Here is a 56,503-nt window from a genome sequence, read left to right on the forward strand (position 1 = left end):
TGATGTCGACGGCGTTGACGTCGATGACGATCGAGGCCGGTCCCGCGATCCGCCGGATGCGGGCCTCGATCGCGCGGGTGAGTTCCCGGTCGTAGGCCTGATCCCAGTTCAGGACCGCATCGTCGCGGCCGGCGTCGTAGTGCCAGACTCCTCGGCCGTCGACGATCCCCAGACCGATCATCGTGGTCGTTCCCACATCGACGGGGAACGGCACCGGCCCGGTGACGATCATCAACGGTCCGGCGGGATCGGTGTAGTCGCGCATACCCACACAGGCGGGCCCGCCCTGATGGTCGCCGGGGCTGACGAGCGGACTCGTCACGGCGAACACCCGGTCGCCGTTGTTGCCCCATCCCGTTCCGACGCCGTCGGGAAGATCGGGGACGAACCCCTTCGCCTTCGCCTTCACGAGGAGACGGGTTGTGCCGGCCGATCCGGCACCGAGGAACAGCGACTGTGCGAGGATCCGCTTACGTTCGAGAATCGTTCCGTCCGTGTGGATCCGGTCGACGTGCACGATCCAGGTGCCGTCCGGAGCGCGCTCCATGTCGCCGACCCGGTGCAGCGGCGCGACCGTGACGAGCCCCGTGCGTTCCGCTTCGGCGAGATAGGTGACGTCGACCGAGAACTTACCGCCGTTGTTGACTCCGTAGATGACGTCGCCCGTCGTGTAGGACGGTTTCAGTTCCCCGGTCAGCTCCCGTCGCGCGAAGTCCCAGTCGATGCACATCGGCACCCTGAACGTGTCGTAGCCCTCCGAGCCTGCACGGTCCAGGAACTGGCGTGAGGACCGGTACCGATCGTGGTCGAGCAGATCGTCCGGGATGGTCGCGACCTGCAGCATCCGCGCCACCCGCCGGTAGTGGTCGGAGGCCAGCAGGTCGTAGTCGATACGCGAGGACACCGAATCGGAGAATCGCTGCCCGTCGGGTTGCACGGTCATGCCGTGATAGGCCAGCGAACTCCCACCGACCCCCGCGCCGCACATGACGTCCATGCCGTTCCCCGGAACCCGTTCGATGAGCCCTGTGAACGGTTCGGTCGGGATCGGCGGAGTACCGGTCATCACCGGGACGGACGACAACCACGACATCCGCCGGTCGGGTTGCAGCATGTGTGGGAACGTCTCGGCGTTCGGACCCGTGGGCCAGCGGATACCCCGTTCGAGGACCAACGTCTGCACACCGTCCCGGCCGAGATGCAGCGCGGTGATCGCACCGCCGAATCCGCTGCCCACGACGACCGCCCGGTGGCGTTCCTCGGTGACCTCGGCGCGCGCTCGTGGAACAGCGGTCAACGACAGTGCTGCGACAGCGGCGCCACCGACTGCGCTCGCGCGCAGGAAGGTACGACGCGTCAGGGACTCGGCGCGGGCCCCGATCCCGTGCTCGATATTCACGAATGGATCTCCTGGAGGAAGTTAGAGGACGGTAAGCGGCAGAGGTATCCCTCGATCCACGAACTCGAAGGACGAACCCGAGCTGTAGCGGGTCACAGCCACTTCCGGACATTCCTTCGTCGGCTGCTCCTGCCGGACCACCTCGACGACGAGCGCCTCCGCGCTCTCGGAGACCACCTGCGTGGAGAAGTGCGGGTCGACGCCTCGCACCAGAGCGTCGAGCGGTCCGAGATGGTCGGAGTCGATCAGCGTGGGCCACGCCCCGTCGGCCTGGGCACCACCGCGCCGGGCGATCCGCACACCGAGGCCTTCGTCGTCGTGACAGATCGTCCTCTCGACGTACTGACGCGGCGCCAGCAGGGGGTGGACGTCCATGACCGTGGCCAGACCCGCGAAGGTCGGCGGCAGGGCGAGGACCCGGTGGATGCGTTCGGCCGTCAGCCCTGCGATGCCGGTGAGCTGTTTCCGTGCGAGGCCGAGGGCCGACTGCTCGTCGGTGCGTTTACGCACGCCCATGAGGAAACCCAGAGTGAGCATGTGCTGTTGCAACGCGACCTCTTCGGCGATGCGCACCAGCGCCGACTTCGAGAAGTCGCCGAACCGGAGATCGGCGAGCAGCGGACCCGAATAGTCGTGCACCCCGTCCCCTTCGAGAACGATCGGGCTCAGGTCGACGGCGACCGCGGCCGACCTGCCGAGCGCTTCGGTGTGCGATGCCACCGGCGGCGGTCTGTGCGACGGATCGATGGTCACCGTCCACGCGCAGTGCGGGTGCCGGTCGGCGGACAAGCGCGGGGGCCGGTGGATCGGACGTACCTGCACGTGCGGATTGGTCGCAAGCGCGGTGGCGTCGAAGGTCGGGTCCTCGATGTCGTGACACATCGCGGTCACGTAAGCGTCGCCGAGCGGTTCGACGTCCATCAACGCCCCGCAGTGATCGAGCCAGAACTCGCCGTGGTCGCGGTCGTGGACGCGGTAGCGGAAGTCCATGAACTGCGGGGGTGCCCCGATGTCGAGTTGCATGCCCTTGAAAATGGTGACGACGTCGTCGCCCTCGAACTTCAGGGCCCGCTGCATGCGACGGGTGTACCACGGCGAGGACGCCTGCCATTCCTCGATGGCCACCTCCGCCATGCCCTCCCGACCGAACGCCGAGATCAGATGCGCCATCCCGGATCGGTCGATGAGCTGACCGCACAGCAGCAGTTCGGGAACGAGCGCGGCGAGGTCGGTGCGGGAGAGCGCAGCGAACGATTCACCGGTGTCCACGGTTGTCACCACAACGGAACCGGTGACTCGCCGACCCGGTACCAGCCGGGAAGGCGCTTCTTCGCCGTCGATCGCTCGATCCGTTTCTGCATGCCGTCGGACAGCGCGTTCGCGGTGATCATCTCGAGGAACAGGTGCGAGACGTTGCCGAAGTCGAAGAAGTCGCGCTGCCACGACCACTGGAAGTCGCCGCCGTACCGGAACCAGCTCCCGCCGATGCCGTGGACGGAGTAGTGCTCGCCGTCCTCGCGGGTCGCATCGGCCATCTGCTTCCAGAAGCCGATCACGTCGCCCGACCGGTCGTCGACGACGAACTGCTGGTAGGGATACTGCCAGCCCTCGAGTCCGTCCATCTCCTGACCGAGCGCGAGTTCGCGGATCTCCTCACGGCCCACGGCCATGAACTCGTCCTTCGGACCGTAGTTCCAGCCGTAGGTGGCGTCCTCGGTGTACATCTCGGCCAGCGGCTTCCAGTCGCCCTCGGCCTCGGCGCGCTTGTTGGCGTCGACCCAGCGGGTGATCATCTCGTCGAGCTCGGCACGATCGAACGTGGCCATCCGGTCTCCTGATCCTCAGTCTTCGACGATGCGAAGGGCTTGTGTGGGGCAGTACTTCACGGCTGCTCGTGCATCTGCGTGCATCTCGTCCGGCACGGGGTCGAGAAGGATCTCCACCTCACCCCGCTTGGCGACGGCGAACACGTCCGGCGCCTCCATCGAGCACATCGCGTGCCCCTGGCACAGATCGAGATCTGCTTCGATCCTCATCTCGCGAACCTCACTCCTGCGTCGCCGTACCGCTGTTCGATGCCCCCCGGGTGCGACGTCGGCACCGCACGGCACACGGCTGCTCGAGCTGGACCACCATCTTCGAGTGATCGTTGCGATAAGTTTCGGGCGGCTGGGACAACTCGAACTCGAAGTCGCGCAGCAGGACCGAGAATATGGCCTTCAACTGCATGAGCGCGAATGCCGCTCCCACACAGCGGTGCCGGCCGGCTCCGAACGGTATCCAGGTCCACCGGTTGACGATGTCCTCCTGGTTGGGGTCGATGTACCGGCCCGGATCGAAGGTGTCGGGGGCGGGGAAGTCCTCCGGGATCCGATTGGAGATCGCGGGGGTGGCACCGACGAGATCGCCTCGCGCGATGCGGTATCCGGCGACCTCGAAGTCGTCCTGGGCCACCCGCAGGAGCAGGATGAGCGGCGGATGCAGCCGCAGCGTCTCCTTGAGCACCGCCTCGAGAATCGGGATCTGCCGCAGCGCATGGAAGCTCACGCTTTCACCGTCGGCGTAGAGGACGTCGAGTTCCTCGGTCACCCGCTCCATGTACTCGGGATGCCGCAGCAGTTCGATCAGCGCCCAGGCCGCCGTACCCGAGGTGGTGTGGTGACCCGCGAACATCATCGAGATGAAGATGCCGGTGATCTCGTCGGCGCTGAACCGTTCGTTGCCGTCCTCGTCCTCGATGGAGACGAGGACGTCGAGCATGTCGCGATCCTCCTTGCCCTCCGGCGGATTCGCGATGCGTCCGTCCATGATCTCCTGCACGAGTGCCACGAGTCCGCGGCGGGCCTCGTCGCGTCGCCGGAAACTCTCGATCGGCGCGTAGGGATCGACGAAGGCCAGTGCGTCGGTACCTTTTTCGAGGTCGTGGTAGAGGTGGGCGAATCGGCCGTCGAGCTGGTCGCGGAACTTCTTGCCGATCAGGCAGGCCGACGAGGTGTAGATGGTCAGCTCGGCGAAGAATTCGAGCAGGTCGATTTCGCCTTCGTCGCCCCAGTCGGCGACCATGTCCTGGACCTCGCGGTCGATGGTCGCCGCGTGGCCTCTCATCTGTTCGCCGCGCAGCGCCGAGTTGTGCAGCATCTCCTTACGGCGCTCGGGGCTCGCATCGAAGACGACCCCCTCCCCGAAGACCGGCTTCATGAAGGGATAGGCCGCCTGCTGGTCGAGTTCCTCATCCGCAGCGCGGAAGAAGAACTCGTTGGCCTCCGCCCCGGAGAGGAGCACGACCTTCTTGTCGGCGAGCTGGAAGACACCGACGTCGCCGCACTCCTGGCGGACGCGGCGCATGAGCGCGATGGGATCGGTGCGCAGTTCCTCGAGGTGGCCGTGTTCGTGTTCGCCGCCGGACACACGCCGGGGCTCGACGAGTGTGGTCATGAACGGTCCTTCCGCAGGGGTGCTTCGGGTTGAACCTCGATGAGCACGATGTGGGCACCGCGAGGGGCCGAGACGACGGAGAGCGCGGCCGCGGCGATGTCGGATGCACGAAGGAAATACGGGTGCCGGGCGAATCCCCATGTGCCCCAGTCCCCGAGCATCGGTTCGAGGACCTCTGCCGGCGCAGACATGCCGGCACCGGTCTGCGTCGGCCCCGGGCGCACGACCGACGCCCGGACGCCCGTGCCCTCGAGTTCCATCCGCATCTCGCGGACGAGCGCTTCGAGACCGGTCTTCGCCGCGTTGTATGCGCCCATCCAAGGCCGGGGTATCACGGCACAGTCGGATCCGATCACGACGAAGTCGCCGCGCCGTCGGTCGATCATGCCGGGCAGCGCGCGGTGGGCGAGTCGTTGCGTACCCATCAGGTGCACGTTCACCTGGAAGGCGAAGCGGTCGGGATCCATCTCGTGAGGCAGCGCGAAGTCCATGTCACCCGCTCCCGAGACGACGATCTCCGTGGGTCCGAGGGTCTCCTCGGCCGCCGTGACGAACTCGTCGACGGATTCGGTGGACGACACGTCGAGGAAGTGGGCGAAGGCTTCTCCTCCCTCACCACGGATCTTCTCGGCGATCGCCGTGCATTCCTCCACGCGACGAGCACCCAGAGCGACGGGATGCCCGTGCTCGGCGAGCGCGTAGGCGGTGGCCGTACCGATCCCGGAGGAGGCGCCGGCGACCAGCGCGGGACGGCGGTCGGGATGGGGTTCGAATCTAGGCATGTCGTTCGGTGACCTCTACAGGAAGGGCCGCGAAGCCTCGGACATTGGTGGAGTGGACGCGTTTGCAACGGTCCTCGTCGATCTCGTAGTCGGCGACGCGCCGGGCGAACTGTTCGAGTGCGATGTTCGCCTCGAGGCGGGCGAGATGCGCGCCGAGGCAGAAGTGAACTCCCCCACCGAAGCTGGCGATCTTCTGGGAGCTGTCGCGTCCGATGCGGAAGTCGTCGGCGGCGTCGAAGACGTCGGAGTCGCGGTTGGCGGAGCCGATGAGCAGCAGGACCTTGTCGCCGGAACGGATGGTGGCGTCGTGCAGGTCGATGTCGTCGACGGCGGTGCGGGCGACGATCTGGCTCGAGGTGTCGTAGCGGAGCGTCTCCTCCACCCATTGCGGTGCACGCGTGGGATCGCGGAGCACCCGCGACACCTCGGACTTGTCGTGCGCGCCCCAGTAGAGGGCGTTGCCGAGGAGTTTCGTGGTGGTCTCGTTGCCTGCGACCACCATGAGGAACATGAATCCGATGATCTCGTCGTCGGTGAGCCGGTCGCCGTCGATCTCGGCGGCCAGCAGCGCCGACGTGAGATCGGAGGTCTCCTGCTTCCGGCGCTCGGCGAGCATGTCGGCGTAGTAGCCGACCAGGTGCAGTGACGCCTCCATCGCGGCGACCGGTACGTCGAGCACACCCTCCTCGCGATGGACGACGAGGTCGGCGAGTCTGCGGATCTCGTCGCGATCGGATTCGGGCACGCCCATGAGTTCGGAGATCACATCCATGGGCAGCTTGCCCGCGAACTCCGAGATCCAGTCGAATTCCCTTGCCTCGACGGCAGGTTCGAGATAATGCAGGGTCAGCTCGAGGATGCGCTCCTCGAGGTCGGCGACGCGACGCGGGGTGAAGCCCTTGGAGACGAGGCGACGCATGCGCATGTGACGCGGGTCGTCCATCGCGAGGAAGGACATCACCTTGTGGGCGCCCGGGCCGTAGGCGGACGGATCGAGCGAGACACCGTTGGCACTCGAGAGCCGGGTGTTGTCGCGGAAGGCCGCGACGACGTCGGCGTGGCGGGACAGCGCCCAGAATTCGAGGTCGGGGTTGTAGTAGGCCGGTTCCTCCTCACGGAGGCGGCGGTAGGTGGGATACGGATCGTCGTGGAAGGCGTAGTCGTACGGGTTGAAGACCACGGGGCCGAGCGTCGGTGGATCGGGCGATGCGGGCCCTGCGTGCGACGCGGAGCCCGGGGATGCCTGGATCATGGATCACTCCAATAGAAGTCGGGCGGATGTCTCCAGCCTGTCGGCGAGTTTCTCGTAGGTGCCGTAGCCCATGCCGGCCCGGACCAGCGCGCCGGCGTAGAGCAGTTCGAGTGCTTCGAGTTCGTCGGGATCGGAGTCGGCGCCGAGTGCCGCCGAGATCCGGTGACGGATGTCGAGTCCGATGCGCGCGCGCAGGTGTTCGACATCCGGGTCGTGACCGAGCAGTGCACTGGTGACGGCAGCGGCGAGTTCCGGTTCGTCGGCCAGCAGCAGCGCGATTCCCCGGAGTACCGCGACCACGCGATCGGCACGGCTCGTGTTCCCGGCGTCGGCCGCGTCGGCCGTGGCAGCGTTGGCCAACCGGCGCCAGAACACTTCGGCGACGAGGTGTTCCTTGGACGAGAAGTAGGTGTAGGCCGTGGCCGGGGCGACTCCGGCACGGGCGGCGACCATGCGCACCGTCAGCCCCGCGAATCCCTCCTCGCGGAGCACCTCGACCGCGGCCTGCGTGAGCCTCGCTACCGTGTCGGCCTGCTTCTCTGTCAGGCGACGACGGGTCGATTCGAGATTCACATTTCTGGACACGTGTCTGGACATTACTACGGTCGAGTGGGGTCGGCAATGCCCAGAATGCGGTCATACGCCGAATTCAGCGCTGTCGTGGGTAGATACGGACGGGCATCGACTTGATGCCGTTGATGAAGTTCGACCGCAGCCGCCGCGGCTCACCCGCCGGCTCGACCCGATCGATACGGGCCGCGAGGGTCTCGAACATCACGCGCAATTCGAGCCGCGCCAGATGCGCTCCGAGACAGAAATGCACGCCCGTCCCTCCGAAGGCGACGTGCGGATTGTGTTCCCGCCCGATGTCGAAGGCGTGCGGTTCGTCGAAGACGTCCTCGTCGCGGTTCGCGCTCGGGTAGTACACGATCACCTTGTCGCCCCGCTCGAGCCGCTGGTCGCCGATCGACACCGGGCAGGTGGGCGTGCGGCGGAAGCCCAGCACGGGGCTGACCCATCGCAGAATCTCCTCCACGGCGCTGTCCACGAGTCCGGGATCGTCCTGCAACCGGCGCCATTGCCCGGGATGGTCGACGAAGGCCTGCATCCCACCCGAGATCGCGTTGCGTGTCGTCTCGTTGCCCGCGATCACGAGCAGGACGAAGAACATGTCGAACTCCATCTCGCCGAGCGTGTCGCCGTTCTCGTCGGGGCACACCAGCTTCGAGACGATGTCGTCGCGCGGTTCGACGCGTCGCTGCGCGGCGATCTCGTTGGCGTACAGGAAGACCTCGGCGGCGGCGAGCTCACCGTCCTCCTGGGTGGTGCCGTATTCGGGGTCGTCCCAGCCGATCATTCGGTTCGACCAGTCGTACAGCTTCCCGACGTCCTCCGCCGGCGCGCCGAGCAGCGCTGCGATCACCTCCAGCGGGAGGGGCGCCGAGATCGCCGGGACGAAGTCGATCACCGCGCCGTCGCGCCCGGCCTCGATCGCTGCGTCGACGGTGCGTTCGCACGTCCGCCGGATGCGGTCCTCGAGCGTCTTGACCATGCGCGGGGTGAAGCCCCGGCTGACGAGCTGCCGCAGGCGGGTGTGATCCGGCGGGTCGAGGTTGAGCAGCATGGACGCCTGTTTCAGGCGCGTCTCCTCGTCGAAATCGTCTATCTGGGTGGTCCCGAGCGCCGAGGAGAAGGTCGCGCTGTCGCGGGAGACCGCGACGACGTCGGCGTGCCGGGTGACCGCCCAGAAGCCTTCGCCGCCGGTCTCGGGTTGTCGGTGGACCGGACAGGTGCGCCGCAATTCCGAGAAGTAGTCGTGCGGAACCTCCTTCGCGAAGACGTCGGGGTTCTTGAGATCCGTGGGTGATGTCGTCATGAAGCCGCCCTCGTTGCGGGTGTACGAATGGCCTTCGTTTACAAGCTACTCATCTTCGTTTCGAATGGAAGACCCTTAGACTGTTTTCATGGCAGGCGACAACTCCCGGCCCGTGCGGCGGCGAACACTGACCCGCGACAAGGTCGTCGCAGCAGCGCTCGGAATCGTCGACGAGCTCGGATGGGACGGGCTCACGATGAGCACCCTGTCGTCGCAGCTGGGAATCGTCACTGCCTCGCTGTACAACCACGTCCGCAATCTCGACGACGTGCGGGCGGCCGTGCAGATCCGCGCGATGACCGATCTGGGAGCACATCTGCGCGAGGTCGCCATGGGCCGCAGCGGACTCGACGGACTGCGCGCGCTGATCGACGCCCACCACGCCTGGGCCGTCGATCATCCCCGCCGCTACGGAGCGCTGACCACCGCGCCGGTGGATCGCGACGGGCTCCTCGCGGCCGCACTGGACGCGAACGTCGCCCTGCGCACGATGCTCGCGTCCTGCGGGGTACCCCAGGAGGAGACACTCGAGGCCGCGATCGGCATGTTCGCAGCTCTGCACGGTTTTGCGGTCCTGCAGGGCAGCGGTTTCCTCGGCGACGAACTCGACCTCGACCACGTCTACGAGACCGTCGTGCGCGGAGTTCTGGCCGGCGTGACCCTCGACCCGACGAAGACGCGCTAGAGTGACACCCATCAACTGAACACGTCCGTCTTCAGATGGAGGGGTCATGCGGACGATCGACACTCTCGGCGATCTCGTCTCACCACTCGGCGGCACGATCAACGCCGCCAACGTCATCATGCAGCTCGCCCATCCCGGCGTCGGCCAGGGCGTCGTCGACAGCACGGTCGACTCCGGCCGGGCCGATCTCCATCCGATCAAACGGGCCCGCACGACCGGCACGTATCTCGCGGTCGCGGTATTCGGTACCGCCGCCGATCGCGACTTCGTGCGGGAGTCGGTGCGGAAGATCCATGCCCGGGTCGCCTCACCGCCCGGCGCGGAGGTCCGCTACAGCGCCAACTCCCCCGCCCTGCAGCTGTGGGTGGCGGTCTGCCTGCTCAAGTACTTCATCGATCAGCACGAGTTCCTGTACGGCCCCCTCACCGAGGAGCAGTACGCCCGGGTTCTGCGCGACGGCGCACCCCTCGCGACGACGCTGAACGTGCGACCGGAGTCGTGGCCCACGACCCGCGAGGAGTACGAGGAGCTGTGGAAGGCCGGCCTCGCCGACATCTCCATGAACGAGCACGTGCGCGAGTACCTCACCGAACTCTGCAATCTCGCGTTCCTCGAGGTGCGCCTCGGATCACTGGGCCGCGGGATCCACCGGCTGCTCGGCAGGTCGTTCGAACTGATCACCCGTGGTGCACTGCCGCCCGAGTTCCGCGACGTCATGCACTACGAGTGGACCGCCGACGACCAGCGCCGCTTCGACCGCTATCTCGTGGCGGTCCGGCGTCTGCACCGCGTCACGCCGTGGATGTGGCCGTTGCTGTGGAAGATCTACCTGCTCGATCTGCGCACCCGACGACGCCTCGGGCTGCGCGTGTTCTGACCGGCACCCGCCGGACCCTCGTCGAGACCGGTGTTGTGCGCGAGAATGTCGAATTCTTCGTACACAACACCGGTTTCGCCCGTTTTCGACGAACCGTTGCGTTCTGTCGCGTCGCCGAACTATAGTCCAGACACCTGTCCAGGACATCAGGGAAGGTCTCGATGACGCTTCGCCCCACCGACAGCTCCACTCTCCTGATCGACGGAAAACTCGTGCCCGGCAGCGGAGGCACCTTCGGTGTCACCGACCCGAGCACCGAGGAGTTACTCGGCCACGCGGCGGACGGCACCGCAGCCGACATGGATACCGCGATCGCGGCCGCGCGCCGAGCCTTCGACGACACCGACTGGTCGCGCGACCACGCTTTCCGGGCCCATTGCCTCCGGCAGTTGCGCGACGCCCTGCGCGAGCACATCGAGGAACTGCGCGAGATCACCATCGCCGAGGTCGGCGCCCCCCGATTCCTCACGAGCGCCGCCCATCTCGAAGGACCCGTCGACGACCTGCTCTACTTCGCCGACCTCGCCGAGAACTATTCGTGGATGCAGGATCTCGGCAACGCCTCCCCCATGGGCATCGCGACCCACCGCTATCTGCTCAAGGAGGCGGTCGGGGTCGTCGGGGCCATCACCCCGTGGAATTTTCCGCACCAGATCAACTTCGCCAAGCTCGGACCCGCCCTCGCCGCCGGGAACACCGTGGTGCTCAAACCCGCACCCGACACCCCGTGGTGCGCGGCCCTGGTCGGGAGGATCGCGGCCGAGGAGACCGACATCCCGCCGGGTGTGCTGAACATCGTCACCTCGAGCGACCACCGGCTCGGCGCACAGCTGAGCGAGGATCCGCGCGTCGACCTGGTCTCGTTCACCGGCTCCACCGCGACCGGCCGAGCCGTGATGCGCGCGGCCGCCGAGACGCTCAAAGAGGTCTTCCTCGAACTCGGCGGCAAGTCGGCGTTCATCGTCCTCGACGACGCCGACCTACGCGGTGCCTGCTCGATGGCGGCCTTCACCGTCTGCACGCATGCCGGGCAGGGCTGCGCGATCACCACTCGCCTGCTCGTCCCGCGCGAGCGCTACGACGAGGCCGTGGCGCTGACCGCGAAGTCCCTGAATGGCATCCGCCCCGGCGACCCGCGAGACCCCGGCACAATCTGCGGGCCGCTCATCTCCGAGAAACAACGGCAGCGCGTCGAGGGCTACATCCGCCTCGCCGTCGAGGAAGGCGGCACGATCGCCGCCGGTGGCGGACGTCCCGCCGAACACGAGCGGGGATTCTTCGTCGAACCCACCCTCGTCGCCGGTCTCGACAACTCCGCTCGGGTGGCACAGGAGGAGATCTTCGGTCCGGTCCTCGTGATCCTCCCCCACGAGGGCGACGACGACGCGATCCGCATCGCCAACGACTCCCCCTACGGCCTCTCGGGTTCGGTATACGGCACCGATCCCGATCGCGTCGCGCGGGTCGTGGCCGGTGTACGGACCGGGACGCTCGGCGTCAACGGCGGTATCTGGTACGCCGCCGACGCACCGTTCGGTGGCTACAAGCAGTCCGGGATCGGCCGCGAGATGGGTGTCGCCGGTTTCGAGGAGTACCTGGAGACCAAGCTCGTCGCCGAGCCCGCGAACTGATCGCATCTTCCGAAAGGACCTACGAGATGGCACGTTTCACAGGACGTACCGCGATCGTCACCGGCGCGGCCCAAGGCATCGGTGAGGCGTACGCCCGTGCGCTCGCCGCCGAGGGCGCGCAGGTGGTGGTCGCCGACCTGAATGCCGAACTCGGCGAACAGGTCGCCGAGCAGATCGTCGCCGACGGCGGTACCGCGACCTTCACCTCGGTCGATGTGGCCGACACCGTCTCGGCCGAAGCACTCGCGGCGTCGACGGTGGAGACCTTCGGCGGCATCGACCACGTGGTCAACAACGCGGCCATCTACGGCGGTATGAAACTCGATCTGCTGCTGACGGTTCCATGGGACTACTACAAGAAGTTCATGAGCGTGAACCTCGACGGCGCCCTCAACGTCACCCGCGCGGTGTGGCCGCACATGACGAAGAACGGCGGGTCGATCGTCAATCAGTCGTCGACGGCAGCATGGCTGTACTCGGGCTTCTACGGACTCGCGAAGGTCGGGATCAACGGACTCACACAGCAACTCGCGGTGGAGCTCGGCGGATCGAACATCCGCATCAACGCGATCGCCCCCGGCCCCATCGACACCGAGGCGACCCGCACCACCACTCCCGCGAACATGGTCGCCGACATGGTGAAACAGCTTCCTCTCCAGCGGATGGGCACACCCGACGATCTCGTCGGCATGTGCCTGTTCCTGCTCTCCGGCGAGGCCGGATGGGTCACGGGGCAGATCTTCAACGTCGACGGCGGGCAGGTGATCCGCTCGTGACCGGACGCTACGGATACATCGGGCTGGGCAACATGGGCGCACCCATGGCCCGGCGGTTGCTCGACAGGCCGGGAGGCCTGACGGTGCTCGATACGCGACCCGAGGCCGTGACCCCGTTCGTCGAGGCCGGCGCGAAGGCCACGTCCTCTCCCGCCGAGTTGGCTGCCGAATGCGACATCGTCTCCATCACGGTCCTCGACGACACCCAGGTCCGCGACGTCGTGACCGGCCCCGACGGGGTGCTGTCCTCCGCCCGTCCCGGCACCGTCGTGGCAGTGCACTCGACGATCTCCGACACTACGGCCGTCGAACTCGCCGAGATCTGCGCGAGCAGGGGCATCGATCTCGTCGACGCCCCCGTCAGCGGTGGAGCACCGGGTGCGAAGAACGGAACTCTCGCGGTGATGGTCGGCGCGAGCGACGACGCCTTCGGAAGAATCGAGGAACCCTTCGGCAGCTTCGCGTCGCTCGTCGTGCACGCGGGGCCCGTCGGCTCCGGAACGCGGATGAAACTGGCCCGCAATCTGCTCCACTTCATCGCGTTCACCGCGGCAACGGAGGCGCAGCGGCTCGCCGAGGCCGCCGGGCTCGACATCACCGAACTCGGCAAGGTCGTCCGCCACACCGACGCGATCACCGGTGGCGCGGGTGCGATCATGTGGCGCGACAGTACGTCTCCGCTGGCACCGGAGGATTCGTGGTTCCCGATCTTTTCGCACGTCCGCGCCCTCGGCGAGAAGGATCTCGCGCTCGCACTCGATCTCGGCGACCGTCTCGGAATCGACCTTCCGCTGGGTGCGCGAGCGTTGACCGATCTCGGCCCCGGGCTCGGCGTCGGTATCGGCGAGGTCGCGCAGACCCGTTCCCGGAAGGAGCCCGCATGACGGACGACACCCGCCGCCGCGGCCTGGAGATGATGTCGAAGGTCTACGGCTGGGAGATGCAGGACGGCCCGGGAGATCATTTCGCCGTCACCGCCGACCATCTGTTCGCGGACATCTGGTCGCGGCCCGGACTGAGCATCCGCGACCGTCGACTCCTGCTCCTCGGCGCCCTCACCGCGCAGGGACTCACCGACGTCGCGGAGATCCAGATCGCGGCGGCCCTGCACAACGAGGAACTCGACGAACAGCAACTCCGCGAGATCGCCTTGTTCCTCTGCCATTACGTCGGGTGGCCGCTGGGCACGAAGCTCGATTCGACGATCGGCAGCGTGCTGCACAAGCGGCGGGCCGCGAACCGGTCGTGAATACACCCGGTGGGTCCACGCCCGAGCCGGACTGTCCGGAACTCGGGTTCTACGGTCTCGGCGGACACACCGACGACCCGCGGGCGTTGCTCGACGAGATCGCCGTCGCCGAGGAGATCGGCCTCGGGTCGGTCTTCCTGTCCGAACGATTCGACACCAAGGACGCGGCAGCTCTGGCCGGTGCGGCGGCCGCGGCGAGCCGCACGCTCGGGATCGGCACCGCCGCGACCAACCCTCACACCCGGCATCCTCTCGTCACCGCGACGATGGCGACCACACTGCACCGGATGAGCCGCGGACGGTACGCCCTCGGACTCGGCCGCGGCTTCGACGTGCTGTTCGATCTCATGGGACTACCGCGCGTGACGTCGGCGCGACTCGAGGACACCGCCGAGCTGCTCCGTACCCTGTGGCGCGGTGACGCCGTCGCGGACCACCACGGACCGGCCGGCGAATTCCCGTATCTGCGACGCACCGCCGAGGGCGCCGACCGTATCCCGATCCTCATGGTCGCCCTCGGTGAGCGCACGCTCGAACTGGCGGGACGCGTGGCCGATGCCGTCGTCCTGCACACCTTCTTCACCGACAACACACTCGCGCGCGCCGTGCGAACGGTGCGACGCGCCGCCGAGCAGGTCGGGCGCGACCCGCGGTCCGTCCGCATCTGGTCGGTTCTCGCGACCGTCGACGAGTCGATCCCCGAAGACATGAGGTTGCGGAAGCTCACCGGCCGTCTCGCAACCTACCTCCAGGGATACGGCGACGTCCTCGTCCGCACGAACGGCTGGGATCGGGAGGTACTGAACCGCTTCCGCGATGATGCCGAGGTGCAGGCGAATTCCGGACCGATCGACGCGGCGCCGACCGATCTGCTGGTCCACATCCGCTCGTTGCTGCCCGACGAGTGGCTCGCCGCAAGCGCGACCGGCAGCGCTCGACAGTGCGCGGCTCGCATCGCCGACCAGTTCGATGCCGGCGCCGACAGCGTGATCCTGCACGGCGCCACGCCCACCGAGCTCGCTCCGATCGTCGCCGCCTGGCGGAACGTCCGCGACGCCGAACGTTTCGCATCCCTACCCGCCAATCCCGGCCGGAGCGCACCATGACCGACCTGTTCCTGTCGGTGGACGACCTGACTCCCGAACGGCTCTCGGCCGTGCTCGGCGGCACGGTGCATACGGTGGAGGTCGAGCGGATCGGAACGGGTCAGATCGCACTGTGTTACCGGCTCGTCCTGACCGGCGACGACGTGCCGTCCTCGCTCGTCGCGAAGCTCCCGTCGCCCGATCCCGCGACGCGGAGGATGCTGGCCGGCGCCTACCGCGGGGAGGCGCGCTTCTACAGCGACATCGAACGGTCCGTCGCAGTGCGTACCCCCACCTGCTATCACGTCGCGTTCGGTGAGGACGGAGAGTTCACGCTGCTCCTCGAGGACGCCGCTCCCGCACTGCCCGGCGACCAGCTCGCCGGATGCACCGTCGACGAAGCACACGACGCCGTCCGCAATCTCGCCGGATTGCACGGTCCCCGCTGGTGCGCTCCCGAGCTGTACGAGTCGGACTGGCTCACCACGACAAACGCCGAGCAGGCACGGATCCTCGCCGAGCTGTACGGCCCGGCGATCGAGACCTTCCTCGACCGCCTCGGCGATCTGCTCGGCCCCGACGACCGCGACACGCTGCGGGCCTGCGCAGAGCTCACCGAGGAATGGGTGCTCGCGCGATCCGACCGGTTCGCGCTGCTGCACGGTGACTACCGGCTCGACAACCTCCTGTTCCCGCCCGACGGCGACGGTGTGGTCGCAGTGGACTGGCAAACCCTGACGGTGGGGCTTCCCACCCGTGACCTCGCGTATTTCGTCGGCACGAGCCTGTCCCCAGGAACCCGCCGGGAGCACGAGCAGGATCTGGTCTCGACCTATCACCGCGCCTTGCTGTGCCACGGGGTGGAAGGTTACGGCCTGCAGCAGTGCTGGGACGACTACCGCTTCGCGATGCTGCAGGGACCTCTCGTGGCGGTCTTCGGGTGCGCCTACGGCACGAGGACCGACCGCGGCGACCACATGTTCGCGGTGATGGTCGAGCGGTCCTGCGCGGCGATTCGCGATCTCGACAGTCTCACCGTGGTAGCCGAGAGCATCGGACGGCGCGGCCGATCGGTAGGGTGATCCGGGATACACCGCACCACGCGAGAAGAACGGAGATCCATCCGATGTCCCGCACCACCCTGCCCAGCGAAGTGATCGAACTCGCCGAGGCGACACCGGGTTTCATGCCTCAGGACGAGGGAACCGCGTTGCACGAGGCTGCGGTGCAGTACCTCGGTGACGGCGTCGGTGTCGAGATCGGTACGTACTGCGGCCGGTCGACCGTGTATCTCGGAGCCGCGGCGAAGGCGACCGGCGGCACCATCGTCACCGTCGACCACCACCACGGTTCGGAGGAGCACCAACCGGGCTGGGAGTACCACGACCCGTCGCTGGTCGATCCGCACACCGGCCTGCTCGACACGGTCGGTGCCCTCCGGCACACCCTGGCCGACGGCGACCTCGAATCGCACGTCGTCGCCGTGGTCGGCAATTCTCCTGTGGTGGCGTCGTTCTGGCGCACTCCGGCGTCGTTCGTGTTCATCGACGGCGGTCACAGCAGCGAGGCCGCCCGTGCGGACTACGACGGGTGGGCGAAATGGGTGCGCATCGGCGGCGCCCTGATCATCCACGATGTCTTCCCCGACCCGAAGGACGGTGGCCGGCCGCCGTACGAGATCTATTGCCTCGCACTGGAGAGCGGCGAATTCGTCGAGAAGTCCGTGACGTCCTCCCTGCGGGTTCTCGAACGCACCGGCGGAACGGTCGGATCCCTGCCCGGCAGCTGAGTTACGGGACGAGCACCGGGCAGCGTTCGGTGCAGCGGTCGGCTCCCACCTGATGGGCGGGTGCCGCAGAATCCCGGAAGACGGCGTTTCCTCCCGTCGTGCGCGAGAGCGCGTCGGCGGCGAGGATCACCGCCGCACTGGTCCACGAACTGACCTCCACCGGCCATCTCTTGCCGTCGGCGTAGACGAGACCGGTCCAGTACGAACCGTCCGGATCGCGCAGATGCTGCATGGCAGCGAACAATTCGCGGGCACGACCGGCGTGACCGAGAGCGTCGAGCGCCAGGACCAGCTCGCAGGTCTCGGCCCCGGTGACCCACGGCCGGTGGTCCACGCAGCGGATCCCGAGCCCGTCGACGACGAAATCCGACCAGCGCTCGCGGATCCGTTCGTGCGCGTCGGTGCCGCGCACCGCACCGCCGAGGATCGGGTAGTACCAGTCCATCGAGTACTCGGGCTTCGGTGTGAACGCCTCGGGGTGCCGGCGCAGCGCGTGACCGAGACGGATCAGCGCGACCTCCCATTCGGGTTGTGCCTCACCGATCAGCTCGGCGATCCGCAGTCCGCACCACAGGCTCTGGTGGATGCTCGAACAGCCCGTGAGCAGGGCCTCGTCGAACATGCCGCCGTCGCCTCGCGCCCAGGAGATCTGTCCGCCGGGCAACTGCATATCGACCACCAGATCGAGTGCGGCGCACACCGTCGGCCACATGTGCTCGACGAACCTGCGATCGTTCGTCACGAGATGGTGGTGCCACACACCCACGGCGATGTAGGCCGTGAAATTGCTGTCGGTGTCGTGGTTTTCGACGACATCGCCACGGAACTGGATGGGCCACGACCCGTCGGCGCGCTGCGTCCGCCGCGACCACTCGAAGGCGGCCTCCGCCTCCTCACGTAAACCGGTGGCGGTCAACGCCATCGCGGATTCGATATGATCCCACGGGTCGGTGTGCCCACCGGGAAACCACGGGACCGCCCCGGACGGCTCCTGCATCCGCGCGATGGCCCGGCCCGTCGCCAGGCTCTGTTCCGGCGACAGCACGCCCGGCACCGAGGGCACCGTCACGCGTGCGGGTTCACCGCGACGCACCGGCGGTTCCCGGCTTCTCGAGGTAGAACACGACGCTCTTCCCGATGACGGGGTCGAGGATCTTTTCTGCCGTCCGGGTGATCCACGGCGCCTTCATGAGATCCCAGACCAGCAACCGGTGATACGCCTTCGCCAGCGGATTGTCGTCGTTGTCGACTCCGACGGCGCACTTGAGCCACCAGTACGGCGCGTGCAGCGCGTGGGCGTGATCGGTGCCCGAGACCACGAGGCCGGCGGCGGCGAGTTTCGCGGCGAGTTCGTCGGCCTTGTAGATGCGGACGTGCCCGCCCTCCACCTCGTGGTAGGCGTCCGACAGTGCCCAGCAGATCTTCTCGGGCAGCCAGCGCGGGACGGTCACAGCCGCCACGCCTCCGGGTTTGAGGACCCGGACGAGTTCGGCGATGGCCCGTTCGTCCTCCGGAACGTGCTCGAGCACCTCGGAGATCAGCACGAGGTCGAAGGTCGCGTCGTCGTAGGGCAGAGCGAGCGCGTCGCCGACCTCGGCCCGGGCCAACGCGCCCTCCGGGACCTCGCCTTCGAGTTCCATCGCGACGAACATGTCGGCGACGGCCTTCATGTCGTCGGCGCTCTGATCGAAGGCGACGACATCCGCACCGCGGCGATACAGTTCGAACGAGTGACGACCCGCACCGGCCCCGATGTCGAGGGCGCGTATCCCCGGTACGACGCCCAGGCGGTCGAAGTCGACGGTCAGCATCCGTTCTTCCCCTCTCGGTGCGCGGCAATCGCTCTTTCGTAGACTGCGGCGGTCTGCGCCGCCACGGCCGCCCAGCTGTAGCGTTCGAGCACGCGATCGCGGCCCTTCGCGCCGAGACGCCGACGTTCGGCGGGGTCGTCGAACAGGGCCGCGAGCCCTGCTGCGAGCTGCTCGGAGTCGCCCGGGGGCACCAGAAGACCGGCATCCCCGACGACCTCGGGGATGGCGCCGGCCCGGCTCGCGACGAGCGGCGTTCCGCACGACATCGCTTCCACCGCCGGGAGCGAGAATCCCTCGTACAGCGATGGCACCGCGGCGATCTCGGCGGAGGCGAGCAGGTCGGCGAGCTCGGTGTCGTCGATCCCCGAGACGATGCGCACGACATCGCCGATCGCGAGTTCGTCGATGAGCTTCTCGGTCGCACCACCCGGTGCGAGCTTCGAGACGAGGACCAATTCGATCTCGCGTTCGGTGCGCAGCTTCGCGACCGCTTCGAGCAGCGTCGGAACCCCCTTGAGCGGGGCGTCGGCGCTCGCGACGCAGACGATCCGGCCGGCCACACGCTCGGCCTGCCGCGGAGCGAACGTCTCCGTGTTCACGCCGAGCGGGATCGTGTGGATGCGTTCGGATTCGATCCCGAAGGCCGTCCGGATGTCGTCGGCCGAATTCTCCGAGACCGTGAGCAGGGTGGGGATACGACGCGCCACCTTCTCCTGCATGCGGAGGAATCCGTACCACCGCCGGAGCGTGATCCTGCGGCGGAGGGTGGTCGCGGAGGCCAGATCGAGTTCGCGGTCTCGGGTGATCGGATGGTGGATCGTCGCGACGAGCGGAAGATCCTCGGCGATGCGCAGCAGACCGGAGGCGAGCGACTGGTTGTCGTGCACGACGTCGAAATCGCCGAGACGCTCGCGCAGCAAGCGCGCGGCGCGCAGACCGAAGGTGCGCGGTTCGGGGAAGCCGGCGGTCCACATGGTGGCGACCTCGAGGACGTCGATCAGATCGCGGTACTCGCCCGGCTTCGGGGTGCGGAACGGATCGTCGTCGCGGTAGAGGTCGAGACTGGGCACCTTCGTGAGCGCCACGCCGGGATCGAGCTCGGGGTACGGCTGCCCGGAGAACACCTCGACGGTGTGTCCTTGGGCGACGAGTTCGCGGCTGAGATGGCGAACGTAGACCCCTTGGCCCCCACAATGCGGCTTGCTCCGGTAGGACAACAGAGCTACGCGCACATTCCACCTCGGGTTCCGCTCGGAGGGCCAGATCGCTCGGACAGATGTCCACTAGTTGTGTAGGGCACACACTAGAACATGTTTTGTGCCCTCACGATAGCGAGCCGGGCCTCGGCCGGTGAGGATCGGCGACGCGAGTGGGAGCCGACGCACCGAACGGGCAACCGTGACGAAGCTGCAGCAACGACGAACCTGCAGCAACGACGAAACCCCGGTATCGATGTGATACCGGGGTTTCGCCTGGAGCGACCCTGACGGGACTCGAACCCGCGACCTCCGCCGTGACAGGGCGGCGCGCTAACCAACTGCGCCACAGGGCCATGAGGAACTTTTCGTTCCCATAGCATGACCCACCGTATCCGGTGGGTCGGGTCTTATGAAATTGATGGTTGTTTGCCGGACAACCGTGGTGGCCAGGGCCGGGATCGAACCGGCGACCTTCCGCTTTTCAGGCGGACGCTCGTACCAACTGAGCTACCTGGCCGGACGGCACCCGAACCGAATGCCGATCGTATCTCTAGGAGCGACCCTGACGGGACTCGAACCCGCGACCTCCGCCGTGACAGGGCGGCGCGCTAACCAACTGCGCCACAGGGCCATACATATTCACTTCTCACACCAAGATACTGCACACTTCGACGAGGTCGAAGCGTACCCCCTACGGGATTCGAACCCGCGCTACCGCCTTGAAAGGGCGGCGTCCTAGGCCGCTAGACGAAGGGGGCCCGATCGGATTTCTCCGAACCGCACCCTCAACGGGTTTGGCGTTCCGTTGGGAGCTTGGACAGCTTATGCCACGGCATTCCTGATTCACAAATCAGCAGGTCAACCGGCCGATTCGTCGTTGTCAGGCCTGCTCGGCCATCCCTTCTCCCGCCAGCGCTCGAGCCACTCCTCCGAGGCCATCGCCTCGAGCGGCACCTCTACACAGGCTTCGAAGCGCGCACGGACGTCGGTGTCCGGCGACGTGAGGTCGGCGAGATAGCGCTGACCGGCGAGGGACGACGCGATCGCCTCGACGAAACGACGAAGATCGACATCGGGCCGGAACAGGCCTTTCTCCTGGGCCTCGCGTGCCAGTTCGTAGCCGGCCCGCCCCCACACGACACTACCCCGCAACCTGACCTCTTCCGCGAACTCCGGTTCGGTGACGAGACGGAACTCCGCGGCGATGACCACGTCGTCGTGCAGGGCCGCACCGAGATCGCCGATGAGTCCGTGCAGTCGTTCGAACGGATCCAGACCCGGCACGTCCTTCCATTCGGCGACGATCGCGCGGTAGTGCTCGAGCCCTTCGTCGAGGACCGCCCGGGCCAGATCCTCCTTGGAGGCGAAGTGGAAGTACATCGCGCCCTTGGTCGCGTTCGACTGGTCGAGGATTGCGTTGATCGATGCTGCAGCGAAGCCTCGCCGCGCGAATTCGGTGGCTGCCGATCGGACGATCGCAGCTCGCGTACGTCGAGCACGCTCCTGTTGACGGGGCATGGGGAAATTCAGCCTTCCACGTTCCTGCGTTCCCCCGCGAGACAACTCTAGTCTGCCCCCGCAATCCCGCCCACGGGTCGTGTTCCACCGGGTGAAATGAGGAACTCCACGTCGGCGACATCGGGGTTTTCACAGAACACACCGAGTGGTACGCTTTGTCCGGCTCGGGTGCGGAGCAGGGGGTGAGCACCCGGGCCGCTCTCATTCCTTCACGGGCGGCGCCCACACCACGCGGTGTCCGATATCATCGACCGCGCAGTGGGTTGCAGGGTCGTTCCCGAGCAGTATGGTGACGAGCGATGTGGTTACACTGTGCGCCCATGCCCCTATAGCTCAGTTGGTAGAGCTACGGACTTTTAATCCGCAGGTCGTAGGTTCGAGCCCTACTGGGGGCACCGACAACGCCGGCGTCGTACGCGACGCCGGCGTTCGTCGTTCCGAGAGGTTGTCCCCCGCTACAGGCGGTGCGATCCGGGCGGGACGTCGTCGACACTCCGTCCGAGTTCCTTCTCCGCATCGCGACGCGCATCGAGCCGCTCCTGCTCGACCCGGCGCCGCTCGAGATCCACGCGGGCCTGTTTCAGGTCGCGTCCGCGCTTGCGGTAGCGGGTGAGCGCGACGACGAACACCATCGCGGCCAGCGCTCCGAGGATCGCTCCGATCAGCGTGGCTCCGCGGAAACCCGGAGCATCCACGTCGAGGATCCGCTCACCGGCGTGCGCGCCGTTTCCGGTGCCAAGCACGACCGCCAGGGTCATGAGGTTCGGCAGAGCGACCACCAGCGCGAGCACGCCGAAGACGATCTGCAGTCCACGGTGGTACCTCCAATTGCGGACCTGCCAGATCCACGCGAGCAGCGAGATCGGGATCGCCGTGCAGAGGATGCCGAAGAGCAGACCCCACAGCACTCCCCGTGTGAATCCACCGTCCGCGAGCCCGGCGATCCGCTGCGCCCACCAGCGAGGAACGAACGCCGCCAACGCGTAATAGGCGATCACCAGCACGATCAATGCCACGACCACCGCGATGGTCTTCTTCGCCCAGGGCGGCAACCCCTTCCGCGAACCGGTCTCGACATCGCTGTTCGTCATCCGGAACCTTCCTCGCCGATCGGTACGTGAGCACGTGCCGTATGCATGTCAGCCTACGGACCACCGCTTTCACAGCAGGTCCCTTCACACTGTGAATTTCACCCGGTGCGGTTGCCCGACTTTGTATACGGTGACCCGCAGGGGTAATCGAACGTTCACCGTCCGGGGAGGAACATGCGCAGTTTCGTGGACCTGGGCCTGTTCCTGGCCGCTGTCGCCCTGGGGATCGGGTCGGTGTTGCCGGTGGTCGGCGGAATACGTCCCACCGAGATCCCCCTGGTGGCGTTGCGCGACGGCTTCCCCGCCGGTGACCTTGCGGGTGTCGCGGTCCCGGGTCTGCCGTTGTACGAGTCCCTCGCGGTCCCGCTCGTCGTCGCCGCAGTGCTGTTGCTCGCCGCCGCGCTGTTCGACTCGGTGGCCGTCGGGTGGGCCGGGACGCTGATCGGCGTCGCCACGGCGGCGGTGTTCTGGACGCGTCTGTTCCAGACCCACGGTGAGTACGTCGAACTCAATCGCAGTACGACGCTGACCAATCAGAACGGGACCGTCCTTCTGCTCAGCGGCACGCTCGTCGCGCTCCTGTGCTGCCTCATCGCCCTGCGTCGCTCGTCGACGAACCCTGTTTCCCTCGACTGAGCTTCCCCACCGAGCCTCCCCCTGTAGCGGGGCCGATCCCGATACTCTCTCCGCACCGGGTGGCCGCTTCGGGACACCCACGAGTCAAGGCAGGAACGATGGCAAGTCTCGACGAACTGATGTCCCGCATCCCGGTAGCGCAGGTGGCGCAGCGACTCGGCGTCGACACAGCGACGGCGGAGACGGCCGTCCGCGCGGCACTCCCCACCCTCGTCGGCGGTCTCGACGCCAACGCCCAGAACCCGACGGGGGCGGCGTCGCTGCTCTCCGCGCTGGGCAAGCACTCCGACTCGAGCCTGGCCGAGGGTGACGTCGACGTCGACGGGATCGACACCGAGGACGGCGACAGGATCGTCTCCAACGTCTTCGGCGACAAGAAGGAGCAGGTGATCTCGACCCTCGGCTCCGTGAACGGTGCGGGCGGGAACGATCTCATCGCCAAGGTCCTGCCGATCATCGCCCCCATCGTGTTGTCCTATCTCGCCAAGCAGATCGGCGGTGGCGCGGGAGCGAACGCCGCGAGCCCCTCACAGGGTGGCGGTCTCGCCGATCTCCTCGGAGGTCTGCTGAAGAACGCCGGTGGCGGTTCGGCCCCGGCCGGCGGCGGTCTCGGCGACGTCCTCGGCAGTGTGCTCGGCGGCAATTCGGGTGGTGGCCTCGGCGGACTCCTCGGTGGACTCCTCGGCGGCGGCAAGCGCTGAGAGCCGCTGGAACAGCACGTTCCGCTCTCCCGAGTGATGTGGCACGAGCGGGACGGTGCTGTCCTCGAGCGGTCCGGCCCTGTACCGTGATCCGGGCGATGTGGGGGGCCACTGCACGGTGGGACCGCATGCAGCGGCAACGATCAGCCGGGCTCCCCCTCTCCGTATTCCGGCGGAGTACACGGACACGATGTGAGGGGTAGAAGAGTATGACGCGAGTCCTGACTCAACTGGAGCTGCTGCGCGAGCTGGAGCCTGTGGCCGAAGCGAACCTCAACCGGCACCTCTCGATGGCAAAGGACTGGCATCCCCACGACTACGTACCGTGGGACGAGGGCCGCAACTTCGCCGCGATGGGCGGTGTCGACTGGGAACCCGAGCAGTCGAAGCTCGGCGAGGTCGCCAAGGCGGCCATGATCACCAACCTCCTCACCGAGGACAATCTGCCCTCCTACCACCGCGAGATCGCCGAGAGCTTCTCCCGCGACGGAGCCTGGGGCACCTGGGTCGGCCGGTGGACGGCGGAGGAGAACCGCCACGGCATCGTCATGCGCGACTATCTGGTCGTCACGCGGGGTGTCGACCCCGTCGCGCTCGAGAACGCCCGTATGGAGCACATGACGAACGGATTCGCGTCGCCCAACTCCACCGGCATGCTCCACTCGGTCGCCTACGTGACCTTCCAGGAGCTCGCGACCCGCGTGTCGCACCGCAACACCGGACGTGCCTGCGACGACTCGATCGCCGACAAGATGCTCCAGCGCATCGCCGCCGACGAGAACCTGCACATGATCTTCTACCGGAACATCTGCGACGCGGCGATCGACGTCGCACCGGCCCAGACGCTGGCCGCGATCGTCGAGGTGCTCGAGAACTTCCAGATGCCGGGCGCCGGTATGCCGAACTTCCGCCGCAACGGCGTGCTCATGGCCAAGCACGGAATCTACGACCTGCGTCAGCACCTCGACGACGTCGTGATGCCGGTGCTCCGCAAGTGGAGCATCTTCGAGCGCGATCTCGGCAGCGAGGCGCAGCGCGATCTCGACAAGCTCGGCACCTTCCTCGAGGAACTGGAACGCCAGGCGGGCCGGTTCGAGGAGATGCGCGACCGTTCCCTCGCCCGAGAGGCCGCGAAGCGCGAGAAGGTGGGCGCCGACGCCTGAGCCCCACACGGGCACGGACGTCCGAGGGCGGCAGAGGTTATCCTGTGCCCGGTGCCGATTTCGGTGCCGGGCACAGTCGCTTCCGCGGCCCGACACGAACGGGCGCGCTATTTCTCTGTCACACAACGTTTTCCAGAGGTACCCATGTCTTCCCTCCGTATCGGCCCGCTCGAACTGAACAGCCCGGTCGTGCTGGCGCCGATGGCGGGAGTGACGAACGTCGCATTCCGCACGCTGTGCCGCGAACTCGAACTCGAACGGGCCGGCAGCACGTCGGGTCTGTACGTGTGCGAGATGGTCACCGCGCGCGCCCTCGTCGAGCGGCACCCGGTCACCATGCACATGACGACCTTCGGTCCCACCGAGACACCGCGGTCGCTGCAGCTCTACACCGTCGACCCCGACACGACCTACGCCGCGGCGAAGATGATCGTCGACGAGAACCTCGCCGACCACATCGACATGAACTTCGGGTGCCCGGTCCCCAAGGTGACCCGCAAGGGCGGCGGATCCGCGCTCCCCTACAAGCGCAGGCTGTTCGGGCAGATCGTCGCGGCTGCCGTGCGCGCCACGGAGGGCACGAACGTCCCGGTCACGGTCAAGTTCCGTATCGGGATCGACGACGACCACCACACCCACCTCGACGCCGGCCGCATCGCGGCCGCCGAGGGAGCAGCGGCCGTGGCCCTCCACGCCCGGACCGCAGCGCAACGGTATTCGGGAGCGGCCGACTGGGACGAGATCGCGCGGTTGAAGGAACACGTCACCGACGTACCCGTGCTCGGCAACGGCGACATCTTCGATGCCTCCGATGCGGAGAGGATGATGGCGCAGACCGGTTGCGACGGCGTGGTCGTCGGTCGCGGCTGCCTCGGGCGCCCCTGGCTGTTCGCCGAACTCAGTGCCGCGCTCGGCGGTCGCCCGATCCCCACCCCGCCGAATCTCGGTGAGGTGACGCAGATCATGCGCCGGCACGCCGAACTCCTCGCCGATCATCACGGTGAGGACCGCGGTCTGCGCGACATGCGCAAGCACATCGCCTGGTATCTGCGCGGTTTCCCGGCCGGGTCGGAGATCCGCAACGGGCTCGCCCGGGTGTCGACGCTCGCCGAACTCGACGATCTGGTGGGCAAACTCGACCACGACGTGCCCTTCCCCGCCGATGCCGAAGGCCCGCGGGGGCGTCAGGGCTCCCCCAGCAGCGTCGCGCTTCCCGACGGCTGGCTCGACGATCCCGAGGACACCTGCGTGCCCGAGGGAGCCGACATGATGCATTCGGGAGGGTGAGTTCTTCCCCTCGAGCTGCCCTGGACGGATTCACGGATCGGCCGACGGATGTCGTGCGTCACAGCCGCGTCACAGTCACATGCAACCGACGATCAGTATCATTGCGGAGTCCTCGCGACGGTCGCCGGTGAGCGATCCCGTGGACGACGACGGATGACGATGCGGGACGACCGCGGAAAGAGCAGGTATCGGTGGACGAGGAGCACGAGACAGGATCCCCGGATCCTCGCGCTCCCTGGGAACGACCGATAGCCGACAGCGCCTACCGCGAATCCCGCCCGAGCAGGCGCAGCCGCGCGGGCGGGGTGCACCGCTCCGACGAGCCCGACCCCGACTCCGGTCGCCATGAGGGTGTACGCAATCGCCGGTCCGCGGATTCGGACGACCCGGAGCAGCTCACCGTCGCCGAACTGCTCGACAAGATGGGGCGACGATCCGATCCGCCTCCGCGGTCGGATCCCCCCGTGGATCCGCCGAGCACGTCCACCTCGTCGCTGCCTCCGGCGCATCCTCGCGGCCCCGAGCCTTCCCGGCACGTCGCATCCGAGGACGACGCCGGCCGGGCCGCGCTCCCGCAGAGGATGCCTCCTCCGGCGGCGCCGCCGACCCGGTCGAACCCCTCGGCACAGTCCAACCCTCCTGCACAGTCCAACCCTCCGGTACCGCCGACTGCGGGTGCACCGCCCGTGCCACCCGGTGCGCCGCGAGTGCCGCCGGGACCGTCCCGTCCCCGGCCTCCGGAGAATCCCGTCCCGCCGCGCGCCCAGGCACCGGATCGGCCGGCCGGTCCTCCGTCTCACCCGGCCTCGGTGCCACCACCGCGAGCGGTGCCTTCGGCGGAGTCGCGAGCGGTGCCTCCGGCGGAGTCGCGAGCGGTGCCTCCCGTCGGCGCGCCGCAGACCCCACCTCCTCGACAGCAACCGCCGGTCGTGGACGAACAACCGACCGTCAAGATCGACACGGTTTCCTCCGCAGGCGACCACCCGCCCGCCGACGACGAGAAGGCACCCAGCCCCGCGCTGCCACGCCCGGTGGGCAGTGGCACCCTCGGCCGACTCGCCCAGAGCAAGCAACGCAAGCGGAAACGCCTCCGGTTCGCAGCGCGAGCGGCGGTGGCGTTCGTCTCGGTCCTGGCACTGCTGGGCAACGGTGCGGTGTGGGGATACGTCCGTTCCACGGAGGCGGGCTTCTCCCAGATCGCCGCACTGGACACCGAATCGGACGACATCGTCGACCCGATCGGCCAGACGGGCGACGAGACCTATCTGATCGTGGGCACCGACACCCGCGCCGGTGCCAGCGGCGCGATCGGGGCCGGAACCGTAGACGACGCCGAGGGCGCTCGTGCCGACACCGTCATCCTCGTCAACATCCCTGCGGATCGCAGCCGCGTGGTCGCGGTGTCGTTCCCCCGCGATCTGGACGTGGAACGCCCGGTATGCCGCGGATGGGACAGCGCGACCGGCGAATACGATTCCGAACTGTATCCGGCCGCCGACGGAGACAAGCTCAACGCGACCTATGCACTCGGCGGTCCGAAGTGCCTGGTCAAGGTGATCCAGAAGATCTCCGGGTTGAAGATCGGCCATTTCGTGGGCATCGACTTCGCCGGCTTCGAATCGATGGTGGACGAGATCGGTGGTGTCGAGGTGTGTACCTCCATACCGTTGATCGACAACGAGCTCGGTCCCCTCATCGAGACACCCGGAACCCACACACTCGACGGGAAACGCGCACTCGACTACGTCCGCGCCCGCAAGATCGATTCGGAAGGCAACAGCGACTACGGCCGCATCAGCCGGCAGCAGAAGTTCCTGTCGTCGCTGCTGCGTTCGACGTTGTCGAACAAGGTGCTGCTCGATCCCGGGAAGCTCAACGGGTTCATCGGCGCCTTCACCCGTGCGACGTTCGTCGAGAACGTCAACGCCGAGTCACTCGTGAAACTCGGACGTTCGATGCAGAACGTCGAGGCGGGCGCGGTGTCGTTCCTCACCGTCCCCACGGCCGGCACCAACGACTGGGGCAACGAGATCCCGCGCACCGACGACATCGAGGCGATCTTCACCGCGATCATCGATGATCTCCCGTTGCCGGGAGAGAAGCGGGAGGAGGACCCGACGGAGGTCGCGGCCGCTCCCCCGGCCGAATCGCTGCCCGCGCAGCTCGCGGTCGACCCGTCGACGGTGTCGGTGCAGGTCTCGAATGCCTCGGGTCTGTCCGGGCTGGCGGCGCGCACCGCCGAGGAGGTCGCCGCCTACGGCTTCCCGGTCTATTCGGTGGGCAACTACGCCTCCGGGACGAGCAAGCAGACCGTGATCCGCTTCAGCGCGGGGCAGGAGATCGATGCGGCGACGGTGGCCTCCGCCTTCCCCGGTGCGGTGCTGCAGGAGGCTCCGCCCTCGGCCCAGCTGGGCAGCATCGTGGAGATCGTCCTGGGCACCAGCTTCGACGGCACCGTCGTCGCTCCCACCCCGGCAGGCACGCAGCTCGCCCCGATGGAGATCCAGACCCGGTCGGAGTCGTCGGTCGAGCTTCCCGCGGATCTCGCGATCACCAACGCCGCCGACGATCTGTGCATGTAGTCGCCGCTGTTCGGCCGACCGGGTTCATCTGCGGTTCATCCGATGCTCGCCGTTCGGACCGATCGAGGTCGTAGGCTGTGCCATTATGCGCGTCGTCTACAACGAACAGATGGGCGAGCTCGGCGATCTCCTCGGGGAGATGGCCGGACTCGCCGGAACCGCGATGGAGCGGTCCACCAGAGCTCTTCTCGAAGCCGATCTCGCTCTCGCCGAGCAGGTGATCGACGAGCACGAGAAGATCACCGAACTCGGCGCGATCTGCGAGGAGAAGGCGTTCCAGCTGCTCGCGCTGCAAGGCCCGGTCGCCGGCGACCTGCGTGCCGTGGTCAGCGGTATCCAGATCGTGGCCGACATCGATCGTATGGGTGCGCTGGCGCTGCACATCGCGAAGGCGACCCGTCGGCGCCATCCCAATCACGTGCTCCCCGACGAGGTGAAGGGTTACTTCGCCGAGATGGGCCGGATCGCGGTGGCTCTCGGTGCCGCGACCCGCGAGATCCTCGAGACTCGCGATCCCGCCCGGGCCGCCCGCCTCCACCACGAGGACGAGGCGATGGACGACCTGCATCGTCACCTGTTCACCGTTCTCATGGACCGCGAATGGGAGCACGGCGTCGCAGCGGCCGTCGACGTCACCCTGCTCGGCCGCTACTACGAGCGCTTCGCCGATCACGCCGTCGAGGTGGGCCGCCGGGTCATCTTCCTCGTGACCGGCAAGCTCCCCACCGAGGAGGAAATCCGTCAGCTCGTGGAGAAGGTCGACAGCCTGACCGTCTACCCCGAGAATCACTGACCCTACGAACCGACGAGACCCCGACCGGGCGAATCCGGTCGGGGTCTCGCACGTAGAGGGCGGGTTCAGCCGAAACGGCCCGAGATGTAGTCCTCGGTGGCCTTCTTGCTGGGATTGGAGAAGATCTTCTCCGTGTCGTCGATCTCCACCAGTCCACCCGGGCGGCCGGTCGCCTCGAGATTGAAGAACGCCGTCTGATCGCTCACGCGCGCAGCCTGCTGCATGTTGTGCGTGACGATGACGATGGTGAAGTCCTTCTTCAACTGACCGATCAGGTCCTCGATGGCCAGTGTGGAGATCGGGTCGAGTGCCGAGCACGGCTCGTCCATGAGCAGCACATCGGGCTGCACCGCGATCGCGCGGGCGATGCACAGACGCTGCTGCTGACCGCCGGACAGGCCGCCGCCGGGCTTGTCGAGGCGGTCCTTGACCTCGTTCCACAGGTTGGCGCCGCGCAGCGACTTCTCCGCGACCTCGTCGAGCGTCTTCTTGTCGCGCACGCCCTGCAGCTTCAGGCCGGCCACGACGTTGTCGCGGATCGACATCGTCGGGAACGGGTTGGGCCGCTGGAAGACCATGCCGATCGTCTTGCGGACGCCGACCGGGTCGACGCTCGGATCGTAGATGTCCTCACCGTCGAGGAGGACCGAGCCCTCGACGTACGCGCCGGGGGTCACCTCGTGCATGCGGTTGAGCGACCGCAGCACGGTGGACTTGCCGCAGCCGGACGGGCCGATGAAGGCGGTCACGCTCCGCGGCGGAACGGACAGGGTCACGTCGGCCACGGCGTGGAACTTGCCGTAGTAGATGTTGACGTCCTTGAGATCCAGACGCTTGGCCATTACCGGCTCCCTACTGGTGTATCGATGTCGTGAGTAAAGTTCATGGATTACTTCTTGGAGCCGACCTGCGAGTACCGGCTGATCAACTTGGCGGCGATGTTGAGGATCGCGATGACCAGGATCAGGGTGAGCGCTGCACCCCAGATGCGCTGCGCACCGGCGGCGGTGGGGTTGTTCATCTCGGCGACCATGACGCCCGGGAGGGTGCCCTGCTCGCCGCCGAACAGTCCGAAGTTGATGAAGGGGGCGTAGCCGACGAGGATCAACAGCGGCGCCGTCTCACCCATGACGCGGGCGAGGGCGAGCATGATGCCGGTGATGATGCCGGCGAGCGAGGTCGGCAGCACGATGCGCGCGATGGTCTTCCACTTGGGCACACCCAGGGCGTACGACGCTTCACGCAGATCCTGCGGGACGATGCGGAGCATCTCCTCGGTGCTGCGCACGACCACCGGAACCATGAGCAGCACGAGAGAGAGCGAGACCGCGAAACCCGACTTCGGCATGCCGAAGGTCGACACCCACAGGGCGTAGATGAACAGCGCCGCGACGATCGACGGGACACCGCTGAGGATGTCGACCATGAACGTCGTGATCTTGCCGAGCCGGGACTTGCCGGCGTACTCGACGAGGTAGATCGCCACGAAGACGCCGAGTGGGATCGAGATGACCGCACAGACGAGTCCCTGCAGGAGTGTGCCGACCAGAGCGTGGTAGATGCCGCCGCCCATCGACGAGGCTGTCAGGCCGCTCAGCGAGTTCGTGAACCAGGTCGGCGACACGAGGGCGGGCAAACCCTTGCTGATGACGGTGATCAGCACCCAGGCGAGCGGGATCAGCGCGACGACGACCGAGAGGGTGACGAGCACCGTGGCTGCGGTGTCCTTCGCGCGACGACGTCCGCTGACGCGCTGGAAGGCCGGGGCCTTGACCGGAGAGGTGAGCGTGGTGGTCGACATGGATCAGTCCTTCTTTCCTGCGACGATCATGCGCGCGGCGGCGTTGACCACGAAGGTGAGCACGAAGAGCACGAGACCGGCGGCGATGTACGCGCCCGCCTGGATGTCGTTGTTGAACTCCGCGTATCCGAGCGCGATCTTGGAGGCGATCGTGGCACCCCCGTCGAACAGCGACCAGGAGAACGCCTGCGAGGTGGTGCGGAGGATGAGGTACAGCGCCATCGTCTCGCCGAGCGCGCGGCCGAGACCGAGCATCGATCCGCTGATGTAGCCGGACTTGCCGAACGGGATGACGGTGGTTCGCACGACCTCCCAGCGGGTCGCACCGAGCGCGAGCGCGCCTTCGATGTGGGCCACCGGGGTCTGGACGAACACCTCGCGGCTGACCGCGGCGATCGTCGGCAGGATCATCACAGCGAGGACGATGCCGGCGGTGAAGATCGTTCCGCCGCCCACGATGGAGCCGCTGCCTGTGGCGAACAGCGGGAACCAGCCCAGGTTGGTGTTGAGCCATTCCGCCACGGGGCGCAGGAACGGGGCGAGGACGAGCATGCCCCACAGGCCGTAGACGATCGAGGGGACCGCGGCGAGCAGGTCGATGACGTACGCCAGCGGTTTCCGGAGCCGATCGGGGCAGTACGAGGTGAGGAAGATCGCGATGCCCAGCGCGACGGGCATCGCGAGGAACAGCGCGAAGAACGAGACGAGCACCGTCACCTGGAACAGATCGAGGACACCGAACGCCATGTCGGCGATGTCCTGCGTGATCCAATCGCGGCTGGTGAGGAAGTTGACCTGGTTGCGCTGCAGGGCCGGGACGGCGCGCCAGACCAGGAAGACCGCGATCGCACCGATGATCACGGAGATCAGGACGGCAGAGCCCGCCGCCAGTGAGCTGAAGATTCGGTCTCCCGGCCGCACGACGGTCTTGCGTGCCTGGTCCGGGGATGGGGGTGGGGTACTGATCGTGTCCTCCGTGGTGCCGGTGACACCGCCCGTTCCTGAGCGGGTCGGTCCGTCGGCCGCGATGGGAACCGACGTGTTGTGCGCGTCACTCATGTGCGCTCGCAATCCTTCTCAGCGTATTCGTCAGGAACGGGCGGGTCGATGATCGCTCGGTCACTCGTCGCGACCGAGCGACCTCTCGGTCATCCGGCAGCGATGGCGTCGATCGACTCGGTGAGCCGGGTCTTGAAGGTGTCGGGCAGCGGGACGTAGCCCTGCTCGGACAGGCCTTCCTGACCCTCGTTGGCAGCGGAGATCAGGAACGACTTGACGGCGGCCGCGGTGTCGGCGTCGTAGCCGGCGGAGCACACGATCTCGTAGGTGGCCAGCACGAGCGGGTAGGAACCTTGCTCGGTGCTGCCGAAGATCGACGACAGGTCGAGGGTGAGGTCGCCCTCGGAAGCCGGGACGAACTCGGCACCCTCGATGGCCTTACCGGCGGTCTCCTCGTTCAGCTCCACCGGACCGGAACCGTTGTCGATCTGCGCGATGCTCAGATTGTTCTGGTCGGCGAAGGACTTCTCGACGTAGGTGATCGAGTTGGGCGAACCGGAGACGGCCTGCGCCACACCCGCCGAGCCCTTCGCGCCCTCACCGACACCACCGGTGAAGTCGGAGCCGGCACCGCTGGTCCAGGCACCGTTCGATGCGGTCTCCAGGTACTGCTGGAAGTTGTCCGTCGTGCCCGACGAGTCGGAGCGGACGATCGGGGTGATGTTCGCGTCCGGCAGCTCCGCACCTTCGTTGAGCGCAGCGATGGCCGGGTCGTTCCACTTGGTGATCGAGCCGTTGAAGATCTTGGCGGTGGTCTCGGCGTTCAACACGAGATCGTCGACACCCTCGACGTTGTACGCCAGTGCGACCGGGCCGAAGACCAGGGGCAGGTTCCACGCGGGGTTTCCGGCGCAACGCTCGGCGGCCTGAGCGGCCTGCTCGTCCTTGATGGCCGAGTCGGAACCGGCGAAGTCGATCTGGTTCGCGATGAACTGCGTACGGCCGTCACCCGATCCGGTGGGGTTGTACGCGATGTTGACGGTCGCGTCCTTCTCGGAGCACACGGCGATGTAGGTGGAGACGAACTGGTCCATCGCGTTCTTCTGCGCCGACGAGCCCGCACCCGAGAGGTTGGACTTGCCGTCGCAGGCCGCGGCGGACGCGGACGCGTCGACGTCTACCGATCCGGCGTTGTTGTCGGTACCACACGCAGCGAGCGTGAGGGCTCCCGCGGCCACAACACCGAGCAGGGCGCCATTGCGCTTGAGGTTCACCTGTTCTCCTCCGGAAGTAACTTCACACGACCGCGGCGCCGAGCGGCGGCGGCATCGTGGCGCGGGCCGTGCCGGCGCCGGGTCGGCAGTACTCGACCCGTTAGAGAAGGTAGGAGGAATCGGTGGACACTCGGACGACCGTAGGTTAACGCCGGATGAACACGCCGGATACACCTGGGGAGGGTGTTGCGACCATCACTCGAACTTCACCCGGATCCGGTGTGTCGGGTGGGCGGTGTTCATCTTCGTGGGGGAACGGAGACGTTCACCTCCGGGCGTAGGCGACATCCACGTGGAACCGCTCGAAGCCGAGCTTGCCGTAGGTGTTCAGCGCCGCGGTGTTGTCGCCTTCGACGTAGAGCAGGACTCCGGGCAGACCGCGATCGCGGAGGTAGTGCAGACCGGCGAGCGTGAGCAGGCGACCGAGCCCCCGTCCCTGCGCGGACGGGTCGATGCCCACCACGTAGACCTCGCCGAGCTGCGGGTCGGATGCGGTGGCCGGGTGCACCTTGGTCCAGTGGAAGCCGAGCAGGCGATCGGGCTCGGCGGGGTCGAACGCGAGGAACAGACCTTCGGGATCGAACCACGACTCGCGTCGGCGTTCCTCCACGTCGGCGGTCGTCCAGCGGCCCTGTTCGGGATGCCATTCGAACGCGGCGGCGTTGACCCGGAGCAGCTCGGCGTCGTCCTCCGGGCCGCCGTAGGTGCGCAGCTGCACCGACTCGGGGACCTCGAGGGAGGGAAGGTCGTCCTCGGTGAGGGGGCGACGCAACTGGAGGAGTTCGCGTACCCCCGTCAGACCGAGATGTCGCGCCACCGCCTTCGCGGCGGGCAGATCGCCGTGTGCCCAGACGCGGGTGTCGTCGCCACCTTCGGTGAGTGCACGTCCGACGAGTTCGCGGCCCAGTCCACGTCCGCGGTGCGGCGGGTCGACCACGACCTCCGCCATCGCGGGATGGCCGTCCTGGGCAGGCACGACGTTCGCGTAGCCCGCCACAGCGCCGTCGTCCGCGAGCGCGACGAGATGCCGGGCCGAGCCTTCCCGGCCGAGGGAATGCACCGCCTGTTCGGAGATCGGCGCGGTGCCGTCGGCCTGCGTTGCCCGCGACAACACGGCGCGCACGGCTTCGGCCTGCTCGGCGGACGGGTGATCGGCGAATTCCGTATCGGTGCTCACGGAACGAATTGTGCCCCGGAGTCCCCGGCGCCGGTGTCCCCCGCGCCGGAATCCGCGATCCGGGGGTCGTCGAGAAGCGTGTCGTCCACATCGTCGTCGTCGACGTCGGGGGTGACATTGCCGCCCTTGCCGGCCCTGGTGGACGGACGCACCGCCTTGTAGCCGACGTTGCGGACGGTTCCGATCAACGCTTCGTGCTCGGGGCCGAGCTTCGCGCGCAGACGTCGGACGTGGACGTCGACGGTGCGGGTACCACCGAAGAAGTCGTACCCCCAGACCTCCTGCAGCAGCTGGGCGCGGGTGAACACCCGGCCCGCGTGCTGGGCGAGGTACTTGAGGAGTTCGAACTCCTTGTACGTGAGGTCGAGCGGGCGTCCGCGCAGGCGGGCGGTGTAGGTGCCCTCGTCGATGGTGAGCTCGCCGAGGGTGATCTTGCCCGTGTTCTCCGGCCCCACCGCGACGCCCGAGCGGCCGATGAGCAGCCGCAGGCGTGCATCGAGCTCGGCCGGTCCCGTCGTGGACAACAGGATGTCGTCGAGTCCCCATTCGGGGTTGACGGCCACGAGTCCGCCCTCGGTGAGCACAGCGACGACCGGCACGGCCGACCCGGTACTGCCGAGCAACCGGCACAGTCCTCGCGCCGCGGCGAGATCGGTGCGGGCATCGACGATCGCGATGTCCGCAGAACCCGCCTCGAGCAGCGACGATACTTCCGTGGGAGCCGGCCTGACCGAATGCGGGAGCAGCGCCAACGATGGCAGGACCGCATCCGGATTCGGGTCGGAGGTCAGAAGGAGCAGCTCCACCGGGCCTCCAGTTCTTCGCGCGACCAGCGCGGATAGGGGTCGTAAACGTCGTGCAACAGAGTAACGCCCTGATTGTTACCGTCATGTAAGCACGACAATTCCGTGGACGGCATCGGAGCGGACGGGCCCGGTCCGGTGTCCGGCGCGTCCGACACAATGGTGGGCGTGCGCAAACTGATCTTCGGTCTCGTAGTCCTGCTCGGACTCGCGGTCCTCGCCGATTTCGGCGCGGCGGCGTGGTCGGAATACCGCGTCTCGCGTGCGCTGCGGGAGGGCGGCGTTCTCGAGTCCGATCCGGCAGTGACCATCCACGGCTTCCCGTTCCTCCTCCAGGCCCGCAACGGTCACTACGAGAACGTCGAGATCGTGGCCGACAACGTCCACACCGATCTGCTCGGGGACATCACCGTCGAGGCCAACCTGATCGGCGCACACGCCGAGGCCGGCGAACTGCTCGACGGGTCGATCCGGTCCGTGCCCGTCGACCTGCTGTACGGCCGGGTCATGCTCGACGCCACCGAGCTCGGACAGCTCTACGGCATCCCCGATCTGCAGGTTTCCGCTCCTCCGGCGAACAAGTCCGACGGCACGGGCGGGTCCGGTGGCTCCGGGCCGACGACGGCCGGCGGGGTCGTCCTCACCGGAACGGTGCCCGTCGGACCGGTGGAGGCCACGGTCAGCGTCCAGGCCGATCTGGTACTCGACGGCGACCGCGTCCACATCGTCGCGTCGGATCTCTACTTCGGCCCCGAGGGACGCGCCGACTTCTCGGTGCCGGACATCCTGAAGCCGGCGGTGCTGGGACTGTTCACGACGACGATCGAGCCGCAGAATCTGCCGTTCGGAGTCCGGCCCACCTTCGTCGAGGCACGTGGCTCCCGGATCGTCATCGAGGGTGAGGCCCGCGACGCTGTCATCGACCTGCAGGAGGTGCAGACCCCGGCATGATCGCAGTGACCGTCCTCATGGTCGTGATAGTCGCCACACTGGTGGTGGGCACGGCTCTGCGCACCCGTTCCGGCAAGGTCCGCGCCGTCGGCGTCGATGCACCGGCCGGGCCACACGAACTCGATCCCGCGCTCGCCACGGCGGGCGTCGGGGACGGCGTTCCGGTGGTCCTGCACTTCTCCGCACCCTGGTGCGGACCGTGTGCGGCGGTGCGGCGCGTCGTCGTGCAGGTCCTGGAGCGCGCGCCCCGCCCGGCCCGCGAGGTCGAGCTCGATTTCGACGAAAATCCCGTCCTGGCACGGACACTCGGAGTCCTGTCACTGCCCACCACGTTCGTCTTCGACGGCGACGGGCGCGAGCGGTTCCGCGCGTCCGGCGTTCCGACCGCCGAGGACCTGCGCACAGCACTCGCGTCGCTGTGATCCCGGGGGTCCCCCACCTCGGTGACGTGGGTTAAACTCCCTCGCGTGCAGAACCGCCACGAGCTGATGCTCACCCGACGCCGCGCAGTCGATCTGTGCCGCCTCGGTGGCTGTTGTTGTCCCTGCTGAACGTATCGGCGGGCTCGTCCCGACACTGCGGCTGACACCGCTTCAACCGATACGTCGCCCCGCGGTAGTACATCGCCCTCCGCCCAGCGATCAGAATTCAGCAGGAGCTTCTCCATGTCCGTATCCACTTCCCGCACGCCCGGCCGGCAGGTCGACGTGCGTGGCCCCCGATTCGCGGCGTGGATCACGACCGGCGTCCTCGTCGTCGTCCTGATCGTCGCCGCCTTCTCTCCCGTCGCTGCGGCCGCACTCCTGGCCCTGCAGACGATCGTGTTCGCTCTCGGAGCGGCACTCGGCCCGCGACGCAGCCCGTACGGTGCGCTGTTCGCGCGGCTCGTTGCTCCCCGCCTCGGTGCTCCGATCGAGACCGAGCCGGTGGAGCCGCTGCGGTTCGCGCAGCTCGTCGGCTTCGTCTTCGCCCTCGTCGGAACCGTCGCGTTCTTCGCCGGCGCGACCGCCGTGGGCTCGGTGGCCGCCGGCTTCGCGCTGTTCGCGGCGCTGCTCAATGCCGCCTTCGGCGTGTGTCTCGGCTGCCGGATCTACCCGCTGATTGCTCGAATGCGTCGCGTGCCCGCCTGACCGGCGGTCACCGGACTCGACACCCCATCTCCACCGGCACGGAGCCCGCCCGGGTTCCGCTCCCGGAAACCTCCCGGATTCCCTCACCGAAAGGAACACCCATGGCTCGCTCCGACGTCCTGGTCTCCGCCGACTGGGCAGAGCAGAACCTCAACGCGCCGAAGACCGTTTTCGTCGAGGTCGACGAGGACACCGCCGCTTACGACGGTGGCCACATCGAAGGCGCCGTCAAGCTCGACTGGCGCAAGGACCTGCAGGACGGCGTCCGCCGCGACTTCCTGAACCGCGAGCAGTTCTCCGAGCTCCTCTCGCGCAAGGGCATCGCGAACGACGACACGGTCGTGCTGTACGGCGGCAACAACAACTGGTTCGCGGCGTACGCCTACTGGTACTTCAAGCTGTACGGCCACCAGGACGTCAAGCTCGTCGACGGCGGCCGCAAGAAGTGGGAGCTCGACGGCCGGCCGCTGTCGAAGGACGAGGTCACCCGCCCGGCCACCGAGTACAAGGCCGCCGAGCCCGACTACTCCATCCGCGCCTTCCGCGACGAGGTCATCGACTCGATCGGCACGAAGAACATCGTCGACGTGCGTTCGCCCGACGAGTTCTCCGGCAAGATCCTCGCTCCGGCCCACCTGCCGCAGGAGCAGGCGCAGCAGCGCGGCCACGTCCCCGGTGCCATCAACATCCCGTGGAGCACCACCGCCAACGAGGACGGCACCTTCAAGTCCGACGAGGACCTCGAGAAGCTGTACGCCGAGAAGGGATTCGACGACAGCAAGGAGACCATCGCCTACTGCCGTATCGGTGAGCGCTCGAGCCACACCTGGTTCGTGCTGCAGGAGATCCTCGGCAAGCAGAATGTGAAGAACTACGACGGCAGCTGGGTCGAGTACGGCTCGCTCGTCGGCGCCCCGATCGAATTGGAGGTCAACTGAACATGTGTGGAGCACCCATCCAGACCCAGACCCTGCCCGCCGGCGTGGACACCGAGAAGGAGACGGTCATCACCGGCCGCGTCCTGAACGCCGACGGTGAGCCCGTGGGCGGCGCGTTCGTGCGCCTGCTCGACGGCACCGACGAGTTCACGGCCGAGGTCGTCGCATCGGCGACCGGCGATTTCCGTTTCTTCGCCGCTCCCGGCGATTGGAAGATCCGCGCTCTGTCGAGCTCCGGTAACGGCACCTCCACCGTGAGCCCCACCGCTCCCGGCGTGCACAACGTGGACGTGACGGTCGCGAAGTAATCCGTCCGGAACACCCCGGCGAAGGGCTCTGCTCCATCTGGAGCGGAGCCCTTCGTCGTCCCCGAAAAGGGGTTGTCTAGAATGGCCGCGTGGTCATCTTCTTCGAAATTCTGCTGGTCGCCGCGGCGCTCCTCATCACCTGGTTCGCGCTGTACACCATCTACCGCGTCGTCTCCGACGGATCGTGACGAACGACGGATCGGACGGCGCACGGCGTAGCGGCGACGAGGCGATCGCTCGGGCAGCCGAACGCGCTCGCGTCACCGCCGAGCTGAACATTCCCGTCCTGTCCGGGTTGCCGGGCGCCGAGGACACCGCGAACCTGCGGCTCGGTCCCGACCTGAGCCCCGCCCTCCTCGCCGTCCTCCCGCTGGTCGGTGTGTGGCGCGGCGAGGGTGAGGCCAACGATCCCGAGACCGGCGACTACCCGTTCGGTCAGCAGATCACCGTCGCGCACAACGGCGGCCCGTATCTCGTGTGGGAGGCCCGCTCGTGGCGTCTCGACGAGTCGGGTGCCTACACGGGCGAGGATCGGCGTGAGAGCGGCTTCTGGCGTGTGTCCGGAACGGACGCATCCGGCAGCGACGATCCCGAGACGCTCGAACTACTGCTGACGCACAGCTCCGGCGTCGTCGAGCTGTACTACGGCACCGCCCTCACGCAGTCCTCGTGGGAGCTGGCAACCGACGTGGTGATCCGCACCAAGTCCGGCGAGGTCGTCGGCGGCGCGAAGCGGCTCTACGGCATCGTCGACGGTGGCGACCTCGCCTACGTCGAGGAGCGCGTCACCGCCGACGGCGAGCTGAAGCCCCGGATGTCCGCCCGGTTGTCACGCCATATCGGCTGACCGGGCCCCACCCCTCCCCCGCGCTCCGAGCGCCTCGGGTTCGTCCGCGTACACCTTCTCCATGCCGGCATCCTCGGCATCGGTTCCGTCGTCCCCGCTCTCGTCGGGGATGGCCCGTGTCTGGACGACGACCTCGGGGGCCGGTAGTTCCTCGGCCGCCTCGAGGTCCTCGGCGGACCGCACCTCGGGCCACTGGCGGGTGACCGGTTCCGGCCGCTCGCCGAGGTCCTCACGGATACCGCGTACGAGGCTGTACATCATCACGAAGCCCATCACGAAGAAGGGCAGACCCACCACGGTGATGACCTGCTGAAGTGCGTCCAGACCGTCCTTGCCGGTCGCGACGAGCATGGTCGCGGCGACCAGACCCATGAGCACCGCCCAGAACAGGCGCTGGTGGATCGGGGCCTTCTCCTCGTGACCGGTCGCCATCATGTCGAGCACCATGGCCGTCGAGTCCACCGAGGTGACGAAGAAGATCACCACCAGGATGATCGCGATACCGGACACCAGACCGGTGAGCGGGAAGTTGCCGAGGAATTCGAACAGCGCACCGGGGATGTCGCCGTTGTCCACAACCCGTTCGACGAGACCGCCGTTGCCCTCGAGTTCGATGTGGAACGAACCCATTCCGAAGATGCTGAACCAGACCACCGAGAACAGCACGGGCAGACCGAGAACACCACCGACGAACTCACGCACGGTGCGTCCGCGCGAGATGCGGGCGATGAAGATGCCGACGAACGGCGACCACGTGATGGTCCACGCCCAATAGAAGACCGTCCAGGTGTTCTGCCAGCCGGAATCGGCGAAGGTGTCGTTCCAGAACGCCAGTCGCGGCAGGGCCTCGGCGTAGATCCCGGCCGACTCGATCATGCCCTTGAGCAGGAACAGGCTCGGGCCGGTGACGAGCACGAAGACCAGCAGCATCACAGCCATGCCGATGTTGAGGTTCGACAGGCGCTTGATGCCCTTGTCGAGGCCCAGGGCCACCGAGATACCGGCCATCACCGTCACGATCGCGATGAGGGCGATCTGCGTGAATCCCGATTCCTGGATGTCGAACAGCTGCGCGAGACCGGCGTTGATCTGCAGGGTGCCCAGGCCGACGGAGGTCGCGACACCGAAGACCGTACCGAGAATCGCGACGACGTCGATGGTCTTGCCGATCGGGCCGTAGATGCGACCTCCGAGCAGCGGCGCGAAGATCGAGCTGACGCGCGGCGGCAGGTGCCGCTTGTAGATGAAGTAACCGAAGCCCAGGCCGGGCAGCGCGAAGATGGCCCAGGTGTGCAGTCCGAAGTGGTAGAGCGCGAAGCCCATGGCCTCTTCCGCGGCCTGCACGGACTGCGGCTCCACGTCCTGCCTGGGTGGGTTCGCGAAGTGCGAGATCGGTTCGGCGACGCCCCAGAACATGAGGATCGAGCCGATGCCGGCCGCGAAGAGCATGGAGAACCACGCCAGGGTCGAGTGCTCCGGTCGTTCGTCGTCACCGCCGAGCCGGACCCGGCCGTAGTGGGTGAAAGCGATTCCGACGAGGAACAGCAGGAAGGTCGTGACGCCGAGGATGTAGAACCATCCGAGGTTCGTCATGATCCAGTTCGACGCGGTGCTGAAGATCGAATCGACGCTGTCGGTGAAGGCGATCGTTACTACGACGAAGAGCAGCGCGATGAGCGCAGATGAGAAGAAAACCCCCGGTGACGTGCGCAATCTTAACGAATCGTGAGCTTTTTGAAGTATCGGCACCACACCGGTGTACCCAAAACGGACGAACTTGCACACCCGAAATGCGCACCTCGCCCGATACGCGAACAGCCCCCGAGCCACACCGCCGGACGGATCGCTCCGTGTGTCGGCGGTCCCGATCGGACGGACCGGGAGCTCGGGGGCCGGGTGACTACCTGGGATTCGCCAGCCGCGCGCGGTCGGTGAATTCCGTCGTCGGCAAGCAGCTAGCGGGTAGCCACCTCACGCGTCCGAATATCAATCACTTCCAGACCACCTCCTTCCTCGTGTACCTGCGAAGTTACGCCTCGCCCGAGGAGCTGTGCAACGGATTTTTCTCGACGCGGACGACCAGGTCGGCGGCGGTGTCCGCGGGCAGGCGGTGGGTGACCAGCACGACGCTGCGCTCGGGGCCGACGAGACGCGCATCCCGGTCCAGGAGGAGCCGCTGCAGCAGCTCGGCACTCTCGTCGTCGAGATGCTCCGTGGGTTCGTCGAGCAACAGGATCCGCACCGGCGACAGCAGTGCCCGGGCCAACAGGATGCGGCGGCGTTGCCCACCGGAGACCGTGCGGGCCCCGGCTCCGAGCACTGTGTGGACACCCTGTGGCAGTCCGTCCACCCACTCCCTCAGCCCCACCGCTCCGAGGGCGGCGAACGCCTCGTCCTCGTCCACGTCGCCCCGCGCCACGCGTAGGTTCTCGAGGATCGACGTGTCGAACAGGTGGGCGTCCTCCGCGAAGAACCCGATCTGTCGGCGCACCGCACCGGGATCGATGTCCGCGAGATCGACGCCGTCGAGCGTCACCGTGCCCTGACGCGGGGAGAGCAGTCCCGCGAGCGTCATGAGCACGGTGGTCTTGCCGCTGCCACTGCCGCCCACGATCGCGACGCGGCGGCCTGGCGCCAGTTCGAGATCGACCGGCGCGGTGGACGGTCCGCCGGGCCATCCTCCGCACAGACCTTCCGCGCGCAACCGGCCGGGACCGTCGGCGGGCTCGGTTCCGCGCGGAACCGTCCGATCGGCGCGGTCGAGCAGATCCGTGATGCGGCGGGCCGCCAGGCGCGCGCGGTTGAGTGTCTGTGCGGCGGCCGGCAGCGTGGCGGTGGCCTCGAAGGCCGACAGGGGCAGCAGGACGAGGATGCCGAGGGTCGTCGGGCTCATGGCTGCGGGACCGGAGCCGAAGACCGCGATGCCGACGAGGAGGGCACCGAGCACGCTCGCGCCGACTGCGAGGGGTGCGGCGGCGTCGGCGAACGCGGCCGGCACCGCCGACCGGTCGGTGGCGCGAACGGAGGCGACGTTGGCGGCGCGGGCGCGGCGGGTGAGCGGATCCAGCCGTCCCGCGACCCGCAGTTCCGCCGCGTGGTCCAGCACCGTGACCGCGTTCTCGGTGAACCGGGTACGGGCCGCGTTCGCATCCGCGTCCGCGCGTGCGGCCGCACGCGCCGACAGCCACGGCGCGAGCAGCCCGGCCACGAGCAGCGCCACCGCGAGCACCACACCGGCGGCGGGAGCGATGACGGCGACGGCGACGACCGCCGCGAGGGAGAGCACGGACGCGACGGCGATGGGCACGAGTGCGCGCACAACGACGTCACCGAGGACGTCCACGTCGGCGCCGGTGCGGGCGAGCAGATCGCCGCGTCCCAGGCTCAGAGCGGCCGCCGGATCGCCGTCCGCGAGTCGCCGATAGAGATTCGCGCGTGCCGATGTCGTGCCGCGCAGGGCGGTCTCGTGCGTCGCGAGCCGTTCGAAGTAGCGGAACAGCCCGCGGGAGATACCCAGTGCCCGTACCGCGACGACCGCGACGGTCAGGTCGAGGACGGGCGGCATCTCCCACGCGCGCACGATCAGCCACGCCGACAGGCCGGCGAGCAGCAGCGCGCTGCCGAGGGTCGCGACACCGGCGAGGACGGCGAGCAGCACCCTTCGCGGTTCGAGTTCGAGCAGGGCCATCGCCCGGCGCAGGTCCTTCATCGGGAGCCCTCCGTGTTCGGCGCGCCGTGAACGGTGACGACCTCGTCGGCGATCGCGAGCAGGGTGGGGCGGTGTGCGACCACCACCACCGTCCGCCCGGCTGCGGCGAGACCGCGCAGGGTGTCGAGCACGGTGGCCTCGGTGCCCTCGTCGAGGTGGGCGGTCGGTTCGTCGAGCAGCAGGACCGGACGCGGGGAGGCGAGGGTGCGGGTGAGCGCCAGTCGTTGCCGTTGGCCGAGCGACAGGCCGGTACCACCGGCACCGACGACGGTCTCCCAGCCGTCCGGAAGTTCGGCGAGAACGCTGTCGAACCCTGTTGCCGCGCACACGTCGTCGAGTTCGGGGGCCTCCGGGTCGACGCCGGTGAGCCGAAGATTGTCGGCGAGGGTGCCCGGCAACAACACCGGTCGTTGCGGGAGCCACGCCACCCGCGACCACCAGTCCTCGTCGCCCGCAACCCGCCGGCCGTCGACGGTGACGGCCCCTTCGCTCGGCTCGGCGAGACCGAGCAGCGCCAGCAGGGCCGTGGACTTGCCTGCCCCGTTGGCACCGGTGAGCGCGGTGACCCGGCCGGGACGGCAGACGGCGTCGAGTCGGTGCGGGGCATTTCCGTCGCGGCCGGGGACGGACACGCCATCGAAGACGATCTCGCAGTTCGCCACCCGGTCGGTGCCGGCCGTCGCCGCGGACTCGCGTCGAGGGCGCGGGTCGCGCGGGGCCGAGTCGAGCACGGCGAAGGCCTTCTCGGCGGCGGCCATCCCGTCCTCCGCGGCGTGGAACTTGTTGCCGACGGTGCGCAGCGGGAGGTAGGCCTCGGGCGCGAGGATCAATGCGATGATGCCCGCTTCGAGGGGCATCGATCCGTAGACCAGGCGCATGCCGATGCTCACGGCGACGAGCGCGACGGACAGCGTGGCGAGGAATTCGAGCACCGTGCCGGACAGGAACGCCACGCGCAGCGCCGACATCGTGGTCGCGCGGTGCTCGTCGCCGAGTTCGCGCACGCGACCGGCCGGCCCCTTCTCCCGCCCGAGGGCGCGGAGAGTGGGAAGACCGGCGAGCAGGTCGAGCAGTTGCGACGACAGTGTCGTCATCGCACGCAGGGTGCGGTCGGCCTTCCCCTTGGTGAGCAGGCCGATGAGGATCATGAAGATCGGGATCAGGGGCAGGGTGATCACGACGATGATCGCGGAGGTGAGGTCGTGCAGGGCGATCACGACGATCGTCACCGGCGTGAGGATCACGGCCAGGAGTAGCGCCGGCAAGTAGCCGGTGAGATATTCCTTCAGCCCGTCGAGTCCTCGGGTGAGAACCACCGCTATCTCGTCGCGTCGCGGATCGAGTTCGCGCGGAGGAAGATTCGCTGCGGAATCGAGGACTTCGTGCTCGAGTTCTGCGACCACGCGGGTCGCGGACCGGTGCGCGTACCGCGACTGCAGCCAGGTCACCGCGACGCGCACGACGATCGCAGCGGCAAGGACCGCCAGTTCGGTCGTCCAGTCGCCGATCGACCGGGCGTCGGTGGTGATGACGCCCGCGAGTACCCGTCCGATCATGAGCGCGGTGACGACGACCATCACGACGTCGACCACCGAGGTGGCCACGGTCAGGACGAGATATCCGCGAGCCGCGGCCGAATAGCGCCACAACCGCGGGTCCACCGGTCCCCGTCGGCGCGCGGAGGCGTCGGCGGGGACGGAGGACTGCGTCGTCGTCACTTCGAGCCGATCTTCAACCCGATCGAGTGCGGGATGTGATCGGTCGACAGACGCTGACGGAACACCCAGTACGTCCAGCCCTGGTAGGCCAGGACGACCGGGGTCATGAACGCTGCGGCCCACGTCATGACCTTCAGTGTGTACGGGCTCGACGAGGCGTTCTCGATCGTGAGCGACCATGCCGGGTCGAGGGTCGACGGCATCACGTTCGGGAACAGCGACGCGAACAGCAGTACCACGGTCGCGGCGATCGCCACGGTGGTGAACACGAACGCCCAGCCCTCACGCGCGGCGACGGTCAGCGCGACCACCGCGAGCAAGGAGACCGCCGCCACGGCGACGAGGGCGATCGTCCAGCCCTTGCCGTAGGCGAGCTGGGTCCACACCACGAACACGCCGGCCACGAGGACCGCGGGCACGGCCAGCTTCCGGGACAGCGCCACGGCGTCGGTCCGGACCTCGCCTTCGGTCTTGAGCGCGATGAAGACCGCACCGTGCAGAGCGAAGACGAGCGCCGTCGTCGCCCCGCCGAGCAGGGCGTACGGATTCAGCAGGTCGAAGAAACCACCGATGTACTGCTTGTCGGCGTCGATCGCCACGCCGCGCACGATGTTCGCGAACGCCACGCCCCACAGCACTGCGGGAACCCACGAGCCGAAGATGATCCCCCAGTCGCAGCGGCGACGCCAGGTGGGATCGTCGATCTTGCCGCGCCATTCGATGGCGCACACCCGCACGATCAGGGCGAGCAGGATCAGCAGCAGGGGGAGGTAGAAACCCGAGAAGAGGGTCGCGTACCACTCCGGGAACGCCGCGAACAGCGCACCGCCCGCGGTGATGAGCCAGACCTCGTTGCCGTCCCAGACCGGACCGATCGTGTTGAGCAGCACCCGGCGTCGGGTATCGGCCTCAGCGGTTCGGCCGCGGCCGAGCACCGGGAAGTGCATGCCGACACCGAAGTCGAATCCCTCGAGGACGAAGTAGCCGGTGAACAGCACTGCGATGAGGATGAACCAGATTTCCTGAAGTCCCATGTCCGCCCACTCCTAGTACGCGAAGGACAGCTGTGTCGGCTGCGTGTCGTCTGTGTCGTCGCCTGAACCCGGCGGCTGGGCATCGTGTTCCTGCGGGCCCTCCATCGCGTACTTGCGGATGAGCCAGAACCACACGACTCCGAGCGCCGCGTAGACGAGGGTGAACGCGATCAGCGAGGTGAGCACCGTTCCGGGCGCGTGGTCGGAGACGCCCTGGTCGACGGTGAGCCGGATCATGTCCACGCCCGTGGGGTTGGGGTGCACCACCCAGGGCTGCCGGCCCATCTCGGTGAAGATCCAGCCCGCACTGTTGGCGAGGAACGGCGTGGGGATCGCGACGAGCGACAGCCGCGAGAACCACTTCTGGTCGGGCACCCGGCCGCCGCGGGTGACCCACAGTCCGGCCAGGGCCAGTGCCGCGGACCCGGCGGCGAGTCCGATCATCGCGCGGAACGACCAGTAGGTGACGAACAGGTTGGGCTTGTAGTTGCCCGGACCGAACTGTTCCTCGTACTGCGCCTGCAGGTCCTCGACACCTTCGAGGGTCACGCCCGTGAATTCACCCTCCGCGAGGTACGAGAGGACGAACGGCACATCGAGGACGTGGATGACGCCGTCGCAGTCGTTGTGCGTGCCGATGGTGAGGATCGAGAAGTTGGGGTCGGTCTCGGTGTGGCACAGCGATTCCGCCGAAGCCATCTTCATCGGCTGCTGCTCGAACATGAGCTTGGCCTGGACGTCGCCGGTGACGAACAATCCGATGCCGGAGATGATCATCACCATCAGCCCGAGCCGGGTCGCGGGGCGGAACAGTCCGCGGGCATCGTCCTCGAGCTTCTGCGCCTCTTCGGGTTCCGAGGCGCGGATCGCGGCGGCGCGTCGCATGTTGCGGACCATCCACCACCCACCGATACCTGCGACGAAAGTGGCGGCGGTGAGGAATCCGCCGGCGACCGCGTGGGGGAAGGCCGCCAGCGCGGTGTTGTTGGTGAGCAGTTCCCAGATGCTCGTGAGCTCGGCGCGTCCGGTCTCGGGGTTGTAGACGGCCCCGACCGGGTGCTGCATGAACGAGTTCGCCGCGATGATGAAGTAGGCGGAGGCGTTCACACCGATCGCGACGAGCCAGATGGTCGCGAGGTGAACGATTTTCGGCAGTCGCGTCCAGCCGAAGATCCACAGGCCGAGGAAGGTCGACTCCATGAAGAAGGCGACGAGGCCTTCGAGGGCGAGGGGGGCGCCGAAGACGTCACCGACGAAGCGGGAGTACTCGCTCCAGTTCATGCCGAACTGGAATTCCTGCACGATGCCGGTCGCGACACCGAGCGCGAAGTTGATCAGGAACATCTTCCCGAAGAACTTCGTGAGGCGGTACCAGTGGTCCTTACCGGTGACCACCCACATCGTCTGCATGATCGCGACGAGCGGCGCGAGGCCGATCGTCAACGGCACGAGGATGAAGTGATACACCGTCGTGATCCCGAACTGCCACCGGGACAGATCCAAGACGTCCATTGCCACTCCGAGGTGAGGCCCGGGTCGGTACGGAAATCCGAGCGTGGGCCGACGCTGCGGTTCTCGTTCGCAAAGTCACGCCGGTAGCACTGCTCCGGCCTTGCTACTACCGAATGTAGTAGCGTTTGCGGACAGTGGAACACGTTCGTGTCGCCCGACACATCGGACACACGTCACATCGGAGTGGAACAGCGGCGGACACCCGCCGCCGATCACCCTGCGGCGGCGACCGCCTCGTTCACGAGACCCTCGATCTCGCCCTCCTGGACACGCGACACCAGCGCGTGCCCGTTGAGCGTGTGCACACGCACCGCGAGGGCCACGCTCGAGATCAGCCAGACCCCGTCGGCGACGACGAGATCCGCCGGGCGCAACGGCTCGTACCGGACCGCGAAATCCCGTTCGCCGGCCAGATCGAACAGCGCCTGCTGCGTGGTGCCGGGGAGGATCCCCTGTTCCGGCGGCGGCGTGATCAGCGTCCGTCCGCGTGCGATGAGCACGGTCGAACGCGGACCTTCGAGCACATAGCCCTCGGCGCTGACGAAGATCACGTCGTCTGCGCCGACCGACTCGGCGTGGCGCAATGCCGCCATGTTCGTCGCGTACGACAGCGTCTTGGCGCCGAGCAGTTGCCACGGCGCCTTCTGCGCGAGGTCGGTCGAGTAGCCCCGCTCCAGGGTCACCACCGACACGCCGTCGCGCCGGGCCGTATCGACACGCTCGGCCACCGGCGTCACGAGCAGGAAGGCCGTCGGGGTGTCGCCGCCCTCGCGACCACGCGTGTAGACCAGCCGCAGGACACCCTCCTGCTCCGCGCCCCACTGCTCGAGGGCCACATCGACGGCCGGTCGCCAGTCGTCGCGGTCGGGCTCGGGCAGCTGCGCGGAGGCGGCGGACGCCACGAGGCGGGCGAGATGCAGTTCGAGCGCACACGCCCGGCCGTCTCGCACGAGCAACGTCTCGAACACCCCGTCGCCACGAAGAACACCGAAATCGTCGGCGTGCAGAAGAGGTGCGTCCGCATCCCTCACCTTGCCGTCCAGCGTCACCAGCACCCGCTCAGCCATGGCGCTCAGCCTAGCCACTGGCAGACCTGTCGGCCGGTTCCCCATAGACTGGTGTCGTGACCGAGTCTCCGATCGTGTCCGAAAGCGCCCTTCTCGCACTTCCCGGCGCAGTCGCCTCGCCCTCCGGCGGGCCCGATGCCGGACTTCCCTGGCATTACGGCGACCCGCTCGGCGAACAGCGTGCCGCCGCCACTTCAGCCGCGGTGGTCGACCGTTCCACCCGCTTCGTCATCGCCGTCCCCGGCGACGAACGTCTGAGCTGGCTGCACACCATCACCAGCCAGCACATCGCCTCGCTCCCCGAGGGTTCCTCCGCCGAGAACCTCAGCCTCGACGCGAACGGCCGCGTCGAACACCACTTCGTGCAGACCGACCTGGACGGCGTGACGTGGATCGACACCGAAGCCGATCGCGGACCCGATCTGCTCGCCTTCCTGAAGAAGATGGTGTTCTGGGCCAAGGCCGCACCCCGCGACGGCAACGAGCTCGCGGTGCTGAGCCTGCTCGGGCCTGAGGCCGGCAACCCCGCCGTGCTGTCCGCGCTGGGCATCGATGCGCTGCCGACCGAGCTGTACGCGGCCGTCGCCCTGCCCTCCGGCGGGTTCGTGCGCCGGATGCCGTGGCCCACCGAGCACTCGTTCGACCTCCTCGTCCCGCGCGAGTCGCTCACCGCGACCTTCACCGCGCTGCGGGACGCAGGCGCACGCCCCGCCGGCAGCTGGGCCTTCGAGGCTCTGCGCGTCGAAGCGGTGCGTCCCCGCATCGGTGTCGACACCGACGAACGCACCATCCCGCACGAGGCCCGCTGGATCGGCGGCCCCGACCAGTACGGTGCCGTCCACCTCGACAAGGGGTGCTACCGCGGCCAGGAGACCGTCGCCCGCGTCCACAATCTCGGCAAGCCCCCGCGACATCTCGTCCTGATCCATCTCGACGGTTCGGCCGACGAGCGACCGGAGACCGGCGACGACATCACGGCGGGAGGCCGCGCGGTCGGGCGGATCGGCACGATCGTCGACCACCACGAGCTCGGACCGATCGCGCTCGCGCTCGTCAAACGCACCATCACGCCCGACACGGCACTCGTCGCGGGGCCGTGCGCGGCATCCATCGATCCCGACTCCATTCCGCCCGACGACGGCATCCAGGCAGGAAGGGCGGCGGTCGAGCGATTGCGCGGCCGGTGACCGCCGACGCAGCCGGCACGCGGCCGGCCGCCTCGGGGACCGTCGTAGCGGTCTGCGTCGTGCACACGCTGCACGAGACCGGACTGCGACGCAATCCCGTCACCGCGATCGACAAGCGCCCCGTGGATGTACCGGTGCACGTCGGCGAACTCGGCCTGATCGGCGACCGTCAGTGCGACACCGCCAACCACGGCGGTCGTTTCAAGGCCGTCTACGCCTTCTCGCAGGACGAGTCGCGGCGCTGGGGCACCGAGCTCGATCGGGAACTGCCCATCGGCTGGTTCGGCGAGAACCTGCACGTCGCCGGGTTCTCCCCCACCGACGCCGTTATCGGCGAGCGGTGGCGCGTCGGTGAGGGCGGTCTGCTCCTCGAAGTGACCGGGCCGCGCACTCCCTGCCGCACCTTCGCGATCCGTTCGCACGAGGACGACTGGGCCACCCGGTTCGTCGCACGCGGCGACTGCGGCGCGTACCTGAAGGTGATCGCCGAGGGACCCGTGGGTGCGGGCGATCGGGTCGTCGTCGAGCACGTCCCCACCCACGGAGCCACGGTGCGCGATCTGTTCACCGGGCAGGGCCACGGACGGGTCTCCGCGATGCTCGAGCAGCAGGCCGACCTCGCTCCGAGCGTCGTCGAGAAGGCGCGGCGTCTCGTAGGACGAGCGCAGAAGGACCTTGTGGGGCGGTCACGGAAGGGAGAGACCCGTTGAGCATCGAACTGGTCGAGGTGGTGCGCTCGGGTTTCCGAGAGTGCGTCCACCGCGGGTCGCTGATCGTCCTGGACCCGGACGGCGAGATCCTCGTCTCGGTGGGCGAGGTACACACGCCGATCTATCCGCGGTCGTCGAACAAACCCTTGCAGGCGGTCGCGCTGCTGCGCGCCGGCTTCGTTCCCCGCGACTCGGCGGAACTCGCGATCGCCACGGCCTCGCACGAAGGTGAGGCCGACCACGTGGAGGCCGTCGACCGGCTCCTGACCGGCGCGGGCTTCACCGAGAAGGATCTCCGCTGCCCGGCGGACCTGCCCGGCAACGAACTCGCCCGCGCCGAGATGCTCGCCGCCGGACGCACGCCGCGGTCGATCTACATGAACTGTTCGGGCAAGCACGCGGCGATGCTCGCGGCGTGCACGGCGAACGGCTGGGACACCGACGGCTACACCGACGTCGGTCACCCGCTGCAGCAGCTGGTGACCGAGACGATCCTCGAGCTGACGGGCGACATCGAGGACACCGACCTCGGGATCGACGGTTGCGGCCTGCCGATCGTGCCCGTCCCCTTGTTCAATCTGGCCCGTGCCTACTCGCGGCTGGCGACGGCGGACGCCGGCACGCCCGAACGCGCCGTGGCCGACGCGGTGCGCGAGCATCCGTTCCTCATCTCCGGCACCGGCAAGGACGACCTGAAGCTCATGCGCGCGGTGCGCGGCCTGCTGTGCAAGGCGGGCGCCGACGGGATCCACGCCGGGGCGCTGCCGGACGGCACATCCTTCGCTTTCAAGATCGACGACGGACACGAGCGGGCACGCCTCCCGCTCACCGCGGCCCTGCTCCACCGCCTCGGCGCGGGAGCCGCCGCGGGTTCCGCGACCTTCGATTCCGAACGGCTGGCCGCGCTCTCGTCCGCGCCGGTGTTCGGCGGCGGCGTGCGAGTCGGCACCGTCCGGGCCGTCCCGGGGGTGTTCTGAAGGGCATCTTTATCACATTTCAACAGCATTCATGCAGGTCGGGTCGTTATGAGGCGTAACGGACACCGGCCCAGCCGGGTGTGTGGAGGCGCAACCGAACTTTCCACGCTAAAGTGGGCGTCAGGAAAATACTCAACACACCGGGGCCGCCACTTTTCCCCAGGCCGCCCCGTCAAAGCGCGAGGGGGTTGGCCATGGGCCGCGGCCGGGCTAAGGCAAAGCAGACCAAGGTTGCACGGCAACTCAAGTACAGCTCGCCGTCCACCGACTTCGAGAGCCTCCAGCGAGAGCTGTCTGGCGGAGCAACCAACTCGCAGCGGGACGAAGTCTTCGCCGAGCAACGTTCCGGATGGGACGACGACTACGACGACGACTGGCGTCGCTGACCTGAATCACTCTCCGACGGAGGGGGAGGCCGACCTTTCGGCTCCCCCTCCGTCGGTGTGGTCGGCATTCGACGCGAGGCCGGGCGGCGCTCGTTTCCGTCCGAAGCCTTCGAGTCTGTGACTTCCGAGTTCACGACACAGCAGTAGCCGAAAGGCCGGTCTCCCAGTTTTCCTGGGGGAACCGGCCTTTCGTCGTGTTCGCGGCGGGTGACGCTCGCGCCTGTCAGAAGCGTGGATGATCTCCGAGCAGCACCGCGCGCTCGTCGGCGCCGTCCTGCGCCTTGCGCACCGTGCCCAGCGTCCAGCAGTCGATGTGCCGGGCGGTGAGCACCGCCAGAGCGCGATCGACGTCCTCGGGGGCCACGATGGCCACCATGCCGACGCCCATGTTGAAGGTCTTCTCCATCTCGACCCGCTCGACCCGGCCGCGCTGCGCGATGAGGCCGAAGACCGGAGCGGGGCTCCAGGTGGTGCGGTCGAGTTCGGCGACGAGCCCCTTGGGCATCACACGCGCGAGATTCGCGGCGAGACCGCCACCGGTGACGTGGCAGAAGGTGCGCACCTCGGTCTCGGCGGCGAGCGCGAGGCAGTCCTTGGCGTAGATGCGGGTGGGTTCGAGCAGTTCCTCACCGAGGGTGCGACCGAACTCGTCGACGTGCGCCGTCAGGCTCATCTTGCCGATGTCGAGCAGGACCTTGCGGGCGAGCGAGTAACCGTTCGAGTGCAGACCCGAAGCGCCCATCGCGATCACGACGTCGCCGGGGCGCACGCGGTCCGGTCCGAGAAGCTTCTCGGCCTCGACGACACCCACGCCGGTCGCGGACAGGTCGTAGTCGTCGGCGGCCATCACGCCCGGGTGCTCGGCGGTCTCGCCACCGAGCAGCGCGCAGCCGGCCTGGACGCAGCCCTCGGCGATACCCGCGACGATCTCCGCGACGCGCTCGGGCACGACGCGACCGACCGCGATGTAGTCCTGCAGGAAGAGCGGCTCGGCACCGCAGACCACGAGGTCGTCGACGACCATCGCGACGAGATCGAGACCGACCGTGTCGTGCTTGTCGAGTGCCTGCGCCACCGCGAGCTTGGTGCCGACGCCGTCGGTGGACGCCGCGAGCAGCGGCTCCTTGTATCCGCCCTTGAGAGCGAACAGACCGGCGAACCCACCCAGGCCGCCCATGACCTCCGGGCGGGTGGCCCTCTTCGCGTGCGGCGCGAACAGTTCGACGGCTCGGTCACCGGCCTCGATGTCCACGCCCGCCGCGGCGTAGGAAGCTCCGGGGGTTGCGTCCTCGGTCATGAGTTGTCGGCTCCAGCCTCGAGTTGTGTCTTGTCGTGAAAAATCTGGCTACGTGCGGGCCGGGCACCTACGTCCGGGCATGCGAAACGCACGCCGAACCGTGCCGACCGCGGCACTTACGGTACCCGACCAGCTTCTACGGCCGACTGAGAACGTCCGCGTTGTCGTTGTCCAACACGGTCGGGGTGACCGAATCGGTGTCGACGACGCCGTCGAAGGCGTCCTTGCCCACCCGCTGTTCGGTGGGAAGCGCGATCGGGTAGTGGCCGTCGAAACATGCAGCGCACAAACGAGATGCGGGCTGCTCGGTGGCGCCGATCATGCCGTCGATCGAGATGTAGCCGAGCGAATCGGAACCGATCGACCGGCGCACCATCTCGACCATCTCGTCGTAGTCGTGCCCCTCCTCGACGCTGTCGCGGGTGCCTGCGCCGTTGGCGATCAGCTCGGCCGGCGACGCGAAGTCGATGCCGTAGAAACACGGCCACTTTACCGGCGGCGACGCGATGCGAACGTGGATCTCGAGGGCACCGGCCTCGCGCAGCATCCGGATCAGGGCGCGCTGCGTGTTGCCGCGCACGATCGAGTCGTCGACCACGACGAGCCGCTTACCGCGAATCACTTCGCGCAGCGGATTGAGCTTGAGCCGGATACCGAGCTGCCGGATCGTCTGGCTGGGCTGGATGAAGGTGCGTCCCACATAGGCGTTCTTCATCAGGCCCTGCCCGTACGGCAATCCGGAGCCCTGCGCGTACCCGACGGCGGCGGGAGTGCCCGACTCGGGCACCGGGATGACCAGATCGGCGTCGATCGGATGTTCCTTCGCGAGCCGGCGGCCGATCTCCACGCGGGTCGCGTGCACGGAGCGACCGGCGATGGTCGAGTCGGGGCGCGCGAGGTAGACGTACTCGAAGACGCAGCCCTTGGGCTCGGGGTTGGCGAAGCGCGACGATCGCACACCGTTCGCGTCGATCGCGAGCAGCTCACCGGGTTCGATGTCGCGGACGAACGAGGCGCCGACGATGTCGAGGGCGGCGGTCTCGCTGGCGACGACCCAGCCGCGGTCGAGCCGGCCGAGGCACAGTGGTCGGATGCCCCACGGGTCGCGGGCCGCATAGAGGGTGTGTTCGTCCATGAAGGTCAGGCAGAACGCGCCGCGCAGCTGCGGGAGCAGCTCCATCGCGGCCTCTTCGATCGTGCTGTTCTTCGCACCGTGGGCGAGCAGCGCACCGACGGTGTCGGAGTCCGAGTTCGCCGCGCCGGGCCGCGTCGGATCGAGCACACCGAGGCGGCGTCCGCGTTCGGCGAGTTCGGCGGTGTTGACGAGGTTGCCGTTGTGGCCGAGCGCGACGCCCGAACCGGAGGCGGTGGTGCGGAAGATCGGCTGAGCGTTCTCCCAGGTCGTGGACCCCGTGGTGGAGTAGCGGCAGTGACCGATGGCAATGTGCCCGGTCATCGCGGCGAGCGTCTGCTCGTCGAAGACCTGGCTGACGAGTCCGAGGTCCTTGAACACGAGCACCTGCGAACCGTCGGCCACGGCGATACCCGCGGCTTCCTGTCCGCGGTGCTGCAGCGCATAGAGACCGTAATAAGTGAGCTTGGACACGTCCTCGCCGGGAGCCCACACTCCGAACACTCCGCACTCTTCGCGGGGTTCGTTCTCGGGTTCGGTGGAGGCGAGAAGATTACGTGTGTGGACCGACAGATCGGCACTGGTCACGGACGTGCTCCCTGAGGCTGGACAAGCGGGGCTCCCCCCATTCTACGGCCAGCGGAAGGTGCTCCCTCCCGCACGCCCGGTGGAAGGGCCCGCCGAACGTCAGAGTCGGGCGATCGGGAGCAGTCGGCCGATCTCCGCTGCGCGCCTGCCCGACGCTTCCACCGCCCCGGAGGTCACGGCCGCGCCGAACTCGACGCTGCCGACCACCAGACGCAACCACGTGCGCGGATCGGTCTCGACGACGTTCGGCGGTGTTCCCCGCGTGTGGCGTGGGCCTTCGATGCACTGGACGGCCACGAACGGCGGCACCCGCACCTCCACGCTCGATCCCGGCGCGAGCTGCTCGAGGGTGCGGGCACTGAGCCGCACGGCAGCGGCGAGGTCGGGGCGCGACGGCTTCTCGTCGCTCTCCCCCGTCACCCACGGACCGACCCGCTCGAGGGCTGTGCGCAGCTCGGCGGGGTCGACGGGTCTCCGTGGTGCCATGTCACCGCAGCCTAACGACGCGCGTCGCGTTCGGGCTCGGTGGCATACGAACTCGTCGCGATACCCACCGCGACGGCACCGCCGGCATTGATCGCCCAGTGCAGGAGCATCGGTGCGAGGACGCTGCCGGTCCGCCGTCGCAGTTCGTCGAAGACCATCCCGCTCAGGGCGGTGAGCACGACGGTGCCCGGGACGGAGTCCCCGGCGTGACGGGCAGGTACGACGTGCCAGAGTCCGAAGGCGACGGCCGTGAGCACTCGGTCCCGGCGTCGCGATGCCCGGCGCGCCAGCGCGTACAGCACCGAACGGAACATCAGCTCCTCGGCCAGGACCGTCCCGAAGGGGATGTGCACGAACACCCACTCGGTGTGGTCGGCGCGACGCGCTCCCGCCGCCATCCGTCGTCGCACGGGCGGGACGGCAAGCATCACGGCGTAGGCCGCGACCGGCATCACCGCCGACCTCGTCCCCCACAGCATTCCTTTGCCCGGCCGGCGCCAGCCGAGCTCGGCTGCGGAGACACCGGCCGCGCGGGTCGCCGCGGCGAGCGCGACTCCGAGGCCGGCGTTGGCGGCGGCTCTCCCCCGCGGACCGAGATCCGCCGCCGGGAGGACGAGGTTGTTCCACGCGACCAGCGCGGCAGCGCATCCCGCGGCGATGCATCCCGCTGTGGTCGATCCCACAACAGCGAACCGCGCCCTCACTTCTCGGGTCCGTCGTCGGCGGCGAACGCCTCGAGGGCGATGCGTACCCGTTCGGTGTCGTTCTCGGTCCAGCCCTCGGGTTGGGTGACTTCGATCCATCCCTCGAGCACCGCCGACCCGTAGTTGTGGCCGTGCCCGTCGGGCACGCCGG

General features: G+C 67.8%; 58 protein-coding genes and 5 tRNA genes (2 of these 63 cut by a window edge). 28 read left to right on the top strand and 35 right to left on the bottom strand.

Features of this window, described 5'->3' with window-relative positions; all coding sequences use genetic code 11:
* The 9 genes from GON09_RS13845 to GON09_RS13885 form a co-directional block, all read right to left on the bottom strand.
* On the bottom strand, positions 1–1,399 hold the 5' portion of the coding sequence (locus GON09_RS13845) for a GMC oxidoreductase (RefSeq protein ID WP_307854374.1). The gene continues 206 nt to the left of window position 1, outside the view; 1,399 of the gene's 1,605 nt are visible here — the first part of the coding sequence; it begins with the start codon at positions 1,397–1,399; its stop codon lies off the left edge, out of view.
* A gap of 21 nt (positions 1,400–1,420) precedes the next feature.
* The gene (locus tag GON09_RS13850) at positions 1,421–2,680 is read right to left on the bottom strand and encodes a hypothetical protein (RefSeq protein WP_213932282.1); all 1,260 of its coding nucleotides are present in this window, start codon (positions 2,678–2,680) and stop codon (positions 1,421–1,423) included.
* The gene (locus GON09_RS13855) at positions 2,674–3,225 is read right to left on the bottom strand and encodes a nuclear transport factor 2 family protein (RefSeq protein ID WP_016932258.1); all 552 of its coding nucleotides are present in this window, start codon (positions 3,223–3,225) and stop codon (positions 2,674–2,676) included. The genes GON09_RS13850 and GON09_RS13855 overlap by 7 nt, the downstream gene beginning before the upstream one ends.
* 15 nt (positions 3,226–3,240) lie before the next feature.
* Entirely contained in the window at positions 3,241–3,435 is a 195-nt protein-coding gene (locus GON09_RS13860; protein WP_213932283.1) for a ferredoxin, read from the bottom strand.
* A gap of 10 nt (positions 3,436–3,445) precedes the next feature.
* Positions 3,446–4,834 (bottom strand): cytochrome P450, encoded by a 1,389-nt coding sequence (locus tag GON09_RS13865; RefSeq protein ID WP_213932284.1) that lies wholly within the window; start codon positions 4,832–4,834, stop codon positions 3,446–3,448.
* The gene (locus tag GON09_RS13870; RefSeq protein WP_213932285.1) at positions 4,831–5,616 is read right to left on the bottom strand and encodes an SDR family oxidoreductase; all 786 of its coding nucleotides are present in this window, start codon (positions 5,614–5,616) and stop codon (positions 4,831–4,833) included. Before GON09_RS13870 ends, GON09_RS13865 begins: the two co-directional genes overlap by 4 nt.
* Positions 5,609–6,796 carry a cytochrome P450 gene (locus GON09_RS13875; protein ID WP_213934444.1) on the bottom strand — a complete coding sequence of 396 codons (1,188 nt, stop codon included), beginning with the start codon at positions 6,794–6,796 and terminating at the stop codon, positions 5,609–5,611. The genes GON09_RS13870 and GON09_RS13875 overlap by 8 nt, the downstream gene beginning before the upstream one ends.
* A gap of 75 nt (positions 6,797–6,871) precedes the next feature.
* Positions 6,872–7,441: a TetR/AcrR family transcriptional regulator gene (locus GON09_RS13880; protein WP_129977307.1), complete on the bottom strand. Its 570-nt coding sequence runs from the start codon at positions 7,439–7,441 to the stop codon at positions 6,872–6,874.
* Positions 7,442–7,517: 76 nt separating this feature from the next.
* Positions 7,518–8,744 (bottom strand): cytochrome P450, encoded by a 1,227-nt coding sequence (locus GON09_RS13885; protein ID WP_213932286.1) that lies wholly within the window; start codon positions 8,742–8,744, stop codon positions 7,518–7,520.
* An 88-nt stretch (positions 8,745–8,832) separates the two neighbouring features.
* Between GON09_RS13885 and GON09_RS13890 the strand changes: the two genes are divergently transcribed.
* The 9 genes from GON09_RS13890 (at position 8,833) to GON09_RS13930 (ending at position 16,836) form a co-directional block, all read left to right on the top strand.
* Positions 8,833–9,429: a TetR/AcrR family transcriptional regulator gene (locus GON09_RS13890; RefSeq protein WP_213932287.1), complete on the top strand. Its 597-nt coding sequence runs from the start codon at positions 8,833–8,835 to the stop codon at positions 9,427–9,429.
* Positions 9,430–9,475: 46 nt separating this feature from the next.
* Positions 9,476–10,306, top strand: coding sequence for an oxygenase MpaB family protein (locus tag GON09_RS13895; RefSeq protein ID WP_129977159.1), 831 nt, complete (start codon positions 9,476–9,478; stop codon positions 10,304–10,306).
* A gap of 161 nt (positions 10,307–10,467) precedes the next feature.
* Positions 10,468–11,937, top strand: coding sequence for an aldehyde dehydrogenase (locus GON09_RS13900; protein ID WP_213932288.1), 1,470 nt, complete (start codon positions 10,468–10,470; stop codon positions 11,935–11,937).
* A gap of 26 nt (positions 11,938–11,963) precedes the next feature.
* Positions 11,964–12,713 carry an SDR family oxidoreductase gene (locus GON09_RS13905; RefSeq protein ID WP_213932289.1) on the top strand — a complete coding sequence of 250 codons (750 nt, stop codon included), beginning with the start codon at positions 11,964–11,966 and terminating at the stop codon, positions 12,711–12,713.
* Complete coding sequence (locus GON09_RS13910) at positions 12,710–13,597, top strand: NAD(P)-dependent oxidoreductase (protein WP_374195322.1); 888 nt, start codon at positions 12,710–12,712, stop codon at positions 13,595–13,597. Before GON09_RS13905 ends, GON09_RS13910 begins: the two co-directional genes overlap by 4 nt.
* A complete protein-coding gene (locus GON09_RS13915; protein WP_213932291.1) occupies positions 13,594–13,962 on the top strand; it encodes a carboxymuconolactone decarboxylase family protein in 369 nt (122 codons plus the stop codon). The genes GON09_RS13910 and GON09_RS13915 overlap by 4 nt, the downstream gene beginning before the upstream one ends.
* On the top strand, positions 13,959–15,068 hold the full coding sequence (locus tag GON09_RS13920) for a TIGR03857 family LLM class F420-dependent oxidoreductase (protein WP_213932292.1): 1,110 nt from the start codon (positions 13,959–13,961) through the stop codon (positions 15,066–15,068). Before GON09_RS13915 ends, GON09_RS13920 begins: the two co-directional genes overlap by 4 nt.
* A complete protein-coding gene (locus GON09_RS13925) occupies positions 15,065–16,129 on the top strand; it encodes a phosphotransferase family protein (RefSeq protein WP_213932293.1) in 1,065 nt (354 codons plus the stop codon). Before GON09_RS13920 ends, GON09_RS13925 begins: the two co-directional genes overlap by 4 nt.
* Positions 16,130–16,173: 44 nt before the next feature.
* Entirely contained in the window at positions 16,174–16,836 is a 663-nt protein-coding gene (locus GON09_RS13930) for a class I SAM-dependent methyltransferase (protein ID WP_213932294.1), read from the top strand.
* Position 16,837: 1 nt separating this feature from the next.
* Here GON09_RS13930 and GON09_RS13935 read toward each other — a convergent pair whose 3' ends face one another.
* The 8 genes from GON09_RS13935 to GON09_RS13970 all read right to left on the bottom strand — a co-directional run bounded on the left by GON09_RS13935 (position 16,838) and on the right by GON09_RS13970 (position 21,364).
* On the bottom strand, positions 16,838–17,929 hold the full coding sequence (locus tag GON09_RS13935) for a prenyltransferase (protein ID WP_213932295.1): 1,092 nt from the start codon (positions 17,927–17,929) through the stop codon (positions 16,838–16,840).
* Positions 17,916–18,647: a class I SAM-dependent methyltransferase gene (locus GON09_RS13940; RefSeq protein WP_213932296.1), complete on the bottom strand. Its 732-nt coding sequence runs from the start codon at positions 18,645–18,647 to the stop codon at positions 17,916–17,918. Before GON09_RS13940 ends, GON09_RS13935 begins: the two co-directional genes overlap by 14 nt.
* The gene (locus tag GON09_RS13945; protein ID WP_213932297.1) at positions 18,641–19,879 is read right to left on the bottom strand and encodes a glycosyltransferase family 4 protein; all 1,239 of its coding nucleotides are present in this window, start codon (positions 19,877–19,879) and stop codon (positions 18,641–18,643) included. Before GON09_RS13945 ends, GON09_RS13940 begins: the two co-directional genes overlap by 7 nt.
* A gap of 246 nt (positions 19,880–20,125) precedes the next feature.
* A tRNA-Asp gene (locus tag GON09_RS13950) sits at positions 20,126–20,199 on the bottom strand.
* An 87-nt stretch (positions 20,200–20,286) separates the two neighbouring features.
* A tRNA-Phe gene (locus GON09_RS13955) sits at positions 20,287–20,363 on the bottom strand.
* Between the two features lie 40 nt (positions 20,364–20,403).
* A tRNA-Asp gene (locus GON09_RS13960) sits at positions 20,404–20,477 on the bottom strand.
* A gap of 54 nt (positions 20,478–20,531) precedes the next feature.
* Positions 20,532–20,604, bottom strand: a tRNA-Glu gene (locus tag GON09_RS13965).
* A gap of 100 nt (positions 20,605–20,704) precedes the next feature.
* Positions 20,705–21,364: a TetR/AcrR family transcriptional regulator gene (locus GON09_RS13970; protein WP_213932298.1), complete on the bottom strand. Its 660-nt coding sequence runs from the start codon at positions 21,362–21,364 to the stop codon at positions 20,705–20,707.
* Positions 21,365–21,686: 322 nt separating this feature from the next.
* Between GON09_RS13970 and GON09_RS13975 the strand changes: the two genes are divergently transcribed.
* Positions 21,687–21,759: transfer RNA gene (locus GON09_RS13975), tRNA-Lys, on the top strand.
* 60 nt (positions 21,760–21,819) lie between these two features.
* On the opposite strand, the gene GON09_RS13980 is transcribed toward GON09_RS13975, so the two are convergent.
* Entirely contained in the window at positions 21,820–22,455 is a 636-nt protein-coding gene (locus GON09_RS13980; protein WP_213932299.1) for a hypothetical protein, read from the bottom strand.
* A gap of 174 nt (positions 22,456–22,629) precedes the next feature.
* Between GON09_RS13980 and GON09_RS13985 the strand changes: the two genes are divergently transcribed.
* The 6 genes from GON09_RS13985 to phoU all read left to right on the top strand — a co-directional run bounded on the left by GON09_RS13985 (position 22,630) and on the right by phoU (position 29,617).
* Positions 22,630–23,091 carry a hypothetical protein gene (locus GON09_RS13985; protein ID WP_213932300.1) on the top strand — a complete coding sequence of 154 codons (462 nt, stop codon included), beginning with the start codon at positions 22,630–22,632 and terminating at the stop codon, positions 23,089–23,091.
* Between the two features lie 98 nt (positions 23,092–23,189).
* A complete protein-coding gene (locus GON09_RS13990; protein WP_213932301.1) occupies positions 23,190–23,792 on the top strand; it encodes a DUF937 domain-containing protein in 603 nt (200 codons plus the stop codon).
* 209 nt (positions 23,793–24,001) lie between these two features.
* Positions 24,002–24,955 (top strand): acyl-ACP desaturase, encoded by a 954-nt coding sequence (locus tag GON09_RS13995; protein WP_213932302.1) that lies wholly within the window; start codon positions 24,002–24,004, stop codon positions 24,953–24,955.
* Positions 24,956–25,099: 144 nt separating this feature from the next.
* Positions 25,100–26,242: a tRNA dihydrouridine synthase DusB gene (gene dusB, locus GON09_RS14000; protein ID WP_213932303.1), complete on the top strand. Its 1,143-nt coding sequence runs from the start codon at positions 25,100–25,102 to the stop codon at positions 26,240–26,242.
* A 581-nt stretch (positions 26,243–26,823) separates the two neighbouring features.
* Positions 26,824–28,824, top strand: coding sequence for an LCP family protein (locus GON09_RS14005; protein ID WP_374195393.1), 2,001 nt, complete (start codon positions 26,824–26,826; stop codon positions 28,822–28,824).
* 85 nt (positions 28,825–28,909) lie between these two features.
* On the top strand, positions 28,910–29,617 hold the full coding sequence (gene phoU, locus GON09_RS14010; RefSeq protein ID WP_213932304.1) for a phosphate signaling complex protein PhoU: 708 nt from the start codon (positions 28,910–28,912) through the stop codon (positions 29,615–29,617).
* Positions 29,618–29,682: 65 nt separating this feature from the next.
* Here the strand turns inward: phoU and pstB are convergent, their stop codons facing one another.
* The 6 genes from pstB to GON09_RS14040 all read right to left on the bottom strand — a co-directional run bounded on the left by pstB (position 29,683) and on the right by GON09_RS14040 (position 35,674).
* Positions 29,683–30,459 (bottom strand): phosphate ABC transporter ATP-binding protein PstB, encoded by a 777-nt coding sequence (pstB, locus tag GON09_RS14015; protein WP_213932305.1) that lies wholly within the window; start codon positions 30,457–30,459, stop codon positions 29,683–29,685.
* A gap of 47 nt (positions 30,460–30,506) precedes the next feature.
* Entirely contained in the window at positions 30,507–31,418 is a 912-nt protein-coding gene (gene pstA / locus GON09_RS14020) for a phosphate ABC transporter permease PstA (RefSeq protein WP_213932306.1), read from the bottom strand.
* Positions 31,419–31,421: 3 nt separating this feature from the next.
* Positions 31,422–32,477 (bottom strand): phosphate ABC transporter permease subunit PstC, encoded by a 1,056-nt coding sequence (pstC, locus tag GON09_RS14025; RefSeq protein WP_213932307.1) that lies wholly within the window; start codon positions 32,475–32,477, stop codon positions 31,422–31,424.
* Positions 32,478–32,566: 89 nt separating this feature from the next.
* Entirely contained in the window at positions 32,567–33,691 is a 1,125-nt protein-coding gene (gene pstS, locus GON09_RS14030; protein WP_213932308.1) for a phosphate ABC transporter substrate-binding protein PstS, read from the bottom strand.
* A 265-nt stretch (positions 33,692–33,956) separates the two neighbouring features.
* On the bottom strand, positions 33,957–34,868 hold the full coding sequence (gene mshD, locus GON09_RS14035; protein ID WP_213932309.1) for a mycothiol synthase: 912 nt from the start codon (positions 34,866–34,868) through the stop codon (positions 33,957–33,959).
* Positions 34,865–35,674, bottom strand: a complete 810-nt coding sequence (locus tag GON09_RS14040) for a winged helix-turn-helix transcriptional regulator (RefSeq protein WP_213932310.1) — start codon at positions 35,672–35,674, stop codon at positions 34,865–34,867. Before GON09_RS14040 ends, mshD begins: the two co-directional genes overlap by 4 nt.
* 165 nt (positions 35,675–35,839) lie before the next feature.
* On the opposite strand from GON09_RS14040, the gene GON09_RS14045 reads away from it, so the two are divergent.
* The 7 genes from GON09_RS14045 (at position 35,840) to GON09_RS14070 (ending at position 39,845) form a co-directional block, all read left to right on the top strand.
* The gene (locus GON09_RS14045; RefSeq protein ID WP_213932311.1) at positions 35,840–36,622 is read left to right on the top strand and encodes an LmeA family phospholipid-binding protein; all 783 of its coding nucleotides are present in this window, start codon (positions 35,840–35,842) and stop codon (positions 36,620–36,622) included.
* On the top strand, positions 36,619–37,044 hold the full coding sequence (locus GON09_RS14050; protein ID WP_213932312.1) for a thioredoxin family protein: 426 nt from the start codon (positions 36,619–36,621) through the stop codon (positions 37,042–37,044). Before GON09_RS14045 ends, GON09_RS14050 begins: the two co-directional genes overlap by 4 nt.
* Before the next feature lie 45 nt (positions 37,045–37,089).
* On the top strand, positions 37,090–37,173 hold the full coding sequence (locus GON09_RS28985; RefSeq protein ID WP_363887211.1) for a putative leader peptide: 84 nt from the start codon (positions 37,090–37,092) through the stop codon (positions 37,171–37,173).
* A 114-nt stretch (positions 37,174–37,287) separates the two neighbouring features.
* Positions 37,288–37,752, top strand: coding sequence for a DUF4395 domain-containing protein (locus GON09_RS14055; protein ID WP_213932313.1), 465 nt, complete (start codon positions 37,288–37,290; stop codon positions 37,750–37,752).
* A 101-nt stretch (positions 37,753–37,853) separates the two neighbouring features.
* Positions 37,854–38,690 (top strand): sulfurtransferase, encoded by an 837-nt coding sequence (locus tag GON09_RS14060; protein WP_213932314.1) that lies wholly within the window; start codon positions 37,854–37,856, stop codon positions 38,688–38,690.
* Between the two features lie 2 nt (positions 38,691–38,692).
* On the top strand, positions 38,693–38,998 hold the full coding sequence (locus GON09_RS14065) for a DUF1416 domain-containing protein (protein ID WP_213932315.1): 306 nt from the start codon (positions 38,693–38,695) through the stop codon (positions 38,996–38,998).
* Between the two features lie 184 nt (positions 38,999–39,182).
* On the top strand, positions 39,183–39,845 hold the full coding sequence (locus tag GON09_RS14070) for an FABP family protein (RefSeq protein WP_213932316.1): 663 nt from the start codon (positions 39,183–39,185) through the stop codon (positions 39,843–39,845).
* On the opposite strand, the gene GON09_RS14075 is transcribed toward GON09_RS14070, so the two are convergent.
* On the bottom strand, positions 39,828–41,492 hold the full coding sequence (locus GON09_RS14075; RefSeq protein WP_307854514.1) for a BCCT family transporter: 1,665 nt from the start codon (positions 41,490–41,492) through the stop codon (positions 39,828–39,830). The two genes, GON09_RS14070 and GON09_RS14075, sit on opposite strands and share 18 nt — an antisense overlap.
* Between GON09_RS14075 and GON09_RS28885 the strand changes: the two genes are divergently transcribed.
* A complete protein-coding gene (locus GON09_RS28885) occupies positions 41,437–41,574 on the top strand; it encodes a hypothetical protein (protein WP_307854521.1) in 138 nt (45 codons plus the stop codon). The genes GON09_RS14075 and GON09_RS28885 overlap by 56 nt on opposite strands.
* 300 nt (positions 41,575–41,874) lie before the next feature.
* On the opposite strand, the gene cydC is transcribed toward GON09_RS28885, so the two are convergent.
* From cydC to GON09_RS14100, 5 genes are all read right to left on the bottom strand, one after another.
* A complete protein-coding gene (gene cydC, locus GON09_RS14080; RefSeq protein WP_213932318.1) occupies positions 41,875–43,554 on the bottom strand; it encodes a thiol reductant ABC exporter subunit CydC in 1,680 nt (559 codons plus the stop codon).
* Entirely contained in the window at positions 43,551–45,272 is a 1,722-nt protein-coding gene (gene cydD, locus GON09_RS14085) for a thiol reductant ABC exporter subunit CydD (protein ID WP_213932319.1), read from the bottom strand. The genes cydC and cydD overlap by 4 nt, the downstream gene beginning before the upstream one ends.
* Positions 45,269–46,306: a cytochrome d ubiquinol oxidase subunit II gene (gene cydB / locus GON09_RS14090; RefSeq protein ID WP_213932320.1), complete on the bottom strand. Its 1,038-nt coding sequence runs from the start codon at positions 46,304–46,306 to the stop codon at positions 45,269–45,271. Before cydB ends, cydD begins: the two co-directional genes overlap by 4 nt.
* Positions 46,307–46,318: 12 nt before the next feature.
* The gene (locus GON09_RS14095; RefSeq protein ID WP_213932321.1) at positions 46,319–47,818 is read right to left on the bottom strand and encodes a cytochrome ubiquinol oxidase subunit I; all 1,500 of its coding nucleotides are present in this window, start codon (positions 47,816–47,818) and stop codon (positions 46,319–46,321) included.
* Between the two features lie 212 nt (positions 47,819–48,030).
* Entirely contained in the window at positions 48,031–48,885 is an 855-nt protein-coding gene (locus GON09_RS14100; protein WP_213932322.1) for an aminodeoxychorismate lyase, read from the bottom strand.
* A gap of 56 nt (positions 48,886–48,941) precedes the next feature.
* Between GON09_RS14100 and ygfZ the strand changes: the two genes are divergently transcribed.
* The 4 genes from ygfZ (at position 48,942) to GON09_RS14120 (ending at position 52,145) form a co-directional block, all read left to right on the top strand.
* Positions 48,942–50,072: a CAF17-like 4Fe-4S cluster assembly/insertion protein YgfZ gene (gene ygfZ / locus GON09_RS14105; protein WP_213932323.1), complete on the top strand. Its 1,131-nt coding sequence runs from the start codon at positions 48,942–48,944 to the stop codon at positions 50,070–50,072.
* Positions 50,069–50,782 carry an MOSC domain-containing protein gene (locus GON09_RS14110; protein WP_213932324.1) on the top strand — a complete coding sequence of 238 codons (714 nt, stop codon included), beginning with the start codon at positions 50,069–50,071 and terminating at the stop codon, positions 50,780–50,782. Before ygfZ ends, GON09_RS14110 begins: the two co-directional genes overlap by 4 nt.
* Positions 50,779–51,759, top strand: coding sequence for an asparaginase (locus GON09_RS14115; RefSeq protein WP_213932325.1), 981 nt, complete (start codon positions 50,779–50,781; stop codon positions 51,757–51,759). Before GON09_RS14110 ends, GON09_RS14115 begins: the two co-directional genes overlap by 4 nt.
* A gap of 194 nt (positions 51,760–51,953) precedes the next feature.
* Entirely contained in the window at positions 51,954–52,145 is a 192-nt protein-coding gene (locus tag GON09_RS14120) for a DUF3073 domain-containing protein (protein ID WP_006551813.1), read from the top strand.
* 223 nt (positions 52,146–52,368) lie between these two features.
* Here GON09_RS14120 and purM read toward each other — a convergent pair whose 3' ends face one another.
* The 5 genes from purM to GON09_RS14145 form a co-directional block, all read right to left on the bottom strand.
* Entirely contained in the window at positions 52,369–53,442 is a 1,074-nt protein-coding gene (gene purM / locus GON09_RS14125) for a phosphoribosylformylglycinamidine cyclo-ligase (protein WP_016695606.1), read from the bottom strand.
* Positions 53,443–53,578: 136 nt separating this feature from the next.
* Positions 53,579–55,162 (bottom strand): amidophosphoribosyltransferase, encoded by a 1,584-nt coding sequence (purF, locus tag GON09_RS14130; RefSeq protein ID WP_213932326.1) that lies wholly within the window; start codon positions 55,160–55,162, stop codon positions 53,579–53,581.
* A gap of 99 nt (positions 55,163–55,261) precedes the next feature.
* Positions 55,262–55,648, bottom strand: coding sequence for a sterol carrier family protein (locus GON09_RS14135; protein ID WP_213932327.1), 387 nt, complete (start codon positions 55,646–55,648; stop codon positions 55,262–55,264).
* Positions 55,649–55,659: 11 nt separating this feature from the next.
* On the bottom strand, positions 55,660–56,331 hold the full coding sequence (locus GON09_RS14140) for a CPBP family intramembrane glutamic endopeptidase (protein ID WP_213932328.1): 672 nt from the start codon (positions 56,329–56,331) through the stop codon (positions 55,660–55,662).
* A gap of 17 nt (positions 56,332–56,348) precedes the next feature.
* Positions 56,349–56,503, bottom strand: the 3' end of a protein-coding gene (locus GON09_RS14145; protein ID WP_213932329.1) for an alpha/beta hydrolase. Its footprint extends 1,621 nt past the window's final position; the window shows 155 of its 1,776 coding nt (coding positions 1,622–1,776); the start codon falls outside the window, past its right edge; it ends in the stop codon at positions 56,349–56,351.

Source organism: Rhodococcus sp. B50 (assembly GCF_013602415.1).
In the GTDB taxonomy this organism is placed as follows: Bacteria; Actinomycetota; Actinomycetes; order Mycobacteriales; family Mycobacteriaceae; genus Rhodococcus.

Excerpts from the sequence above, each read along its gene's own strand:
- GON09_RS13855 (WP_016932258.1), bottom strand. The coding sequence starts at position 3,225 with ATGGCCACGTTCGATCGTGCCGAGCTCGACGAGATGATCACCCGCTGG.
- GON09_RS13860 (WP_213932283.1), bottom strand. The coding sequence starts at position 3,435 with ATGAGGATCGAAGCAGATCTCGATCTGTGCCAGGGGCACGCGATGTGC.
- GON09_RS13865 (WP_213932284.1), bottom strand. The coding sequence starts at position 4,834 with ATGACCACACTCGTCGAGCCCCGGCGTGTGTCCGGCGGCGAACACGAA.
- GON09_RS13870 (WP_213932285.1), bottom strand. The coding sequence starts at position 5,616 with ATGCCTAGATTCGAACCCCATCCCGACCGCCGTCCCGCGCTGGTCGCC.
- GON09_RS13885 (WP_213932286.1), bottom strand. The coding sequence starts at position 8,744 with ATGACGACATCACCCACGGATCTCAAGAACCCCGACGTCTTCGCGAAG.
- GON09_RS13890 (WP_213932287.1), top strand. The coding sequence starts at position 8,833 with ATGGCAGGCGACAACTCCCGGCCCGTGCGGCGGCGAACACTGACCCGC.
- GON09_RS13895 (WP_129977159.1), top strand. The coding sequence starts at position 9,476 with ATGCGGACGATCGACACTCTCGGCGATCTCGTCTCACCACTCGGCGGC.
- GON09_RS13900 (WP_213932288.1), top strand. The coding sequence starts at position 10,468 with ATGACGCTTCGCCCCACCGACAGCTCCACTCTCCTGATCGACGGAAAA.
- GON09_RS13905 (WP_213932289.1), top strand. The coding sequence starts at position 11,964 with ATGGCACGTTTCACAGGACGTACCGCGATCGTCACCGGCGCGGCCCAA.
- GON09_RS13915 (WP_213932291.1), top strand. The coding sequence starts at position 13,594 with ATGACGGACGACACCCGCCGCCGCGGCCTGGAGATGATGTCGAAGGTC.
- GON09_RS13925 (WP_213932293.1), top strand. The coding sequence starts at position 15,065 with ATGACCGACCTGTTCCTGTCGGTGGACGACCTGACTCCCGAACGGCTC.
- GON09_RS13930 (WP_213932294.1), top strand. The coding sequence starts at position 16,174 with ATGTCCCGCACCACCCTGCCCAGCGAAGTGATCGAACTCGCCGAGGCG.
- GON09_RS13940 (WP_213932296.1), bottom strand. The coding sequence starts at position 18,647 with ATGCTGACCGTCGACTTCGACCGCCTGGGCGTCGTACCGGGGATACGC.
- GON09_RS13970 (WP_213932298.1), bottom strand. The coding sequence starts at position 21,364 with ATGCCCCGTCAACAGGAGCGTGCTCGACGTACGCGAGCTGCGATCGTC.
- GON09_RS13980 (WP_213932299.1), bottom strand. The coding sequence starts at position 22,455 with ATGACGAACAGCGATGTCGAGACCGGTTCGCGGAAGGGGTTGCCGCCC.
- GON09_RS13985 (WP_213932300.1), top strand. The coding sequence starts at position 22,630 with ATGCGCAGTTTCGTGGACCTGGGCCTGTTCCTGGCCGCTGTCGCCCTG.
- GON09_RS13990 (WP_213932301.1), top strand. The coding sequence starts at position 23,190 with ATGGCAAGTCTCGACGAACTGATGTCCCGCATCCCGGTAGCGCAGGTG.
- GON09_RS13995 (WP_213932302.1), top strand. The coding sequence starts at position 24,002 with ATGACGCGAGTCCTGACTCAACTGGAGCTGCTGCGCGAGCTGGAGCCT.
- dusB (WP_213932303.1), top strand. The coding sequence starts at position 25,100 with ATGTCTTCCCTCCGTATCGGCCCGCTCGAACTGAACAGCCCGGTCGTG.
- GON09_RS14005 (WP_374195393.1), top strand. The coding sequence starts at position 26,824 with ATGCCTCCTCCGGCGGCGCCGCCGACCCGGTCGAACCCCTCGGCACAG.
- phoU (WP_213932304.1), top strand. The coding sequence starts at position 28,910 with ATGCGCGTCGTCTACAACGAACAGATGGGCGAGCTCGGCGATCTCCTC.
- pstB (WP_213932305.1), bottom strand. The coding sequence starts at position 30,459 with ATGGCCAAGCGTCTGGATCTCAAGGACGTCAACATCTACTACGGCAAG.
- pstA (WP_213932306.1), bottom strand. The coding sequence starts at position 31,418 with ATGTCGACCACCACGCTCACCTCTCCGGTCAAGGCCCCGGCCTTCCAG.
- pstC (WP_213932307.1), bottom strand. The coding sequence starts at position 32,477 with ATGAGTGACGCGCACAACACGTCGGTTCCCATCGCGGCCGACGGACCG.
- GON09_RS14050 (WP_213932312.1), top strand. The coding sequence starts at position 36,619 with ATGATCGCAGTGACCGTCCTCATGGTCGTGATAGTCGCCACACTGGTG.
- GON09_RS14055 (WP_213932313.1), top strand. The coding sequence starts at position 37,288 with ATGTCCGTATCCACTTCCCGCACGCCCGGCCGGCAGGTCGACGTGCGT.
- GON09_RS14060 (WP_213932314.1), top strand. The coding sequence starts at position 37,854 with ATGGCTCGCTCCGACGTCCTGGTCTCCGCCGACTGGGCAGAGCAGAAC.
- GON09_RS14065 (WP_213932315.1), top strand. The coding sequence starts at position 38,693 with ATGTGTGGAGCACCCATCCAGACCCAGACCCTGCCCGCCGGCGTGGAC.
- GON09_RS28885 (WP_307854521.1), top strand. The coding sequence starts at position 41,437 with ATGATCCAGTTCGACGCGGTGCTGAAGATCGAATCGACGCTGTCGGTG.
- cydC (WP_213932318.1), bottom strand. The coding sequence starts at position 43,554 with ATGAAGGACCTGCGCCGGGCGATGGCCCTGCTCGAACTCGAACCGCGA.
- cydB (WP_213932320.1), bottom strand. The coding sequence starts at position 46,306 with ATGGGACTTCAGGAAATCTGGTTCATCCTCATCGCAGTGCTGTTCACC.
- GON09_RS14095 (WP_213932321.1), bottom strand. The coding sequence starts at position 47,818 with ATGGACGTCTTGGATCTGTCCCGGTGGCAGTTCGGGATCACGACGGTG.
- GON09_RS14100 (WP_213932322.1), bottom strand. The coding sequence starts at position 48,885 with ATGGCTGAGCGGGTGCTGGTGACGCTGGACGGCAAGGTGAGGGATGCG.
- GON09_RS14120 (WP_006551813.1), top strand. The coding sequence starts at position 51,954 with ATGGGCCGCGGCCGGGCTAAGGCAAAGCAGACCAAGGTTGCACGGCAA.
- purM (WP_016695606.1), bottom strand. The coding sequence starts at position 53,442 with ATGACCGAGGACGCAACCCCCGGAGCTTCCTACGCCGCGGCGGGCGTG.
- GON09_RS14135 (WP_213932327.1), bottom strand. The coding sequence starts at position 55,648 with ATGGCACCACGGAGACCCGTCGACCCCGCCGAGCTGCGCACAGCCCTC.